This window comes from Lacrimispora amygdalina (assembly GCF_003432035.1).
Classification (GTDB): domain Bacteria; phylum Bacillota; class Clostridia; order Lachnospirales; family Lachnospiraceae; genus Lacrimispora; species Lacrimispora amygdalina.
Genome location: NZ_QOHO01000019.1, coordinates 1 through 57,671 on the forward strand (window position 1 = coordinate 1; position 57,671 = coordinate 57,671).

Consider the following 57,671-nt stretch of genomic DNA (forward strand, 5'->3'; position numbering starts at 1 on the left):
CTTCCGTCACGGTTTCCCTGGTAGCCGCCCTGACCCTGCGGTCTGTTGCCCTGGTAACCGCCCTGACCCTGCGGTCTTCCGTCACGGTTTCCCTGATAGCCGCCCTGGCCCTGGGGTCTGCTTCCCTGGTAACCGCCCTGACCCTGCGGTCTTCCGTCGCGGTTTCCCTGATAACTTCCCTGTGGTCTTCCGTCACGGTTGCCCTGGTAACCACCCTGACCCTGCGGTCTTGCTTCACGGTTTCCCTGGTAGCCGCCCTGACCCTGAGGTCTTCCGTCGCGGTTTCCCTGATAACTTCCCTGTGGTCTTTCCTCACGGGTTCCCTGATAGCCGCCCTGAGGTCTTTCTTCACGGGTTCCTGCACTGTGCTCTCTCACTGCGCCTTCTGATGTCTGCTCATTCCCCTGGCGGGTTCTTTGCATGTCATCTCTCTGTCCCATATTCTGGGCAGGTTTCTGGGCAGGTCTTGATGTTCCCTGTCCCTGCGGCTTCATCTGTGCATTCTGCGGTCTGAATACAGCCGCAATTTTTTTCTTTGGTGCTTCAGAATCATCACTGTTTGCTGCCTCAGGACGTGCAGGTGAAGTTCCCCTGCTGCCTGCCACTTCCTTTTTTACAATTGCTGCCTGTTCATCGGTGATATTTGAAGAGCTTTTTAAATTTATATTATGTTTTTCCAATATGTCCAGTATCTCCTTACTCGTGTCTTTTCCCAGTTCTTTTGCCAGATCATATACTCTCATGCTTTCCTCCATTCTGTGCACATTCATCAGCACATACCGGTAGATGTGAAGGATCATTCTCACACTGACTACCTGCATTCGTATTCATTAGTTTCCCGATTGCCTTTGCAAACCCATTATCCACGACAGCAAGAGACGCCCTCATCTCCTTACCCATAGCGTGACCCAGTTCTTCCTTTCCTGCAAAGAAATAAATTGGTACCTTATAGTAAGTACACATATTGGTAAACATCTTCCTTGTATTGTCTGAGGCTTCCTCAGAAACGATCACTAACGATGCTTTTCCTGCCTTAACGGATTTCTCAGTCATGAACTCTCCGCTCGAGATCTTCCCGGCTTTTGTGGCCAGGCCGATCAGATTCAGGATCTTCTGTCTGTTATCCAAACTGCTCCATCTCCCTTTCCAACGCTTCGTAAACTTCTTTTGGAATCGACATTTTAAAGGAACGCTCCAGCCCCTTACCCTTTACTGCTTTTTTGAAGCATTCCATGGAAGGACATATATAAGCTCCCCGTCCATTCTTACGCCCGGTTCCATCAAGAACAAAGCTGTCTTCCGAAGTTTTTAAAACACGTATCATCTCTTTTTTATTTTTCATCTCACCGCAGCCGATACACTGTCTGAGCGGTACCTTTTTTGTACTCACGTCTCCACCACATCCTAATTATTATTCCTGATCGCTACTCTTCGGACTCTTCTTCCTGATATTCGCTTTGAAACTCTTCTTCATAGTCACTGCTGCTGTTTGCGCTGTCCTGATATTCAAGACCAAGCTCTTCAAAGAGACCAAGCTCTCTTGCCTGTGTTTCACTCTTGATATCAATCTTGTAACCGGTAAGTCTTGCTGCTAGCCTTGCATTCTGGCCTTCCTTGCCAATTGCCAGAGACAGCTGGTAATCCGGTACAATCACCTGTGCCTCTTTGGATACTTCATCAGCCACAACGCAGATTACCTTTGCCGGACTGAGTGCATTCTCAATTAAGTAAGCCGGATTGTCATCCCAGTTGATAATGTCGATTTTTTCTCCCCTTAATTCATTGACGATGGAATTTACCCTGGCTCCGTTTAAACCAACACATGCACCTACCGGATCAACATTGGTATCGTTGGATTTTACGGCGATCTTGGTTCTGGAACCGGCTTCTCTTGCGATTGCCTTAATCTCTACTGTTCCGTCCTTTACTTCCGTTACTTCAGACTCAAACAGGCGTTTTACCAGATCCGGGTGTGTTCTTGATACGGAAATTCTCGGTCCCTTGGGAGTATCCTTCACTTCCAGGACAAAAACCTTGATTCGTTCGGTAGCCTTGAATACTTCTCCCTTGACCATCTCTGTTTCATTTAAAATGGCGTCTACCTTGCCTAAGTTGATGCTGACGTTTCTTCCCAGATATCTCTGTACAATACCAGTAACGACTTCCCGTTCCTGACAGTACCAGTCATTAAACAATGATTTTCTGCCTTCCTCACGGATCTTCTGCAGAATCACGTTCTTAGCATTCTGTGTGGCAATTCTTCCGAACTTTTTCGAGTCTATAGGACAATGGATCACATCTCCGATATCGTATTTGGGATCTGTCATCTTCGCCTCTGCCAGGCTGATCTGCAGCAGAGGATCTTCAACTGTCTCCACCACTTCTTTTTCTGCGGAAACGTTAAAATCACAGGTATCACGGTTGATGCTGACTTTAATATTATCCGCTTTCCCAAAGTGGTTCTTGCACGCAGTAAGGAGAGAATTCTCAATTGCTTCCAACAGGGTCTCCTTGCTGATACTGTTCTCCTTTTCCAGAATATTCAGTGCTTCTAACAGTTCCTTATTCATTTTTTTATCCTCCTAATATCTCTTACTGTTTAGAAATCAAATGCCAGCCGGATGAGTGCGATCTCCGGTCGGTTGAGCGTAAGCTCCGTTCCATCTTCCTGGGCAATGGTTACAGTATCCCTGTCATAGGATATCAGCGTGCCAGTAAAATCCTTTTGTTTGTTCAAAGGCTTATACAGCTTAATGTCCACATCTTCTCCGATGCTTCTGTCAAAATCCTTATCTTTTTTTAAGGGTCTGCCAAGTCCCGGGGAACTGACCTCCAGAATGTAGCTGTCTGCAATAAAATCCTTTTCATCCAGCCAGTCTCCCAGCTTTCTGCTTATAATTTCACAGTCATCAACTGTAATTCCGCCTTTTTTATCAATATAAGCCCGTAAATACCAGTTTCCCGCTTCTTTTACATATTCCACGTCAACCAGTTCAAAATCGTTCTCTTTCATAAGGGGCATTAAAAAGCTTTCTGTCTTTGCCTCATACTCTTCTCTTTTAGCCATTTTCTTCCCACCTTTCCAAACAAAATGGAAAGAGTGGACTTGCGCCCACTCTCTATCAGTCAAACATGCTTGTTATCTTGAATAGTATAACACCCTTTTCCTGGCATTGCAAGGGTTTTTTCTCATTTTTTCTGATATTTCCATCTATTATTTGAATTTCTTAAATTGTTTCTATACCATGAGAGGACAAAGTTTTTCTCACACTCCTTTTTTTTGTACATATTATAACACTATATCAGAGTTAATTCTGTCAAATAAGGAGGACCCATGAAACCAAAACTGGAAGTTCGCGGGCTCAGTTACTCCTATCATTCCCTTGAGGGTGAGACACTGGCCCTTTCTAATATATCATTTACTGCTGACAACGGGGAATTCCTTGCTGTGGTCGGTCCCTCCGGCTGTGGAAAATCAACCCTGTTATCACTTTTATGCGGACTGCTGATTCCCGATGAGGGAGAGATCTTAATCGACGGCGTGCCGAAGGCCGAATCGGCTGTTAATATAGGTTACATGCTGCAGCGTGACCATCTCTTTGAATGGCGCACCATAATGGGAAATGCTGAGCTTGGACTGGAAATTCAGAAAAAACGAAACAGCAGTTCCAGAGAAAAGCTTCATAACATGCTTCATACTTACGGTCTTGGCAGTTTTGAAAATGCAAGACCGTCTGAATTGTCCGGCGGTATGCGCCAGCGTGCTGCTCTGGTCCGCACCCTGGCACTGGAGCCGGACCTTCTTTTATTAGATGAACCATTCTCCGCTCTGGACTATCAGACCAGACTTTCTGTCTGTGACGATATCAGTTCTATTATAAAAAGCACTCATAAAACCGCTATCCTGATTACCCATGACCTATCTGAAGCCATCAGTGTGGCGGACAGGGTGATTGTCCTGACAAAGAGACCTGGCAGAATCAAGGCCGTTGTTCCCATCTCGTTCGGCAGCCAGGACCTCCGGTCTCTGGACCGCAGAAATATGCCGGAATTTTCCGTTTATTTTAATCAGGTATGGAAGGAGCTGCAAAATCATGATTGAGACACATCCTACGTTAGCCCAGCAGGCATTTATTGAGAAAGAGAAGATACACCGCCGGAACGTAAGAGTCTGGCGTTTTATGCTGCTGGTCCTGCTGCTCGCAGTCTGGGAATTATGTGCCAGACTGGGCATTATCAATGACTTTATTTTCAGCTCCCCTTCCAGAGTTACCATCTGCTTTCTTGACATGGTAAAGGATAAAAGCATCTTCATGCACATAGGAGTCACCGTCATGGAAACAATGGTCAGCTTTGTACTGGTGGTCCTGTGCGGCTTCCTGATTGCCGTTCTCCTCTGGTCAAGCCGCAGCATATCGGAAGTTCTGGAGCCGTACCTGGTCATGTTAAACAGTCTTCCCAAATCTGCGCTTGCCCCTATTTTAATCGTATGGCTGGGCAATAACATCAAGACGATTATCGTAGCTTCCATCTCTGTCGCTGTATTTGGGTGCATTATGACACTCCATACAGGATTTTCCCAGACAGATCCGGATAAAATCAAGCTGATTTATTCACTGGGGGGGAATAAAAAGGATGTGCTCTTAAAGGTGCTGCTTCCAGGATCGGTACCACTGATTATCAGTAATATGAAGGTAAACATCGGGCTTTGTCTGGTCGGGGTGATAATCGGAGAATTTCTGGCGGCGAATAAAGGGCTTGGATATCTGATCATTTATGGAAGCCAGGTGTTTAAGATGGACCTGGTGGTGATGAGCATTGTGATCCTTTGTATTGTTTCGGCAATTTTGTATCAGGGGATTACTTTGCTGGAGAAGAAAATTAAGTTTTAACTGTTTCATCTGAAAAAAGGAGTTTTTACAGCATAAAAATCAAATACTGTAAAAACTCCTTTTTTTCTATCCAGCTGTTTGCGAAGCTGATGCTTTTACCAAACTTATTCTGCTGGCTGTATATTACCTTTTTACTACACTTCCATCTGGATAACGGGCAAATCTTCCCATCTTTCTTTCATGAACCGGCTCATCATCCGGCCATGGCCAGCCTCCAAACTGCGTATTCTGATAATCCTCATATGCCTTTCGTATTTCCTCTTCGGAATTCATAACAAACGGTCCAAATTGCGCAACCGGCTCGTTAATCGGTTCTCCTTCCAAGAGTAAAATATAACTGGTTGTATCCCCATTAACCACCGTAATCTGATCTTCTCCCGAAAGCCTGATTCGGGAAGACGGATCAATATTTTTACCATCTATGGTAATGTAACTGTCTCCCTTATAAAAATACAGGTTACGGTTTAAGGTCTTAGAACCTGCAGCGATATGAAACTCTGCCTCAGGCTCCAGTTCCACAAGCTGGATTCCTACATGATTTTCTTCCCTTGCTGCCCATGAATTTTCCGTTGGCTCCAGGCTCTTTTTGTCTTCATATTTCCCGGCAATTAAACGAATGACTGCTGTCTTTCCCTTTTCATTTGTATGTCTGATCACTGGAATTTCTTCTGCCCAGAGCATTTTGTAATCCGGTTCTGTGAATTTACTCTCTGCCGGTAAATTCAGCCAGATTTGAAATAATTCCAGAGGATTTTCCTTATCCTGATGAACAAGCGGGAACATCTCTACATGCTGGCAGCCTGCACCGGTAGTCAGCCACTGGACGTCTCCATTTCCATAACGTCCTTCCGCTCCCTTGGAATCAAAGTGGTCAACAATCCCTTCCAGTACAACCGTGACAGTCTCAAAACCACGGTGAGGGTGAACCGGAAATCCCGGAACTTTTTCTCCATGGTACATACTGAAGCCGTCTTTTCCGGAAAAATCATTTCCCATATTTCTTCCTGCTAAAGAAACCGCAGGTCCCTGTACCTCATTCCCTGCCGGGAATTGATCTTTGTGATGCATACATGCCAGAAACGGACTGTCCATTCCCCATTGAAATCCTATTTTTTCAATTGCCTTTATCTTTTTACTCATTTGATTCACTCCTTGTGTTTATTTTTTTCAACAGATGCACAAGCATTTCCTTTTCCTCTTGATTCAGTCCGGTAAAACACTCTGCTAAATCTTCCACATGCCTGGGGAAGATCTCTTCGATTTTTTTTCTCCCCTTTTGCGTGATTGCAATAATACAGGACCTTTTATCGTTTGGATTCGGATGTCTTACTATCATGGCATCTTTTTCTAAGTTATTAATTACCACCGTCATATTCCCGGAGGTAGAAAGAATACTGTCGATGATCTCGTTAATTGTTAAATCCCCTTTGTGGTACAATGCCTCCAGCACAGCAAATTGCGCCGATGTAAGGCCGCCCTGGCTAAAGATGGCACCCGCTCTTCTGTGAAGTGCCTGGGTTGTTCTGCTAAGTCCAATGAATGCTTTTAAATTGCTATCATTTTCTTTTCCATAAGATATTGTGTTCTTTTTCATAATTTTAATATATCACTAATTAGTGATATTGTCAACTTTGATCCGCATCATTGAGTGGGTATTAAATACAAGACTTGTATTATATATTGTATCAGGGAATATTTTTAATAGAAAAAAAGTATTAGTTTTAGTTTGACTTTCCATTTCCTCAAGAGTATATTTTAAATTTGTACGGTACTGACCGAAACTCTACCGCAAATCTACTAAATCAGGTGAACCGACATGAAGTCAAACTTTTTAAAGCAAAGCACCGAGCAGCGGCGTGATTTAATTCTTAATGGCTCCGTCTTTGCAACCATATTATTTCTTTCCGTTCCCACCCTTATGATGGGACTCATCCAATCCGCCATACCAGTCATTGATGGCCTGTTTCTTAACAACCTTGTAGGTACTAATGCGGCAAGCGCCGTCACTTACTGCACCCCCATTGTAAACATGGTTTCTGCCCTGGCACAGGGCGTGAGTGTGGCTGGAATGGCCATTATCGGCCAGTCCAATGGAAACGGGGATTTTAAAAACAGCCGGAAAATTTCCACTCAAATCATCGTTTTTACTTTTTTATTGGGCTTTCTCCTTGCACCGATCCTGATTGCCCTTGCCTTTCCCATATCCGCCCATGTAAATAAAGATATTTCCCGCAATGTTTTTATCTATCTTGCATTGAACGCCTGTGTGACACCCTTTTCCTTCATGGAATCTATTTATAATTCCATAAAGAATGCCAACGGCAAGCCAGAAGATACGTTTGTCCGGATGGTGATCATGCTGATTCTAAAAATTGTTTTTAATGCCGTCTTTATTGCAGTATTCCGCTGGGGTCTTGTCGGCTCTGTCATGGCCTCCCTGGCATCCAACTTTTTAATTACGGGATGGATGTATTATGAATTATTCATCAAAAAAACAGGTGAACGCTTTGTTCTGACCGGCTTCCGATTTGACTGGACCATCATTCGCACCTTACTGCGGATCGGTTTTCCTGCCATGCTTTCCAGCCTGATGCTCAACTTAGGTTTCTTCCTGATCAACAATGAAGTGGAAAAATACGGGGCTGTTGTTTTAAACGGACAGGGAATTGCCAATAACATTACATCCATATGCTTTATACTCCCCTCTTCCTTCGGTTCCGCAGTCACCACCATGGTCAGCATGAATATCGGAGCGAAACAGCCGGAGAAGGCAAAAAAAGCCTGTCTGGATGGATGTGTCATTAGTGCCATTACTGCTGCTCTTTTAATCGCTCTGGTGGTACCTTTGTCATCAAAACTTACGGTGCTGTTTACCAGAGATGCCTCCGTCCTCGCCGTGGCAAACCAGGCGCTTCATATTTATACTTATTCCGTAATCGGCTTCGGTATCTGTATGGTTCAGCAGGGAGCCTTTATCGGTCTTGGAAAGACTCGGATTACGCTCTTCATCAGCCTGCTGCGGGTATGGCTTCTGCGATACATATTTATATTGGCAACCGAACATTTTCTCAGCTTTTATTCGGTATTCTGGGGAAACCTGTTTTCCAATTACATGGCTGCCCTCATTACCACCATCCTGATTTTGAGGGTAAAATGGGTTTCCGACATAAACTACTGACAATCTGACAAAAGGAACTTCTGCCGCATATCCAACATGCCGCAAAAGTTCCTTTTTCCAATTCCAGTGACTAATGGTTTAACATAAATAAAATCTCATCTATTATGCATCCATATAACAAAATAGTAATACTCATGATTGCGATTGTTACTCTGTATGAAAATATTTTAAATCTCTTTTTCCACTCGTACCAGTCTTTTTCTTTTTCCCTGTCTCTTTTTAAGATAGATACAGCAGCAATCATAAGTCCTATGCTTCCCGATGCGAATAAAACTGCTTTTATGCATTCCAGGGCAGTAGTCAGACTTCCTCCTGAAATAATAAAACTGCACAAACCACTTACCATCATGAATATAAGGCTTACCAGACTGCTGTACTTCAAACATTTATAAAAATCCACTCCCATATCTTTTAAACGTTCCATCCTATTCAACCTGCTTCTGATATAAGTGACAGGCAACAAAATGCCCCTGTTCTACTTCTGTTAATTTTGGTGCTTCGCATCTGCACTGACCGGTTGCTTTCCGGCATCTTCCCTGGAACTTACAGCCCGGCGGTGTGTTAATGGGACTTGGAACATCACCTTCTAACATAATTCTCTGTCTGGAATCTTCAATCTTAGGATCAGCAATGGGAATCGCCGACATTAATGCTTCCGTATAAGGATGAAACGGGTGCCGATAAAGAACTTCCGATTCTGCAAGTTCCACAATAGATCCCAGATACATGACGGCGATACGGTCAGAAATGTGTTTTACCATCGCTAAATCATGGGCAATAAATAAATAAGTCAGTTTCATTTCCTGCTGGAATTTAATCAGCATATTGGCAATCTGCGCCTGAATGGATACATCTAATGCCGATATAGGCTCATCGCACATGATAAATTTAGGTTCAACTGCAAGAGCCCTTGCAATCCCGATCCTCTGCCTCTGCCCGCCTGAAAATTCATGGATAAAACGATTGGCATGTTCTTTATTCAAACCGACTAATTCCAAAAGATGAGCAATCTTTTCATCCTTTTCCTGCTTTGTCTTAGCCAGATCATGAATTTCAATCCCTTCACCAATAATCTCTGCCACTGTCATTCTTGGGTCTAAAGAAGCATAGGGGTCCTGAAAAATGATTTGGACTTCTTTGTTAAAAGCCTTTTTTTCTTTCCCTTTTAGTTTATGTACATTTTGTCCTTTATAGTATACTTCCCCTTCTGTTGCACGATACATGCCCACAACAGTACGGCCGCAGGTGGTTTTTCCGCAGCCGGATTCACCCACAAGGCCTAAGGTTTCTCCTTCTTTTATGCTGAACGAGACATCATCTACCGCTTTTAAAAGATCGTGTTTTCCTACATTAAAATATTTCTTTAAATGTTTCACTTCTAAAATATCATGACTACTCATTTTCTTCACCCTCAACCGCTGTATTGCCATTTTCGCTAACAGTTATTATCCTTCTGTCATCCTGGAACATTTTTTTAACAGACGCCGGCACTTCCTCATGGTGTAACCAGCAGCGTGTATGATGATCATCTTCAAAATCAGTTATCTCAGGCATCTCTTCCAAGCAGACATTCATGCAATAATTACAGCGTTTCGCAAATGCACAACCTTTCGGCGGAGAAATAAGGTCTGGCGGAGTTCCTTTTATTGTTTGTAAAAGCTGCTTATTCTTCCATTCTAATTTGGGCACACTGCCAAGAAGCGCCAGGGTGTACGGGTGCTGTGGATTATAGAAAATCTCTTCTCTTGAACCGCTTTCAACAACCTGTCCTGCGTACATGACAGCAACTTTATTCGCAGAACCTGCTACAACGCCAAAATCATGAGTAATTAAGATAACCGCAGTATTCAGTTTTTCTTTCAGACTTTTTATAAGCTCCATAATCTGTGCCTGAATCGTTACATCAAGAGCCGTAGTGGGCTCATCCGCAATCAGGATCTTAGGATCACAGGCAATCGCTATCGCTATCATTGCCCTCTGCCTCATACCGCCTGAAAATTCAAACGGATACTGGTCAATTCTCTTGTCCGGGTTTGGTATCCCCACTGCCTCTAATAATTTTACAGCCTCCTGTCTTGCTTCTTTTCTGCTGATCTGTCTATGCTGGACAATGTTTTCAACAATCTGTTTTCCGATTTTCATGGTAGGATTTAAAGAAACCAGGGCATCCTGAAAAATCATGGAGCATTCACCGCCCCGAAAGGCTCTTTGCTCTTTTTTACTCATTTCTAATACGTTCTTTCCCTCATAGATAATCTTACTGCCCTTTTTAATCTCTCCCTGGGGAGTTTTCACAAGAGACATAATGGCTCTGGAGGTTACACTTTTGCCACAGCCTGATTCACCAATAATAGCTAATACTTCCCCTGCTTTTACATCAAAGGAAACGCCTCTTACAGCCTGCACTTCTCCCGCATAGGTGTGAAAAGAAACTTTTAAATCCTCAACTTTTAATAAGGTTTCCTGACTCATGATGATTCCCTCCTAGTCTCTAAGCTGCGGGTCAAGCGCATCCCTTAAACCGTCACCTAATATATTAAATGATAATACAAGTAAGCATAAAAGTAAGCTGGGATATAACAAATGAGCAGGATAAAATGCCATAGCCTCCTGACCTGCTGAAAGTAATGTTCCCAAACTGAAAGCAGGCGGCTGAAGGCCGATTCCTAAAAAAGAAAGCACGGTTTCGTCAAAAATTATGTAAGGAATCGATGTTGCCAGATCCAGAATTAACAAACTTAAGGTATTGGGAATTAAATGCCTCACTATTACTCTTGCGGAAGAGGCTCCCAACGCCGCTGATGCCATTATGTATTCACTTTCTCTGAGTTTTAAAATCTGCCCCCTTACCATACGGGCTGTACTGGTCCAGTTGGTGATACATAATGCAAATAACAAGGGAAGATATCCATTTCCCAGTACAACTAAAATGATTAAAGTGACAATCAGATGAGGAATGCTGTTTAATACCTCTACAATACGCATCATGATGTCATCAACAAAACCGCCCAGGTATGCCATAACAGCACCGTAAATACAACCGATAATCACTTTAAGGCTGGCTGCGACGACTGCAACTATAATCGAAAATCTTAAACCCTTCCACAAACGGGAAAAAAGGTCTCTTCCTAAATAATCAGTTCCCAGCCAATAGGTATTGCTCGGCGGCAGATTTTTTATTTCCGGCATTAATGTTGTATAATTCTGGCCGCTTAAGCCGGGTCCGATAAGAGACATAATAAAAAGAATCATGAGTACAGCCATTGATATCATGGCTAATTTATTTTTCTTTAATCTCCGCCATGCATCCTGCCAGTAACTGATATTGGGTCTGACGACCTCATCAGCATTAAACTTAGACTGGTCAGCGAGTTCAAATCTTTTATCTGCCAATGAATTCATACTAGTTCTCCTCTCCGTTATTTCCCGGCACCGATTTTAATTCGGGGATCGACAATAACATATAAAATATCTGTTATCAACATTGTTATAACCGTAATAATGGCATAAAATGTTGTTCCTGCCAGGACAATGGGAATATCTCTTCCCTGAATCGCTTCTATGTAATATCGTCCCATTCCCGGAATGGAGAAAACGCGCTCTATGAACAGAGAACCCGTCAGAATACCTGCCACAGTTGTAGGCAGTACGGTGATAATCGGAATAAAAGAATTACGTACAACATGATTTTTTACAATCTGCATTTCAGAAAGTCCTTTTGCTCTTGCTGTAAGGGTATATTCCTGGTTAATGCTTTCCAGCATGCTGGTTTTCGTCAGTCTTGAATAATAGGCGATGAAGCTGCAGGAACCGGCAATGGTCGGCAGAATCGTATACTTCCAGCCCCCAAACCACAATTCTTTTCCTTTTGGCCAGCCAATAATAGGCAGCTTCATCAGTTCTCCATTTGCACAATATTTTTGAAGCAGAAGTGATATAACCAGCGAAGGCATGGATACTAAAATCATTGCTCCGACTAATATGAGCTTATCCCAGAAACTTCCTCTCTTCATGGCTGCTATAATGCCCAGTAAAATACCTAATGTCACACCTAATAAAATCTGCTGAACACTAAGCCTGACTGTCACCGGAAGCTTTGCCTTCAGATTTTTGTTAAATGTTTCCCCTGGTCTGATGATCGATTCTCCAAAGTCACCATTGATAATCAACCCCTTCATGGTAATCACATAACGTTCTATAACCGGTTTGTCATATCCGTATTTTTCTATAATCTTCGTCTGCACCGTTTGTGGTAATTTGGCAATCTTTGAAGTCAGTGCATTTCCAGGTATTGCCGACAGTAAGAAGAAAGTAGCTGTCACAATCAAAAACAGGGTAACAAGCATTTCCAATACTCTTCGGACGATGTATTTTGCCATATTCATTCTCCTACTCTATAAAGGATACCACACAGACACATAGACTTTTGCCGATGCGCTATGTGGTATGACCTTTCACTCTATCTATTCTTCCACAATATAAGCATATTTGAATTCATATTTACCACCAAAAACAGGATATTGAAAACCATGAAGACGATTATTAATATAGCTGTGTTTATCACGATAAAGGAGAGGTTTGATTGCTGCGTCGTCTTTGATTAACATGGTCTCAGCTTCACCATACAGTTTCAAACGTTTGTCATTGTCCTGTTCTGTCGCTAACTGGTCCAGGATCTGATCATATTTTTCACTTGAATACTTGCCATAATTACTGCTACCGCCGGTTCTGAAAACATCTATAAATGTCATCGGATCATTATAATCTGCTCCCCATACCTGCATACAAATATCAAATTCACCAGCACGCTGTGCTGCAGTTGCAAGTCCAAAGTCACCCACAACATTAAGATCAACCTTAATGCCTAAATTATCCTGTATCCGTTGTACCGTATATTGCTCAATATCTTTTTCTATGGTGGTTTCGCCGTAACCTAAGTATTGAATCGTAATCGTGCTTAAATCATTGGTATCTTTTCCAAGTTCTTTTAATCCCTCATGGAATAATGCCTGTAATTTTTCCGGATTATTAGCGTATTCCTTATATTCTTCTTTAATCGGCTCTGCTACTTCTGTCCGGTATTCTTTATCTCCGACTTTAATATTAGGTGTTACAAGGCCATAAGCCGCTGTATATCTGCTATTATAAACGGAATCGATAAAAGTCTGACTGTCAAATGTATAAGCGATTGCTTTTCTTATTTTTGCATTCTGCATGATACCGCTGGGGCATGATTCCTGTGTATTAAATGCAAAATATTGTGAACGAACATCCCCATCCGTATAAAGCTGGCATTTGCCTTCACTTGCTGCCTGATCCCATTGTTTTAAATAATCACCGGAAGCTGCCACAAAATCTAACTGGCCTGCTTCAAATAACTGAAACTGGGTAGCGGTTTCATCTACCTGCTGTAAGTCGATCTCATCTAACAATACATTTTCTGCATCCCAATACTCGGGATTTTTTACGAAAACAGTACTTTGATTCGCTGTATATTCCTGTACCATATACGGTCCGCAGGATAAAGTCTGCATTGCATCCGTACCATATGTATCACCATATTTTTCAATATTATCAACACGGATCGGATTAAACATTGTATAAGCTAATTTATCAACAAAATACGGTTCTGGTGTTTCCAGCGTAAACTTTAACGTATAATCATCAACAGCTTCTACACCAACCTCATCAAAACCACATTTACCATTGTAATAGTTCTCAGCATTTTTAATGGGAAATGCAAAAAAAGAATATGGACATGCTAAATTCACGTTCAGCACTCTTTCTACTGCATCTTTATACTGGCTGGCAACTACTTCTTTCCCATCTGACCATTTGTTTTTTCTTAAATGAAACGTATAGGTAAGACCATCATCAGAAATTTCATATTTTTCACAGCCTGCATTTTCCAGAATCCCGTTATTCTCTCTGAATAAACCCTCGCATGTCGCTAAGAAAAACGAACCTGACTCAGCATCTCCAACCTGTGCGGTGTCAAACGTAACCACATTAAATTGCATGCCATGTGCAATCTGTTCGGATGCAAGTGTCTCTCCGTTTGGTCCTTTTTTCCCATTTTCTGATGTTTTCTGAGTACCTGCAGCATCTCCGCCTGCAGTTTTACTGCCAGATCCGCCGCACCCGGCTAAACTGGAAGCAACTAGTCCTGATACAATTAACATACTACAAAATTTTCTTAATTTCATAAATATCCATCCCTTTCTCTTAAAAATATTTTATAGATTTAACGATCAGCTGACAGCTTCTCGTATACTATACGGTTATGACCTTGTAATATACAATTGTTCCAGTTTTTCTACGATTTTCTTCACACAGCCATCTTCAAACGGACTGGCTAACCCCGTTTCTTTCAGCATATTTGTAAAGAAATCACTGGCTGATAAGTTGCAAAGCTTTAAGTAGCTGTTCCAGGCCTCCTGGTAATTTTCATCCATTCTTATTTTGAACTGGAATGCGCAAATCTGGGCAATACAGTAATCAATATAATAGAAGGGGTCGTCATAGATGTGAGGCTGCTTTTGCCAGAATCCCCCTTTTTCAAAGTATGGAAATCCCGTATAATCCAAATGCGGCCGATATTCCTTTTCTAACTGCTTCCACGCATCATGCCTTTCATCCGGTGTCATGCCAGGATTTTCATATACCATGTGCTGGAATTCATCTACCATACATCCATAGGGAATAAATATGGCAGCGTCTTCTAAATGCATGGAAAGGTAATCATCGGTTCGGTCCCCAAAGAATTGATTCATCCAAGGTTCAGTAAAAAATTCCATAGACATGGAGTGAATCTCAGCTGTTTCCATAGTGACATCAGCATGTTCTCTGATGGGATCCTTTCCTGATAGAAATCCCTGGAACGCATGACCGCATTCATGAGTAATTACGTTAATATCTCCGCTGGTTCCATTAAAATTTGCAAAAATGAAGGGGGACTTATAAACAGGAAGGTAGGTCATGTATCCTCCCGCCCGTTTTTTCTTTCTGCCCAGCACGTCAAATAATTCATTCTCAGACATAAAATCAAAGAATTCCTTTGTTTCTCTGGAAAGTTCTCCATACATATTCCGGGCATTAGCCATGATCTCTTCCGGAGAGCCAATTGGCTCCGGATTACCATCCGCAAAGAAAACACCTTCATCTGCACAGGATAATTTCTCCAGACCTAACCGTTTTTTTCTTCTTTCGTGAAGCTTTTCTGCAAACGGCACAAAATATTCCTTTACCTGGTTTCTGAAATTTTCTACCATATCTTTGCCATAGCAATTTCTCTTTACACGATGATAACCTAATTCGATGAAATTATCATAACCTAATTCCCTGGCCTGATTTGTACGATTTTCTACCAGCTTATCATAGATGGAATCAAGCTCCTCACCGTTGGCTTCAAAAAAGGCGCAATATTTTGTATATGCTTTCTGACGTACTTCTTTATCCCTATGGGTTAAATATTTTCTTAATAACGAAAGGTTCAGTATCTCCCCATCCCAGTCGATTTCTGCACTGGCGATCAGCTTATCGTATTCCGTTGTCAGAGCATTTTCTTCCTGTTTAAGCGGAATCAGCTTTTTATCAAATGATCTTATGCTCAGTTCAATATTCTTAAATGCTACAGCTCCTGTTTTTTCTTCTAAACAGGTTCTATACGGAGATTCATACATCTGCCGTTCATAGTTTACGATCATATCAAGGAGTTCAGGCTCTGTTTCATCGTAATAAGTTTGTTCTTTTTCATAGAAATCATCTGTGGTATCTATGTCATGTCTGATTTTTGCAATTGTAATCATTGTTTCAATTTCATCTTTGAATTTATAATACTTTTTATGAACCTCGAACTGGGTTTCTCCACTTTCTGCAGATGCGAACTCTTTCATAAGTTCTTCAAACTGAGCCTTTTTTTCTTCGAAATCAACTCTCTGATATGGCATTTCTTTAAACTTCATTTCATTCCTCCAATAATTTATTTTTCGTTACTTCTAATAAATAATTGACAGCTTCCTTGTTCAATTGATAATAAACCCGGTTGTCTGATTTTTCTATATTAATTAGACCCATCTTCATAAGCGTATTCATATGATGGGAAATGGTAGCAGTGGTAAGTTTCAGTTCTGCTGCAATTTCCTGTCCATATGCTTTTTTGTTCCGTATAAACCGTAAAATCTCAAATTTACTTGGATCAGATAACAGCTTTAATCCATTGCTCAGTTCCTGATTTGTCAATTGTCTTTTTGTAACCTGATAGTTACAGTCAAACAGTATTCCCACATCTAATATATGGTAATCTCCCATATTTTCATCATTGCCATAAAAAATGACCCGGTTGCAGCACATAATTTGTGTTCGGATGAACGTAGGCTTGCTGGGATAACTATCTTCACTGATGTTATAAAAACTATTCATTAACTTATGAAAATTATGCTGCTCAAAATATTCCACCCAATACTCAGTGGCTGCTTCTTTTAATTCCACTAATGTTTCTTCATGCTTTTTTAAGGCTGCAACGGTCTGATCAAGGATTTCATAAAGAATATCCAGGTGTCTGCCGGAATGCTCTATTAATTCTAACAATTGCCACTTTTGCGCTGGTTCGCATTCCAGGCTGCCGATTCTGTCTGTAAATGAAACCCTCTGACCATTTTCATAGACAGAAGTCTTCAAATCGATATCATCAAATGATAGTTCTAAAGTATTGTTATTTTTAATAGAATCAAATGATTGTTCAATATAACTTTTTATATCTTTCCTGCTGCCTGAAAATATGGAATGCCTCATACATTGATATAATATTTTTGCGATACATATATTATCCGATATGAATTTGGTAAAATAAAACTTAATATCAGGATTGTTCATATCTGTATGTTTCTCAATGTCTTCCTGAATAAAGAATAACTTATCTAATTGATAGCAAATCTTTGCATGCTTCTCTTCATCCGTGCGTTTTAGAAGATCAATTTTTAAATTTTGATAAGAATTTTTATTGACTATTCGAAACAATAATTCGATGCTTTCTGTATAATAATCAATCTCTTTTATTACCGTACACTCTATGCTCATTTATTACCTCATCACTTTAAAAGTATAATCCATCAACTCGATATATAAATAAAGTTTGATTTTTTTTATTATAACATCAATTAGAAGGTTGTCAATTGATATGTTAGATAAGTATCAAATATGATACAATTAACTTTATTTATGAAAGTATTTTGTTTATTTATGCATCCATTTCCTTAAAAATAGTCAGATGCACTGAATTCATGCTGTAAAAGTTGGGATTTTTGTGTTATAAAAGAATTTGAAGTAAAGCATCAAAATAAAAAGCTTCAGACAAGGCGAAAGGAATAAATAAATATATGAAAGATATTATATATAAAAATGTCCCAATCATAACCAAAAGATTATGTATTAAAAAGATCACTGCAGATGAGTTAATTCTCATCAGAGAGGAAACAAAATATGAAGAATTTTATAAAATGACATGCAGACCTATCTTTAAAATGGATAAAAATGAGTTAGAGGAATTTTATAAGAATATGATTCAAAAAGAAAATACTGTAATCTTCTCAATAACCAGAATAGAAGATGGGGCTTTGATTGGTAAAGTATCATTTAACGATTATAATCCAAGAAACAATAGTATGGAATTAGGATATTATATAATTCCCCGATATAGAAAAAACGGATATATGAGTGAAGCTCTTACGAATCTTTTTAATGTTCTATTTGGGATTATCAGGATAAACAAAATATATGCCCAGACTGCAAGCTTTAATGCGCAATCAATCGGATTATTGAAAAAGATGAATTTTAAGAAAGATGCTATTTTAAGAGATCACCATGAATTGGATGGAAAACTTTATGATGAGTATATTTTTTCAGTGCTGTACAAAGAATGGGAGTGTTTTAAGTCTTAGTGAGTGCTTTTGAGAGAATAGGTTCTATAACCCCCTGTTCAAACAGATTCATCAAATCATGGTACTCCCCGACATTTGTAACTTCAAAATGATTTAAGCACTGCGAAAGCCATGGTAATTCTAAAGTCATTGCTCTAATTAAATCAAAGACCTCCAAATCTGTTGTCTGGTTACATGAATGATATCCTGAATACTGTTCATGAGAAAAATTACGTTTTACCAGGTACTCCTGTATTTTACGATATGCCCCATTAGGATTAGTTCTTTCCTTACCATTATGCAACACTCATCCTCTTTGTATAGTGATACAGTACATCCTCAACAACAAAATCTTCCTCATGTTCACCATCATTGCTATTATACCAGACCCATTTTGTAATATAATCCAAATGTTTTACAATTAAATTATACTGATAGGTATTTGAATTTCTGTCACAAACTTTTTTGTATCATCAGTCATTCCATAATCAATCATCGTAATTTCTTTGGAAAATCCCGTAATATGATATTTATGTTCGGAAATAAAATCGGCCATCTTTTCATACTGTACGACAGAGTTCATATGGCTTCCGCAAAACCTCAGCGTCACACAGGTTTCTTCTGGCAATTCCTCAATTGGTCCTGAATAAACATCTTCTTTGTCTAAAAGCAGAAAAACCATATCGTATCTGTCATATTGCTCCTTTAATAATCTGTCCTTTGCTATACCTACACCCACTTTTCCGAGAAAAACAACCGTATCCCGCTGATCCTGCTCCAGCCGCCGAATCGAAGATTCTAAATCAAGATATGATTCTATGGATAACGTACTCTCAATCCATGCAATCCGCCGTGGAGCAATGTGCTTCACCTTAATGATATCAAGTTCAGAGGAAAGCGCATCCTCAATCTGTTTTAGCCGGTGCTCTATCTTCCTCTCAATTATTTTCAATTCCTTTTGCTTGTTAATAACAGCTTCTTTTTGCTGCCGCAACATCATCTGCATTTTATCAATATCACGGTTGTTTAAGAAATCTGCAATTTGTTCTAATGGCATATCCAGTACACGTAAATACCGGATTGTGTTAAGACATTCAAACTGGCGTGTACTGTAATAGCGGTAACCTGTTTCATGGTCTGTATATTCCGGCTTCAGCAGTCCTGCTTTCTCGTAGTGGCGCAGGGTACCTACGCTTATATGAAACAGCTTCGCTACATCTCCAATTTTAAAAAACCCGCCTTTTTCCATCTGCTTTTCCCTCCAACATTCATAAGCGGCCGGTTAATTTATCAGGATGCTTACTCATCCAGATAAATACACTGACACAGATAATAACTGACAGAACTGATCCTGCGGGAGCTGCAATCCCCATGGGGTAAAGAGTATCTGCAAAATATACGGATGCCAGATATGCAAGGGGGATACGTGCACAAATAATTGAAACTAAATTGTGTATAAACGATATTCCCGATAAACCATATGCACAAAAATACCCGCTGAAACAAAAATGAATCCCGGCAAAAATGCAGTCCCAGACATAACTGCTCATATATTGCCCGCCAAGCAGAATTACTTTGCTATTATCTGTAAACAGCCCGATTGCCGGTTCAGCTAATAATTGCATCATAACTGCTGATATTGTGCCGAAAGAAACTGCTGTTATTATTCCAATCCAAAGCGTCTGGCGGGCACGTTCATGCTTATCAGCCCCTGCATTTTGTGCGGAAAGTACAGAAACCGTGGACAGCATAGAGGAGGGAACCAGAAATAAAATGCCGATAATTTTTTCCACAATGCCCACTGCTGCCGCATCATTTAATCCCCTGCTATTTGCAATTACAGCAATTACAATAAATGCGATCTGAATAAATCCATCCTGTAATGCCACCGGTATACCAACTTTAAGTATATTTTGCATTACTGCTATCTGTGGTTTCAAGTCCTTCAGAGAAAGACTTACCATGTTCCGTTTTTTTATAAATACCAGTGAGACAATCACGCTGATTGTCTGGGATAATGTTGTCCCCAGTGCTGCTCCAGCTGCTCCAAGTTTCAATATACCGATAAACAGATAATCCAGTACGATGTTTGCCACACAGGCTACCGCAATAAAACACATAGGGCTTTTAGAATCACCCATTCCCCGAAAAACAGAACTGATGATATTATATCCGGTAATAAATGGTATACCAATCATGCAGATTGTAAGGTATGTAACCGTCTCTGAATAAGCTTCGGCAGGTGTTAACATAATGGCAGCGATTGGATTTACCGCCATGAGCAATACGATCATGATCATGACTGATAAAGCCATAAAAAGAGTAATCGTGTTGCCGATGGCAGCAGATGTCTGTTCATGATCTCCTGCGCCAACACAACGGCCAATCATCACGGTTGCCCCCATGGCCAGACCGACAAGCATAACCGTCACCATATGCATAACCTGGCTTGCGATTGAAACCGCTGTAATACTGTCTACTCCGTTAAATTGCCCGATAATAAACAGATCAGCCATACCGTACAGCGTCTGAAGAAAATAAGATAATAAATAGGGTAATGAGAAATATAAAACAGTCTTAAATACACTGCCTGTGGTTAAATTCTTTTCCATAAATAAATTCGCATCCTTTACCTGATTAAGATAAGTATATCATAATGTCTACAATGGTTGTAGAGTCAATCAATTTCCCAGAAACTTGTTCAGACCGTACTGGGGAAAGCAGCCTGTCCAATTTAAAGAATACATTAAGGAACTATATGGAAGTATAGGGATTCTGTTAAGATTATTGAGAGGCTAATTCATAAGGTATACAATTATTTTCTCAGAAACAATTCAGTTATAAAATTTTTGAAATCATTTTGTAAGAGAAAGAAGGATATCTCATAATGGTTACAGAAAATGCGGTAAAAGAAGAAACTATAGCAAAACTGCCTGCAGATAAGGTTTATGCTGCACTTGGCAGTAATGTGGGGGGGCTGAGCCGGTCACAGGCAGAAGAAAGGCAAAAAAAACTTGGTAAAAATCTGATCGAAGAAAAAAAGAAAAAATCAATCATACTTATCTTTCTGGGGAACTTTGTACATCTGATGGCGATCCTGCTCTGGATTGGCGGTGCTGTGGCTTTTCTTGCAGGGATGCCCCAGCTGGGAATTGCCGTATGGCTGGTAAACGTCATTAACGGCGTATTCAGCTTCTGGCAGGAACACCGGGCCGGTAAGGCTACGGATGCATTAAGAAATATGCTTCCTTCCTATGCGCGCGTAATCCGCGACGGGGAAGAGCAGAAAATTCTGGCGGAAGATCTGATCATCGGCGATATTATATTATTGGAGGAAGGGGATAAGATTTCTGCCGATGCCAGATTAGTAGAAAGCAGTGATTTGCAGGTGGATCAATCCACTCTTACCGGAGAATCCAATCCGGTACGTAAAATAAAAGATGCTGTACTAAAAGACGATCTTACAAAAGCAGAGACACCCAATTTAATATTTGCAGGTACCAGTGTATCAGAAGGCAACGGGAAAGCCGTTGTAATGGAAATCGGCATGCGGACGGAATTTGGTAAAATTGCCGGATTAACACAAAATATGAAAGAAGTTCAGAGTCCCCTGCAAAAAGAACTAAACCGTTTAACAAAACAAATTTCTGTCATTGCCATCTCATTTGGCGTGTTTTTCTTTGTAGCAGCATTATTGTTAGTAAAGGAGCCCATGGCTTCCTCTTTCATCTTTGCGCTTGGCATGATTGTAGCCTTTATTCCGGAAGGTCTTCTTCCTACCGTCACTTTATCTCTTGCCATGGCGGTTCAAAGAATGTCAAAACGGAATGCATTGGTAAAAAAACTTTCTTCAGTGGAAGCACTGGGAAGTACTACGGTAATATGTACAGATAAAACAGGGACTTTAACCCAGAATGAAATGACTGTGAACCATTTATGGCTGGCCGGCCGGGAATATGAAGTAACAGGTGTGGGATACAGCCCCAACGGGAAAATCATGACAGGTGGAAAAACGGTAAGTGCCAGTGAAGATAACGATATGAATCTTTTACTGACCGGTGCCGCCTTGTGCAGCAATGCCAGACTGCTTCCGCCGGGGGAAGAATCCGCCCGGTACACGGTGCTTGGAGATCCTACGGAAGCCTGTCTGGGCGTTGCTGCAGAGAAAGCAGGTATAAATGTAGCAAAGCAGTCAGAGTTGACGCCAAGATTAAGAGAATTGCCTTTTGAATCACGCCGTAAGAGGATGACGACCGTACATCGGCTTCAAAAACCCATAGAGGGAACCAGACTGATTGCCTATGTGAAAGGTGCTCCCAAAGAAATCATGAAACTAAGTAATACCATTCGCATAAATGGAACTGTCACTCCCATGGAAGAAGAAATGCGCAGTAGAATTATGGATGCCAATGACAATTATGCCAGACAGGGATTACGTGTTCTTGCTGTGGCATACCGCCTTCTGAAAAAAGAAGATAATATTCCAGCAGCCATGAGCGCCTATACACCCGAAATCATTGAACAGAATATGACCTTTGTCGGATTGGTTGTCATGGCAGATCCTCCAAGGCCGGAAGTCGCTGCGGCTGTAGAAGAATGCCGTCATGCCGGTATCCGGATTATCATGATAACAGGCGACTACGGACTAACGGCAGAAAGCATCGCAAAACGGATCGGCATTGTAAAAGGGGCAAACCCAAGGGTTGTATCAGGACTGGAACTGGAAGAAATGTCTGATGAGCAGTTAAAAAAATACTTAAAGGATGAAATTATATTTGCCCGTGTGGCTCCCGAGCAAAAACTCAGGGTTGTATCGAATTTACAGGAACTGGGAGAAATTGTAGCAGTGACCGGAGATGGTGTAAATGATTCTCCCGCCCTGAAAAAAGCAGATATCGGTGTGGCAATGGGAATTGCCGGAACCGATGTGGCAAAAGAGGCAGCGGATATGATTTTAACCGATGACAACTTCGCTTCCATCGTCCATGCTATTGAAGAGGGCCGGGCTGTTTACAGTAATATCAGGAAGTTCTTACTGTATATCCTAAACTCCAACATGCCGGAAGCAGTTCCCTCCGCATTGTTTCTCTTTTCCCGCGGCGCAATTCCCCTGCCCCTGACTGTCATGCAGATTCTCACCATTGACTTAGGAACGGATATGATGCCTGCTCTGGGGTTAGGTACGGAGAAACCTGAAAAAGGTATTATGGATCAGCCACCCCGCGATCCAAAAGAAACCCTGTTAAATAAAAAACTGATCATTAAAGCTTTTTTATGGTATGGAATGCTGGGTTCCCTGGCTTCTGCCTTTTCTTATTTCTTTGTCAATATACAGAACGGCTGGCCTGATATTCGGCTGGCCAGCGGAAATAACCCGGTTTATTTCAGAGCCACTACCATGGCACTGGCAGCTATTGTATTCAGCCAGATCGGCGCTGTGTTCAACTGCCGGACCGAAAAACAGTCTGCTTTTAAAGTCGGATTATTTAAGAATAAACAGGTTAACCTGGGTATCATCATCGAAATTATATTAATTTTTGCCTTAGTTTACCTGCCTCCATTACAATCTGTTTTCCATACGGCCCCCCTCCTGTTATCCGACTGGCTTCTGTTATGCATCTGGCCGCCGCTGGTATTACTGTTTGAAGAAGTAAGGAAATTATGGCTGCGCAATAAAAAGCAGGCTGGAAGCAAAAATTTATAGAGAGGTGATTGTTATGAAAGTGATTGTTGTTGGCTTAGGGAAAATGGGGATAGGTTTGTCCCATAATTTAATTAAGAAGGGGCATCAGGTAACCGTGATTGACTCAAATCCGGAAGTTTTAGACAGCCTGGGCAGTGATTTTGAGGGAATAAAGGTTTTGGGATTTGGGTTTGACCGGGACGTTTTAAGCAAAGCCAGAATCGACAAGGTGGATGCTGTGGTATCCTGTACAGAGAGTGATGAAATCAATGCTGTAATAGCCAGAATAGCAAGAACGATTTACCGTGTGCCCCATGTGGTTGCCCGATTATACGATACGAAAAAGGCAGAGATCTATCACAGACTGGGCATTCAGACTATATCCACAACTTCCTGGGGTATTGAAAGAGCAACCCAGTTTTTAACCTACCATCAATTGGACAGTGTCTATGACATTGGAAATGGTACCGTGAATCTGGTTCGAATTGAAGTTCCTTCTCTTTTGGTCGGGCATCAGGTAAATGAGATAACAGTTTTGGGTGAAATACAGATTGTTTCCATCAGCCGGAATAACAAAACTTTTTTACCAACTCTGGGAACAATTCTGGAAGCAGAGGATATCCTGTACATTTCAGTTATTGTAGCTGCAACGGATAAATTAAAAGCGATGCTGGATCTGGTATAGAAAAGTTTAATCAAATGTCATAAAATTTTCAAGAAAGGATGCCGCGAAAGCTATGAAAGTAATTATTGTAGGGGGAGGTCAGGTCGGTACCTACCTCGCTTCCCTGTTATTATCCAACGGACATGAAATAAAAGTAATTGAACATCGGAATAAGAATTTTAATAAGCTGTTAAAAGAACTGCCTCCTGAAGTATTAATTAACGGTTTCGGATCGGACCCTGCCGTACTGGAGCAGGCAGGAATTGACTCTGCTGATGTGATCGCAGCAGTAACGGATGCAGACGAAATTAATCTGGTCGTTTCCACTCTTGCTAAAATGGAATTTGGTGTTCCAAGAGTGGTTGCAAGAGTTAATAATCCGAAAAATGCCTGGCTTTATAACAGCAGCATGGGAGTGGATGTTGGCGTCAATCAGGCCGATTTAATGGCGCACTTCGTAGTGGAGGAAATGGATTTAGAGGATATGTTCACCATATTAAAATTAAAACGCGGTGATTATTCCATTATCCAGATGAAAGTCGGCGAATCTGCCAGAGCCGCAAACCAGTTACTCAAAAACTTATCAATACCGAAAAAAACAGTACTGATTGCGATTACCAGAGATGATGCCTTAGTCATTCCAAAAGGTGATTCCCAAATCCTGGTTGGAGATGATATATTGGCTTTAACCGATGAGGGAAGCCGGAAAGAATTAAAAGAAATATTTGGCTGAATTATTTTTAAAGGAGCTGCCGCCCTGATAATATTTTTTCAGAGCAGAGCTCCTTTTGAGTGTTACTGATACCACTTGGCACGATAAGTTTCATTGTCTTTTAACGTTTCTACTTGTAAATCACAAAATCCCGGCTTATACTGTAAAAAACGAATCTCTGTTTTAGCTAGAGTACAAGGGAGTGTTTATAATGAATTTAGAAATTTATGATACTGCAGACTCAATCTACGTGGAAAAAGAAAACCAGACAAAGGTCAATTATTTCATTTTTGATGAATATGAAATTCATCTCAATACCCTTCCTCCTCACTCCATTCAGGAATGGCATAAGCATCACCAGATCGAAGAAGTTATCTTCGTAATTTCCGGTAAGTTAAAAATCTTATGGAAAGAAGCGGGACAGACCGAAAGCCGGATAGTTTCGGAAAATTCAATCGTTAGAGTGAAAGATTCCATACATACACTGGAAAATGATTCCGATTGGGATGTCCGGTTCCTGGTTTACAGAATGGTGCCTGATGGCATTAATAAGAGAACTATAATAAAAAATGATAAAGAACTCATCATCTAGAAGCAAAAAGGAGTTTCCGCCTTACAGACCGCCACGCCTGCTGCCTGTCCGGCAGAATCTCCTTTTTTATCCCATATTAAATATTCGATGCCACCTCAAATGCATCCCATATGGCATACATAATATTGGAAACCTTTCTTGCATCTCCAAGTATGTAAAGATCCCTGACTTCATGCTTTAATTCATTATAAAGTCTGTTTTCCGAATCATAACCCACTGCAAGTACGACAGAATCTGCACTTAGTTCCTGTTCTCCCGCGCCAGTTTCAATTAAAACGCCCTGCTCAGTCGTTCGGACCGCCCTGGAATCTGTATAAACGGCAATATCTTTCTTTTGAATCAGTGATAAAAGCATGCTGATATTGGCAAAGCACAGCGGACCATTTAATTTTAACAGACTGTCCTGGGCTTCCACAATGGAAACATCTTTTCCGTTATTTTTCATCCACAAAGCCAGCTCACACCCAACCAGCCCTCCGCCTAAAACCACCACACGGCTGCCCGGATCCCTGCTTCCAAGAAACACCTCTTCGGCAGTAAAAACCTTGCTGTCATCTCCAAGACCAAAAACCTTAGGCCTTGAGCCGGTTGCAACAATTACAGTGTCCGGATTCACGGTGCGTATCATTTCAGGAGTTACCTCCGTATTATAATAAACCGGTACTGAAAGATCTTTCAGCGTGTTTTCATACCAGTTTGCCAGTGCATGATCATCTTCTTTAAAATCCGGTGTTCCTCCGGGAATTAAATTTCCTCCCAGGCGGTTTGTCTTTTCGTAAACCACAGGCTGATGACCTCTCATACTGAGAACCCTGGCAGCTTCACATCCGGCCACTCCTGCGCCGATAATCATTACCTTTTTCTTTTTCAGGACAGGCTTCAATTCTGTAATCCGTTCTCTTGCGCAGGAAGGGTTAACCGCGCAGTTAAGCCAGCCATAATGAACCATGCGGCCCAGACAGCCCTCATGGCAGGAAAGACATGGGCGGATCAGTTCTGTCTGACCGAACCGCAGCTTGTTTACATAATCAGGATCCGCAAGCAGCGGACGTCCAAGTCCGATTAAATCACAGCTTCCGTCTTCAATGGCGGAAAGGGCCAGATCCGGATTATCCATACGGCCGGCACAGATAACAGGACCATTTACCGCTTCCTTAATTGCTTTTGCGTAAGGGATGTAAAGTCCTTTCTTTTGATACATCGGAGGATGATTCCAGAACCACGCATCGTAACAGCCTACATCCACATCCAAAGAATCATATCCATACTGCTCCAGCAGCTGTGCGGCTTCAATCCCTTCCGGCAGGTCACGTCCCTTTTCTTCGAACACCTCACCAGGAAGAGCTCCGACACGCCAATCCTTAATAAATGATTTGGGACTGTAGCGGAGCGTAACAGTGAAATCTTCTCCGCAGGTTTTCTTTATTTCCTCCACGATTTCTCTCGCGAAACGAAGGCGGTTTTCCAGGCTTCCGCCGTATTCATCCGTTCTGTTGTTAAAAAATGAGATTGCAAACTGGTCAAGAAGGTACCCCTCATGGACTGCATGAATCTGGATTCCGTCAAACCCGGCATTTTTGGCAATTGCCGCTCCTTCACCAAACCGTTTTACAATGCGGTGGATCTCTTCCTTTGTCAAAGCCCGGCAGGGTATGTCAACCCAGCGGTTCATGATTTCCGAGGCAGATACCGGCTTTAAATCCGGATCAACAGGAGGCGCCACACGGCCAAATCCTGCACTTAACTGGAGAAATACTCTGGCATCATAAGCATGAATCCGTTCTGTCATCTCTCTTGCAGTCCGGGTAAAATGCACCGGGTTTATGGTCGGACATGGAGTGCTTGGCATAGAGTGATGTTCTGCCTCATTATCAACAAAGCATACGCCTGTAATGATAAGCCCGGTTCCGCCCTTTGCCCGCTCCACATAATAATCAACGCCTCTCTGGTTAAATCCTCCCACGGAGTCTCCCAGACCCTGGGGACCCATAGGCGCCATAACAAAGCGGTTTTTCAATGTGACACTCCCGATTTTAACCGGTTCGAAAAGCTTTTCATATTTGTTGTGCATATTCGTCTTCTCCTTTTATTGATAGTATGGAAAAATAGTATCAAATACAAAAGGAAAAGGGTATGTCTGAATCCATAAATTTTTATTTGTTTCTTATCGGTTTTACTAAGATTTCTTTTGTTAAATTAAACAATTTCATCTGCATTTTTTATTCATTTATAACAATTCATTCTGGAAGCCACATAAAATCGGTGTTATAATACTACTCATAATGATTCATTAATAAAGACGAAAAGAGGACGCTTATGGCAAAGCACATGAAAAATCTGGCGGAGTTTTTAAAAAATTACAGCTGTCATTGTCATATCAGTAATGATTACATCATCAGATCATGCCGTTGTCTGGATGGTTTCCCTGAGTCATTCTGCTCAGATATCATTTACATCGCATATGTCTCAGACCTGCCTGATTCTCCCCCGCTTTCAGAAGCTGTCAATCTTTTACTCATTGGTAATAAGGAACTGCCCCGCTCCTATGGCGCCGATAATAAAATCAACTGGATTGTCTGTGATCCCAGTCTGGTAACACTGCCAAAGTTAATTAACCTGACAGAGGAATTCTTTTTCGAGGAACTGACCCTCTATCAGTACAAGGAAGAGATGATCCGCGCGTTAAACGATCCGGATGCCATGAAGAAGATGCTGGAAGTGACTTATAAGTATGTCGGAAACCCGTTGAGAGTAATCGATTCCGCCCATAATCCCGTGGTTTCCTGCTGGGATGAAGAGCCGCTTGATGAGCCCCAGTGGATGGAATATAAGGAGAATCAGACTTTCTCCCAGAAATACAACGATATATGCAACGCTGATTACGCATTTCAACGTCATATGCTCAATTCCCCCACACCGTATATTATGAATTATCCTGAAATTTATAAACACCGCCAGCGCATCCTGCGTATCAGACAGAGCCATATGAATATTGCTTTTGTCAGCGAGCTGGAATACAACCGGCCCTTCACAGAGTTCACCAGTGAAATATTACAGGTCTTCGCCCATTTTGCAGGAATCCGGCTATGTAATGATGCACATTTTTACTGCTCCTACGATTCCCCATTATCAGAAATACTTCTTTATGTTTTAAAAACACAGCATCCCAATCCGGAAAAGATCAGGCAGCTGATAAAAAAATCCGGTCTTCATTTTAAAAAATACTTATACTTATTCTATATTACAGACAACGGCCTTTTTGACTCCAGGGAGAAAATGGTTTATATTTGTACACTGCTGGATAAATTCTTTACCGGGGGACTGACTCAGGTGATCGAAGGTAAAATAGTGATCCTTTTGGATTCTGACCAATGCATGAAGTCTCCTCTTGATGATGACCGCCTTAAGAACTTTCTGCAGATACTAAGTGCAAATCATATGTTAGCCGGAGTGAGCCGCGCCTTTTTGGACCTTTCACAGGCAGGCCATGCCTTAGAGCAGGCAAAAAAAGCCTTTGATTTTTCAAGACAAAAGAAAGGCCTGGGGCAATTGTTTTTTTATGAAGATTATATCTTACAAGATCTGGCAGAAACTTATCTGCTTCAAAACCCCCCTGTTCACATGGTTGAGCCGGGTATGAATGATCTGATTGAATATGACAGGGTTCATGGTACAGCCTTAATGGAGACACTCACCTGCTACCTGGATCATCAGCTGGATCTGCACACTGCTTCGGATTGTCTGCATATCCATTTTAATACACTAAAGTACCGCATACAAAAGATTAAAGATATCACCGGCCTTGATTTAAACAAAATTGATATTATTATAAGAGTCAGGCTCTCCCTGATTATCCTTAAAGCCATAGAATGACGCATCAGGATGATGCGGAGGCCTGAAAACGCTCTATGGGCAGGCTACTATATTCTCCTGCTGTCTTTTTATAAATTCCCCTTGGTATAATACTGCCTTGTTCCAGTATTTCAAGAGCTTTCGGGCAGTCTCCCTCCGGCAGACGAAGGCATAGTCCACAGCCGGCCGTAATAGCCTCCGGCATGGGCATAACCTTAACCGGTATCTTTTCACCCAGCAATAGTGTCTCAGCCATAATTGAATGGTGTGTGTTTTGAAATGTTAACAAAATATCTTCCATAAGGCATTCCTTCCAGTTTATATGTTAATGACCGAGCCTGCAAAAGCCATACGCTCTGTAATTGTCATCATGTTAACAATCTTACCAACACCAACGGAGTCTTTCACAGAATAGTAATCCGCACATGTTCCGCAGATTTCAATCTGGGTACCTGCTTGTTCCAGTTCACGCAGATCATCTAATGTATTGGATCCTTCTACCGTGAGGAGGACTCCTGAATTGAAAAATAAAACAACCTTTGGCGGAGTCTTTAACTGGGTGAGCGAAAACAAGAACCCTTTTATAAGTATTTTCCCCAGTTCTTCACTTCCCTGCCCCATAGAATCTTTACTGATGACAACGACCAGTCCGCTCTCCTCCCTTTTTACAGGATTCTGCTCTCCGACAGACTGGACCTGCATCTGTTCTTTCATCTGTTCCTGTACCGGAACCCCTATTGTAACACGGTAACTGCCGGGCTCAATCTTTTCTTCCCTGACGGTATAGCCCTTTCCTTCTGCCATACTTCTTAAATTATCGCATGCAGGCTGATTATCCACCAACACCTGTAATTCCCCACCCTCTAAAGCAAGTTCCGCTGCTGCTTTCTTAGCCAGGACTACCGGAACCGGACAGGCCTTTCCCATAGCATCAATTATTTTCATACCAGTCATCTCCTATTCAATGTTATTTCTATTATGGGTAATATCAATACATCAACTGCATAAATCCCGAAGAGCCTTAACGGCCAATTCCACTTCTTCTAAGGTATTCATATGTGAAAAGGAAAAACGTACCGCCCCCTTGTCCTTTGTTCCCAGAGCTTCATGCATAAGAGGTGCACAATGAGCTCCCGCACGGACGCAGATATCATACTTTTCATTAAGCTCAAAGGCCAACTCACTGCTTCCAATATGGGCTGCATTTAAAGCCACTACCGGAGTACGTGTGGTGCTCTCCAAATCACCATAAACCCGGATAGAAGGTATTTTTCTTAACTCTTCCAGAAAATAATCTGTCAATTCCATGGCCTGGTTTAAAAACAATTCTCTATTACCGCCTACATACCGGACGCCTGCCAGAAGTCCTGCAATCCCGTGGCTATTTTGTGTGCCGGCCTCCAGCCGCTCTGGCATTTCCTCCGGACCGGTTCTCGAATATGTATTGCTCCCGCTTCCGCCCGTCATCATCGGTGATATGGAAAATTCCGGTTTTACACATATGCCGCCTGTTCCCTGAGGACCATACAGAGATTTATGTCCGCTAAAACAAAGTGCAGTTATGTTCATTGCTTTCATATCAATGGGCAAAAGCCCTGCAGACTGGGAAGCATCAACAATAAAAAAGATCCCTTTTCGCTTACAAATTTCTCCAACTGCCGAAATATCATAACTATTTCCAGTCACATTGGAAGCGTGCGTCATTACAACCGCCCCGGTATCCGGACGAATTGCTTCCTCCACCTGTTTTATATCCAGTCTTCCTTTTGTATCCACTGGAACAATGGTATAATTTCCCGTCCGGTAAACCGGCCGAAGTACACTATTGTGTTCTGCCGCAGTAGTGACAATATGTTTATGGACGGAACCAATTGCCTGATTCAGTGCCATGGTGGCATTTTGGCAGAATGCCACATGAACCTCATTCTCACCGCCAAAAAAACGGGCAATCTCCTGTCTTGCATTTGTTATACATCTGAGTCCGGCAAGGGAAGCTTTGTTCACCCCTCTTGATGGATTACCTTGGGTAAGCATTGCGGCTGTAACCGCATCAATTACACATTGCGGTTTAGGCAATGAAGTAGCAGCGCTATCAAAATACATAATATAATCCTTTCTGGCACCAGTTAAAATACCGATATCACCGTCATTCATATGGAATCCGAAATTACTACTGCAGTTCCTTATAATAATTAAGAAGGTATGTCTGAAACAATTTCTGAACAGGCTGTAAAATCATTTCTTTTTTTGACAGCAAATAAAAGTTTCGTTTAAAAACAAAATCATTTAATTCAATGGTTTTTATTAGTCCCATTTGTGTATACATGGCTGTAGATGCCCGGGATACAAATGAGATACCGGCTCCGCTGGAGACAGCCTGTAAAACGCCATGAGTATTATTAAAGCAGCAGACCGTATTTAAATGTTCCAGAGTCAGATTGAGATGAAGAAGGAAATTCTCCAGTTCCTTCTTTGTCCCGGACCCATCTTCCCTCATAATAAACGGCTGCGTCCGGAGCAGCTTTTTCAACGTTTCTGGTGACAGATTCTGTGGAGTTGAATAACAGGCAGGAACTGCAAGTACCAGCGTATCATGATAAAATGGTACCTGAACAAACTTGTTTCCGGAAAGTTTTGTACCTGTAATACCAAAATCATAAATGCAGTTAGAAAGCAGCTTTCCTACCTGTTCGCTGTCACTTTGCCTGACTTTGAACAGGATATCCGGGTAGCTTTTCTGAAATGCTGCAATCAGAGAAGGCAGCAAATACTGTGCCGGAACACTGGAAGCCAGTAACGATATTTCACCTTTGATACTGCAGCCTCCCTGTGCCACCGAATGAATGGCCTCATCACGAAGCGCCAGCATATTCTGAGCATATACGAAAAAATCCAACCCGCTTTTGGTAGGATAAACTTCCTTTGTGGATCGTATTAACAGCTGTGTGCCCAATTCTTTTTCCAAAGCATTAATATGGGAACTAATCGTAGGCTGAGATAAATAAATTGTATCAGCCGCTTTAGAAAAACTATTCAACTTAGCCACATAAACAAATGCTTCGAGTTGTTTTAAATCCATAGTGACACAACCTTTCAACCAAGATTCATTCCAGTATGAAGGTGATTATCCAAGGACAATCATGTTCTTATCCTGACGTGAAATTACAGAGGCAACCTTAGAGCTTACTATACTTAAATCAGCCAAATCCTTTAATAACCCTTCCGTATCCCGGGGATCTACACTAAGCAGCAGACCTCCTGAAGTCTGAGGATCAAATAATATTTCCTGCATAGGTTGAGATACCTGTTCAAACCGCAGTTTGTCCTGCAAAAACTTCCGGTTTTTCTTACCTCCGCCCGTAATCAGATATTCCTCCGCCAAGCGGTACGCTTCTTTTATATAAGGAATTTCTGAGCATTCTACCTGAATGGTATATTCATCTGTAACCATTTCATTTAAATGTCCTAAAAAGCCAAATCCAGTCACATCTGTACAAGCGTGCAGCCGATATTTTTTTCCTGCATCTGCCGCATACTTATTTAGTGTCTGCATGCTGTTTACCGCCTGCTCATAGCTTTCCAGGGAGGCTTCTCCAGCTTTATAGGAGGATGTTACAAGTCCCACTCCCAGGGGCTTGGTAAGTATGATATCATCACCTATACAGCAGGAATTGTTTCTCATGATTTTCCGGGGATGGACAATCCCTGTCACAGAAAGACCATATTTGGGTTCCTTATCCGTAATGGAATGTCCTCCGCAGAGAACCCCTCCTGCTTCTTTTACCTTTTCGGCTCCTCCCCTAAGAATCTCACCTAATATAGCCGGGTCTTCATCCTCAGGAAAGCAGACAATATTAAGGGCAACCTTAACTTCTCCACCCATTGCATAAATATCACTTAATGCATTCGCTGCCGCAATTTTTCCAAATAAATAAGGATCCTCCACCATAGGAGGGAAAAAATCAAGAGTCTGAATAATCGCCAGATCATCTGCCAGGCGATAGACTGCCCCATCATCAGAAGTATCAAATCCCACAATAAGATTCTGGTCGTCAAAAAGAGGTATGTTTAATAACGCTTCTTTTAACATACCCTGAGGCAGTTTAGCAATACATCCTCCACAAGAGGTAAACTTATTAATCTTACGTATGTCCATAGCTTCTCCTTCTCCTTAAACCAGTCAGCATTGTAGATTGTCTACAATCTACAATTAAATCATAATGGAAACCATGATATTTTACAAGCAAATATTGGTTATATAATTGTTCGTATTTATTAATTTTATCTATAAAGCAACCATATTTCAATAACAATGTATCTATTTTCCATAAAACCCATGAAAATCAGCTAAAAATACAAACAAAAAATGCACAGTTACGCAAAAGTAACTGTGCATTTTAACTTCACATATGATATCTTGTTATAACATTTACACTTTTAATGCTGCTCCAATTGCTCCTGCATAGCGGGACAAATGAGAAACATTTACGGGACATCCGGTTTGCAATTCCAGCTCTTTACGAATTCCTTCCATTTGTGCCAGCCCTCCGGTTAAAAGAATGGGAGACTCTGTCCCGATTCTTCCTGCCAGTGCCATCACTCTTGTCACCACGGACTGAATAATTCCTCCGGCGATTTCCTCACGGGTTTTCCCTGCTGCCAGCAATGATACGATTTCTGAATCGGCAAAAACTGCGCACATACTGCTTAGAGTACAACATTTTCCTTCGGTTAACAGCTTTTGAAAATCAGACAAATCCACTCCCATGCGGTGAGCAGACATCTCAAGAAATCTTCCTGTCCCGGCGGCACATTTATCATTCATTTGAAAGGACAGCACCTTACCATTTTCCACCGAAATCACCTTGGAGTCCTGGCCTCCAATATCAATGATTGTGCGAACCCCCTGCAAAAGGTAATCTGCCCCTGACGCATGGCAGGTAATCTCTGTTATTTTTTTATGAGCAAAGTCAATTCCCACTCTTCCGTATCCAGTTGCTCCCACTCGTATTTCATGTTCCTTTGTTTCTGTCTGTTCCAGAAGCTCCCGAAAGACGGTTCTGGCAGTTTCTTTTGGGTTCCAGCCTGTGGGTTTTACGCAGACTGCGGCAATGGAATCTTCTTTTAACAGGACTCCCTTGCAGGCGGCTGATCCACAGTCAATTCCTACTGATATCTGTTTCATTGTTTACAACATCTCCACAAACGCACCGGCTCTTGTTGAAAGCTGTCCGATATCTGCTGTTCCATAATCTGTTTCTAATTGGAGGTAAGGAATGTTTTTCTCTTTTAAAAATGTCTTTACGGTATGAGATTCTACCGCATATGTATGACACGCCTGAAGAGTCATTTCCACTACCCCATCCACATGGAACTGTTCACACAGCCTTCCTAACAGTTCAAACCGGTTCGGATTGGGTGTCATAATGGAGCAGCCAATCTGCAGGTAGTGCTCTGCAATGTTGGTGATCGGATCTCCTTCTTCCAAACACTGCCGATCCATCTGCTTGGCTCCGGTACAGTTTTCATAAGCAACGACTACACCGCCTGCTTCTTCAATAACTTTAACCACCTTCTCCGTTACTCCTCCCATGGGGCATCCGGTGATGAGAATCCGGGGGGCATCTATAGATACCGGCCGTTCTCCTGCTTCATAGTCTGACTTTATTTGATTGATTGCATTTTGGATTTCTTCTGTTTTTTCCTTCCAGTCAAATTTAAACTGAGAACCAAATAGAATCTGAAGCTGGCGCAGACCCGTAATCGGAGGGGGACACAAGGTGCTTAACTCATACAGCTCTTTTAGAAGTCTCCGTTCTTCGTTGCGTTTATGAATGGCGTCTCTCAGCATATCATCGGTAATTGTGACACCAAAGTCTTTTTCTACCCGCTCTTTTAAGCGGACAATTTCTGACCGCCAAAGTGCCTTTGATTCCGGGGTAAACTGATTGCGGGGAAGCTGTAAAATATGTAAATTTTTCTTCTTGGCCAGCAGTTCATACATCTTTACCTTGCCGTCACAGGTTGTTTCTCCTACCACCAGATCTGCAAAATACATATAAGGACATTTATCCGTAACTGCAAAGCCATAGCTTGATTTAATGAGCGGACACAGATTGCCTGGCAGATCTTTTTCCGCATCAGGTATTGTCTCGTCACTGGTGGAACAAAGGCTTACGGATACCAGCCCCGCCGCCATGAATATCTCAAGAGGTGTGTAAGTACAAAACTGTCCCACCACTCCCTTGCCTGAATCTTTAATTCTCTTTACTGCAAGAAACCCGTTTTTTCTGGCCTCAGCAAAACTATCAAATACCTGGGGCAGTTCCTTTTTCATCTCTATCATTGTAAGACTCCTTTCAAAAATGACCCTCTGATTCCCATAACAGAGAGATAATTTATTTCAGATTATAATCCAGAAAACGTTTCACTCTCTCATCTTCCGGGTTATCCAGTATCTCCTTTGGTGTCCCATCCGCAATGATGGTACCCTCTGCCATAAACAGGATTCTGGTGGCTATCCTCCGTGCAAACATAATCTCATGAGTAACAAGAATCATGGTAGAGCCATCTTCCGCTACTTTCTGAATGGTGTTTAACACCTCTCCTACCAGCTCCGGGTCCAGCGCTGAGGTAGGTTCATCCAATAACAGCACCTCCGGATTAACAGCCAGAGCCCTGGCTATGCCTACCCGCTGCTGCTGGCCTCCGGAAAGCCTGGAAGGGAAAAAATCCTTCCGTTCCAGCATTCCAACCTTATCAAGCAGCCTTAAACTGATTTCCTGTGCTTCTTTTTTACTTTTTCCAGCCACGGTTATCAAGGCTTCCATAATATTCTCAATGGCTGTTTTATTTTTGAATAAATTATAATTCTGAAAAACCATGGCAGAATGACTTCTCAGCTCCATAATCTCTTTTTTAGAATGTTTCTTTGCATCAATCGAATGGCTGCCGATGCGGATGATTCCACCGGTTGGCTTTGTTAAATAGTTCAGGCACCGGAGCAATGTTGATTTTCCGGTTCCCGAGGGACCTAGTATCGCTACAATCTCACCTTTGTCAATGGATATATTAATATCTTTTAGAATATCTGTCTCTCCGTCAAACGACTTCCATAAATGACTTATTTCAATCATTTTCAGTACCTTTCCATCTGCTTATTCGTGTATCATCTTTGTCATATCGGAATACATCCATTTCGTAACAATTTTTGAAGTGGTTCCATCCTCCATCATTTTATCAAGTACCTGATTAACTTCCTCACAAAGCTCATTTCCTTTGTCATTTTTTTGAAAATAATAGGCCACGTTATTGGCTAACAGTCTGTTATCCAGAATATGAAACTTCATGTTTTGAGTCTTTTCATATTTATGTACCAGGCTGTCTGTGGTAGCCATGGCATCGATCCGCTTTAGATACAGATCCTGATATCCGGTATCACTTGTTTCATAAACGACTACGTTCCAACCATATGTATCTGCCATTTTTTCCACAGACACCTGAGAGGCCTGCCCCTGTGTCACTCCAATAGTGACGTCTTTCAATGCTTCAAAAGTGTTGACATCTGACTTATCTTCGTTGACAATCACACACTGGGCATCACCATAATATGGATGAGACGTGGTATACTTGTCCATTCTGGCTTTTGTAGTTGCAAAACAATTTGCTGCCACGTCTACACGTCCGGCATCCAGTTCGCCAAATAAAGAGGAAAATTCTGTCTGCTTAACTTCAATATCCCACCCAGTACGTTTTGCAATCTCACTCCACATCTCTGCATCAATTCCGGTCCAATCTTTTCCATCACTGCTCAGCAGACTGTAGGGCTCTCCTGTGCCTCCGGTAGCAATAATAACTTTACGCTTCCCTGCAGTACTCTCATTTGAACTGCTTTCTGCCACTGTGGCTTCTGATTTTACGCTTTCTTCTGCTGATTTCTTTCCATCTGCTGCTTTGGAAACAGCCTGACTGCTGCAACCAGAAAGGGTCACTGCCACAGCAGTGAAGAGAATCGGTATCATTTTTTTCATTTCCATTTCCTCCCAATTTAAATTCATCATTAGTACATTTCCATGCATTTTCTATCCATAATCTTATGAAGATGAGAAAATCCCAGCACTAAAAGCCAGTAAATAATCATGACCGCCAGATAAATCTCAAAGTAACGAAAGGACTGCGCGCCCTCGCTCTTGGCCTGCCCCATGATATCTCTGACACCAAGCATGAATGCAAGAGATGTGGCTTTTAAAAGATTAATCAAATCATTAAACAGTGCCGGCAATGAAACACGAAATGCCTGAGGCAGAACGATTCTTCTGATTGTCTGAAGTTCTGACATGCCTAACATAGCGGCGGCTTCCTTCTGACCTGAATCAACCGAAAGAAGGGCTCCCCGAATGCTTTCTGACATAAAGGCACCGGTATTCAGACTTAAAACCAATGCCACTGCCGTCAACGGCTTCATGTTCAGAATAATTTCACTGACCCGCGCCAGTCCATAGTAAAAAAAATATAGCTGGGCCACCAGAGGAGTCCCTCTTAATATCGACAAATAAAAACGGGTAATCGGATAAAAAATCCTGATCTTGTAATATGCGATCACTGCTATTGTAACGCCAATGATAATGGAAAAAACGGCAGCCGTCAGGGTCAGCAAAAGCGTCACCTGTAATTTTGATGCAATAATTGGAAATACGCTAAAAAAATAAGATAAGTCAAACAAATTATGGGCTCCTTAATCTTTTTTCAATTTAGCATAATTATAGCATTACACCATATGCGAAACAAATTCAAAATATGTATTAATCTTTCTCCTATCTATACGGAATACCAATATATAAAAGTGTCTTCACTTCAAAGCCATAGAATAACGCAAAAAGAGCGTGCTGCAAACAGCACGTTCTATTTGAATGATACGATTTACCCGCGGGTAACTTCTGATTTGTGCCCCTCTTCGTCGAGAAACAACAGCTCGTAATATTTTTTTGGCCGCCCTTTGCTGTTGTCCCGTTTTTCAAATACCGTTTGTACGTATTTTTTTTCTTCGATTTTGTTAAGGATACGGTTTGCACCTCTGACGGTGATGGACAGGCATTGGGCAACATCCTCTGAGGATAATTTATTTGTTCTCATAATTTCTGCATAGGATATAATTCTCTGTAAATTGATGTTGTTTATTCCCATACGTTTGATGGTCTCCTTTATGGTCTCTTTCACGTTTTCCAAAGTGGGCCGTATTAAGATGTACCTTACCCCGTGCTTTTTAAGTTCAGGAACAAAGTGGCCAAACGCCGTGATGGACAGGTCTGTTTTCTTCTCTTCCCACAAAGTTATATGGTTTTCCAGCATTGTTTCCACCCGTTCCAGCAGATCGCCGCTGTCAACAGGCTTTCCTTCATGAGTCAGATATTTTTGGAATTCACTGAAAGAATCGATAACATATGCATGGCAGGCAGCCAATCCCGAAGTCTGGAAAACAAAATTCATGGATTGGCCGAAGAAACGTAAACTGGAAATGTATCAGGAATCGTTGAGAATGATTGAAAATATGATCTTTTGTATAGACATCCCCACAATTGGGGCGATTAATGGATCAGGATCACATTGGCAAATGGGAACATTATGCGATATTACAATTTGTGCTGAAGGTACAGACTTTTTTGATGCTCATTACCTGGGCGGTGTATCTCCTGGTGATGGAATCGTCTTAACACTTCAGAATTTAACAGGCATCAAAAGAGCTGCATTTTGCGCATATACCGGTAGGAATATGAATTCCCAGACGGCATTAGACCTGGGTATAGTCAGTGAAGTACTGCCGAATGAAAAGCTTCTTACACGCGCCTGGGAACTCGCAGAGATGATAATGCAGGGAGCCGTTGCAAATAAGTAATATCACTTATTTTGCAACGGCTCCCCGTTATACTTATGATCTTCGTGTTAAAAAATTCCATGTCGTTTCCGGCACCAGTCTTTGCACGTCCTGGAACCTGCCTTTCCTGACAGCTTCTCTGACTCTCGAAGCGCTGATGACTTCTTCTCCCTGTGTTTTTCGTTCAATTTCTATGACTTCTATACCATACTCAGGAAGAATCTGTTTCATTGCTGTATTATAAGAGCCGGTTACCCTGCATATAGGCTCTGTTCCTGCAAAGCGTCTGGTTATGCTAAGAGGAGGGGCAATCTTTTGTGCAAACAGTTCCAAATCAAATTCACAATTGGCTTCATTGGCAAACACTTTTTCTTTCAAATAATAAGTGGGAAAAGTGGCAGCAGAAACCATATAATCAGACGCCTGATGAACAATGACTCTCTTTAAATCTTCCGTTCCCTTTAAAACCATCTGATATCGGTCTTTCGCGCTGTAAAAGGTCCGCTTATCCGATAATACAAACACATGCAAATAGTCACACTGCTTCAAAGCTTCTTCTATTAAATACCGGTGTCCAAGTGTAAACGGATTACAGTTGGCTACAACAGCGCCAACTATTTTCCCATAATCTTTGGCATCGATTGGTGTTATTTTCTGTATTGCCTGTATGAATTTTTCAAATCCCTGTTTTTCATTCTCCATAAACAATACAGATTTTGTACGGAACACGGTATAAAATCCTAAACTTTTAAACATTTCCTCATTCTTTGGTTTTGTATATAGGACAAGCCTGCTTCTTCCATGCTCAAACTCATACTGAATCAGCTGGGAAACCACGCTGCCGGATAATCCTTCTCCAAGATGAAGAGGATCCACTGCAATGCACTTTAACACATTCTCTTCCACGGAACCTGCTGCAATGATTTTGTAATCATCATCAAGTACACACGCACTATATTCAATCCCCTCATCATAATTAAGATCCTGACCGGCTAAAAATTGTTTTAATTCTTCCAGTGCACGGCCCTGAAACGGTCTTCCTTCCAGCATAGTTACCTGCTCACTTTCCTGCCCAGGCCTCCTCAATTTCAGATAAAAAGATAGCGGCCGCCAGCAAATCGGCACACCCGCCGCTGCTATAATTTTTGTGAATAAAATAGGTGTCCAGCTTTGTCAGCTCCTCTATTGCACCTTTGGAATAGGCACCGCCCGAGAGCAAAAACTCCTTTGACAGCTTCTGCACTTCCTTAAGCCCCTCACTCTTGCACCTGGACAGGATATTTCCATCCTCCACCTGACTCATCAGGGTAAACAGCGCCTGGATTTTCACCAGATTCCAGTTCCTTCCTTCTTTCTTTCCCTGTCTTATAACCGGTAAAGCCAGGTTTATGACTGAAGGATAACCATCTGCCGCCTCTCCCCTGATTCCTCTGGAGCCATAAGTACATAAATTCTTTTTGCCATGGGTATCTCCGCTGTTCTGGATCTGAATCAGGTCAAGTTCATTTAATAAAATATTCTTAACCATTTTTTGTTCCTGCACAATCAGACTGCTGATGGACACCTGACCATACTTTTTATAACAGATTCCAGCAGCCGCACATAAGATACCCATGGTGAACACGGCTCCTTTATGGGTATTGATCTGTCCAGTTGCTTCATACATCGCCTCTTCCGCCTGAATACCAATTTGCCGGATCTTCAGAAAGCAGCCTTCTGGTTTTTCAGACATCTGAATCCCTGTTTCGGCGAATTTCCAGAAATATGGGATCAGAGCATCTGCACTTCTCTGAAAAGTAAGCAGATTCATATCCCGATGAGCTCCATTACTCAATGAATCCACCAGTCCCGGCTTTGGAGCTGTATCAACTTCCTCTAACAGTGCCAGTCCCGCCATATTCCCCAGCCAGACGGTATAATTTTCCCATTTCTTCTTATCTGTTTCTATCATCTAATTATCAGCAAAGGTATATTCTTTCACCTTGCGTACTACATCTAATATGGTTCCATCACGGCTTTCGATAATACCCACAACCTTATCATCAAATTCCACTTTTTCAGGTTCTCCTGCTATGGAATAGGCAATATCACGGAGTTCCTCAATTGTTTTAAAAGGAAGATCGACTCCTTTCATGCAGTCAATTAAATCCTGCCGCTTCGGATTGATGGCAATTCCATAATCAGTCACTACTACATCAATACTTTCCCCCGGAGTGGTCACCGCAGTAACTTCCGTGCAGACAGCCGGAATTCTCCCCTGTAACAGAGGAACGATGACTATGGCACACTTGGCACCGGCAGCAGTGTCCGGATGGCCTCCCTGTGCTCCGGTTATCTCTCCGTCTGATCCAACCACTACATTGCAGTTGAAATTCACATCTACTTCAAGAGCAGCCAGTATAACAAAATCCAGTTTATTGACAACCGCACCTTTATTAAAGGGATTTGCATATTCTCCGGCAGAAATACGGAAGTGTTTCAAATCTTTTACCGACTCTACTGCATCAAGATCAAAATCCTGGGTATCCAGAAGACAGTCTACCTGATTATTTGCTAACAGATCACACATCGGCTTCGTCAGACCCCCAACACCGAAACGCATGCGGATGTTGCGTTCCTTCATGATTTTAGCAAGTGAAATAGTAGAAGCAATGGATGCACCTCCCACACCGGTCTGATAAGAAAATCCATCTTTAAAATATGGAGTATTTACAACAAACCGGGTGCAGTAATCAGCCATCATCAGCTTTCTCATATCGGTGGTGGGTTTTGCAGCACCTGTGGCAATTTTTTCCGGATTTCCAATGGCATCTACCACCACTACATAATCAACTTTTGTCATGCTGATATGTGCAGGAAAATTGGGGAAAGGTACCAGGCAGTCTGTAATTGCTACGACCTGATCCGCATAATCTCCATCTACAAGTGCATAAGAAAGTACACCGCAGTTACTCTTGCCTCCGATTCCCCGGCAATTGCCGTAATCGTCGCAGGTAGGTGCGCCGATAAATGCAATGTCAATTCTGGTTTCTCCGCTTTCAATGGCACGGACACGGCCTCCATGAGAACGCATGATAGCCAATCCTTTTAATTTACCCGAGGAAATTGCCTGTCCGATTTTTCCTCTGACTCCGGAGGACTGGATATTCGTTATGGTTCCATCTTCAATATATGGAACAATTGGGTCGTGGGCTTTCCCAAGGGAGCTGGCACAAATGGTGATATCTTTAATCCCCAGCCGGTGTACCTCTTCCATTACCATATTAACGATGTAGTCGCCTTCCCGGAAGTGATGATGAAAGCCAAGAGTCATACCGTCTTTTATGTTGCATTTAATCAGTACATCATGAATACTGTCTGCTAATTTACTCTTTGTATTATCACTCACGCATCTGGTTACCGGACCATCCTTTTTATAAGTATATCCGTCTCTGTAGTGAATACCCTGGAATACTTCCTTTCCAGTGGCTTTTAGAATTTCATCCGGGATATCCCTTCCTACTGCATTTATCATTTTACAAATCCCCCTTATATACGCCCGACGCTTTAGCCATATAAATGGTACGTATTGCACCGTCATAAAATGCGATATCTATCATTTTTCCGTCAACGGTAAATACACCGATTCCCTTTGCCTTCTTATCATCTATTTCTTTTACTACCTTTTCTGCAAAGATAATGTCCTTAAGCGTCGGTGTGAATATTTCATGTACGATGCTGATCTGTCTTGGATTTATAATTGATTTTCCGTCAAATCCCATCAAATGAATAGATTCAACTTCTTTGCGGAAGCCTTCCATATCATTTAGATTGGTATACACGGTATCAAAGCACTGGACACCAGCCGCTCTTGCTGCTATGATCATGTTCTGCCTTGCACCCATGAGTTCCAGACCGGTTCCGGTAATATGTGTCTGTAAATCTTTGGTGTAATCACCGCCGGAAAGGGCGATGCCAAAAAGTCTTTCTGAGGACTCACAGATCTCAAGAACCTTCATTACTCCCCTGGCTGATTCAATGGCTGCCATGATAAGAGTTTTTCCTTCCGGAATATGAAACTCTTTTTCTGCTGCAGCCACAGCTTCCTCAACCAGCTTCACATCCTCAGCCCGTTCCGTTTTTGGTATCCGGATGGAATCGCATCCGCCTGCTACCGCACAGCGGATATCTTCCTTCCAATAAGGGGTATCCAGAGCATTGATGCGGACCACCCGTTCACACCCGTGGTAATTTATTTCTTTCAGTGCATGATAAAGGGAAAAACGTGCAGCATCCTTTTGGTTTTCGGCCACTGCATCCTCTAAATCCAGCATAATGGAATCCGGCTTATAAATATAGGGATCTTTGATTAAACCCGGCTTCTGGGCATTTAAAAACATCATGGTTCTTCTTAATCGTTTCTTTTCCGGATTCCTCATCGAACAGCTCCTCCCCATGGAAGATTATCAAATTGCCCGGCAGAACGGAACAGTGCCCCTTCCACACGCGCTTTTATTGTACAATCCAGTGCTCCTTTGTCTACGATAGAGATTTTCACCTGACCGACTTCCAGATTTTTAAGCGTTTCCATCACAACCTTTTTTATCTGATTACCATACTGGTTGATAACCACACTTTCCAGGTTAAATTCTATGCCATTATTGCAAGGTTCTACCGTAACCTGGCAGTCGCTGGATTCCAGTGTTCCGGCCATTGCCGGCTGCACGATTTCCATATCGTTCCTCCTCTTATTTCCGTTTTCTGTTGTAATTGATTAAGCTTCCTGCCTTTACAATCTCACGTTCTTCCTGTGTCATATCCGTGATATATAAATGAATTTCTTCGGCTGAATCTTTTTTTATCACATATGCTTTGATATCTGACATATTACCGCTTTCCAATGCAGTGCGTACTCCGGGGACAAAAATATAATCGCCTGTCTCGAATTCCGGTTCATCCTTCATCTGAAACGGCAGCATTCCCCAGTTCATTACATTAGAACGATAGCGTTTTGTTGCATATTCTCTGGTTATGTTTGCAAGTCCGCCAATGACTCTCTGACAGCTGGCCGCCTGTTCTCTGGCTGAACCATCTCCCGGCTTGATTGCATAAATCATACTTCCGATTTCCGTATCAGCTATTTCAATCGATTCCATACCAGGTATTTTCTTAATTGTATCATAAATCTTTATAAGCTCTGGTTCTAATTCTGCCGGAGATTTTCCTGCAGTTCTTGCTTTTTCCAGACGGTCGGCACATTTACTTCTTTCCACATAAGCCGGATCTCTTCTGGATAAGGTAAATTCAGCAAGTCCCAATGGATTGGAGCGGTAAGAAGCGGTTTCACCGGAAGGAATCAACTCATCTGTAGTTGTAACCTCATCCATAATCTTAGAACACACTTTTAAAAGAATGTTCTCTGTCAAGGCACTCATTTCAGGCCAGTCTTTAATATTGGGTCCGCATACCAGCTCTTTCTCTTTTTGTTCCTGATTAAATCCCTGGTATATTCTCTTTTTATATACAGTGCCGTCAAACTGATAATCCGGTATATTTTCCCAGCAGTCAAACGCTTCTGCAGAGGTAAGCACACCTCCATTTGCTGCAGTAGCTGCAATGGAACGTGCATCCATCAGTGCAACGGCTGCCATCTGACCATTTCCAGGCTTTGAGCCTTCCCGGTTGGGGAAGTTTCTGGTGGTGTGGCGGATACTCAGCCCGTTATGAGCAGGGGTATCACCGGCTCCAAAGCACGGTCCGCAGAACGCAGTCTTTAACACGGCTCCAGCTTCCATTAAGTCTGTTACAGCACCTTTCCGTACCAGATCCATGTAAACCGGCTGTGATGACGGATAAACTGACAGGGAAAACTCACCATAGCCGCAGTCTTTTCCCTTCAGAGCATTCGCAGCTTCGATGACATTCGTATAATTGCCTCCGGCGCATCCGGCTATAATTCCCTGCTGAACCTGAAGCTTTCCATTGACAATTTTATCAGTCAGCGTAAATCCAGCCCGTCCCTTACTTACTTTTTCCGCCTCTATCTCTACCAGCCGCAGGATATCGCCCAGATTTTCATTCAGCTCATCAATTTCATATGTATTGCTGGGATGAAATGGCAGCGCAATCATTGGCTTTACTGTACTTAAATCCACATAAACGCAGCCATCATAATAAGCTGCAGCTGCAGGTTTTAATTCCTGATAATCCGCCTCTCTGCCATGGGCTGTCAAATAACTTCTTGTATCCTCATCCGTACTCCATATGGAGCTTAAGCAGGTAGTTTCTGTTGTCATTACATCAATGCCATTACGGAAATCCGTACTCATGGAGGCAATGCCCGGTCCCACAAATTCCATCACTTTATTTTTCACATAACCATTTTTAAACACTGCTCCGATAATTGCCAGCGCAATATCCTGAGGGCCTGCTCCCGGATTTGGCTTTCCAGTCAGATAGACGGCAATAATATCAGGATAATCAAGATCGTAGGTATCGGAAAGGAGTTGTTTCACCAGCTCACCGCCGCCCTCTCCGATTGCCATGGTTCCTAATGCACCATACCGCGTATGGGAATCTGATCCTAATATCATCTGACCTCCGCCTGCGTGCATTTCCCTCATATACTGATGAATCACCGCAATATGGGGGGGAACATAAATGCCTCCATACTTTTGCGCTGCAGACAAACCAAACACATGATCATCTTCATTAATGGTACCTCCAACTGCACACAGAGAATTGTGGCAGTTGGTCAGTACGTAAGGAATCGGAAATTTCTCCATTCCAGATGCTTTGGCAGTCTGGATGACTCCTACAAAAGTAAGATCATGGGAGGTCATGGCATCAAATTTAATTTTTAAATGAGACATATCATCAGAAGTGTTATGCTGTTTTAAAATGCCATAGGAAATTGTCCCCTTTTTTGCTTCTTCCCGGTCTGCAGGGGCCCCTGTTACGGCCCCCGCTTTCGAGTATTCTTCTTCTGGAACAATCTCCCTTTCATTGATCAGATACACACCACTGTCATAAAGTTTTACCACGTCTATATCCTCCTGCTTTTAACAATTAAGCTTTTTCATCATTTCCGGTCAGCAATATGTAAATCCCTCCAGTAAAAGATTTGCAGTCCTGAATCCAAATGTATCTTCCACAACTGTTTCATTTCCTTCTACATGAAAATCAACACCAGCTTCCAAAATGCCGCCCGCATGACCGATACGGATAAATTTCGTATCTGCTCCCGGTCTTAAAACCTGATTTACCACACTGCCTGGAATAATGGCAGCCGCCGCTGTGCACATGGCACCAGTCATGGCGTAAGTGGGATGAGTCTTCTGCATTGACATCATACGTGATAATAGATCTATGCTGTCCCCCTTTATAGTCCGGCCTGAGGTGGTCTCATACTCATCCGGTTCTGCAACAAACGTCATTTTAGGAACTCCCGGCATCTCCCAGGCTGATTTCTTATAGTCGGTTATTAATCCCATTTTAACAGCTGCCAGGCCTCTTACCGTCTCTAAAAGATCCAGTTTTTTCTGGTCAGAATCAAGTTCCTTTGGAAGTTCTTTCCCTGTCAGCCCTAAGTCAGAGGCCTTTACAAATACCAGGGGATTGGCTGCATCTACAATGGATACTTCAACCTGGCCAATGTCTGGAACTTCCAGCACATCTACAGCATTTCCTGTTGGCAGAAGCTTTCCTGAAACACTTCCTGCAGGGTCCAGAAACTTCAGCTTAACAGGAGAACCCGTTCCAGGAACTCCGGCAATGGCAAAATCACCATCGTATTTAACTGCTCCGTTTTTTACTTCCACTTCTTCTTCAATAATTTTTCCGGTGTTTGTATTAAACACTTTAACAGTTGTCACCGGCTCTGTGATTTTTACAAGCCCCTGTTCGATTGCAAACGGCCCGACTCCTGAAGAAATATTACCACAGTTGCCCTTATAGCTTACCAGCGGTTTATCCACAGATACCTGTGCAAAGGTGTAATCCACATCTGCATCCTCTCGTTTGGATACTCCTATGATCGCAACTTTACTGGTAACAGAAGCCGCACCTCCCAGCCCATTAATCTGCTTTATATCGGGGCTTCCCATGATTCTCATGAGAAGCTCATTTCTTGCCTGTTCATCCGGGGGAAGATAATTTTCCAGTATATATACGCCTTTACTGGTACCTCCCCGCAGTATGGAACAGGGAATTCTTTTTCTATGCTGATCTAACATTAAACTTCCTCCATTTAACAAATAATTCCATAAATTCCGATTGTTGCTAAAATAGCATTTGCTACTACACATACCAGTGCAATGATAAACAGCTGGCCAAAAAGTTTATTCTGCTCCTGATCCTTATTCTCAGAATTTGATGCTGTCATGTATGCGGCCAGAATCAGTCCGCCACCGGTGGATGCCGGGCTGAACGCGGCTGATAAAGAGGAAGTAATTACAACACTGGCTAACTCTGCAAATCCGGCATTACCAGTTCCTAATGACTGGACAATCGGTCCAACGGTAGGAATCATGGAAGGCATTACCACACCGGTAGTAGAACTGAAGAATGATAAAATAGAAGAAGTTACACCGATAATCGGTGCGGCTGTCTTTGGTGTCATGATAGATAAAAGTCCCTTAGACATCAGATCCAGTCCACCCAGTTCTATAACAACGTTCATCAGTACACCTACACCGCAGATCAGAATAAGGGTTCCCCATGGTACCTTTACCAAAGCTTTCTTTTCATCCGTTACGCCCAATATTACTAATACTGCTGCTGCAAAAAAGGAAGCAAGACCTACATTGATATCTAAACCTACAACCATAACAACCATGGCCAGAACACCAAGGATTGTAATCCACTGCTGTTTATTGAGATGCTCTTTCACTTCCAGTGATGTATTTTTTTTATCTGCAGGTTTAATCTTCCAAATCTTATAATAAATGGAGAATCCTATCATCAGAATTGTTGCCCATATAATACAATTCCACATAACCGGAAGCTCGAATCCGGTAAAACCGGCTTCTGTTCCTAATTTCTCCATTAATACTCCAGGAGGTGTCAGAGGAGATAAGGTAAAACCATTTGCCGCTACTTTGGCAGCCAGTGCAAACAACAGAGGATTTTCTCCCATGCTGACCGCAACAGTCACTGCAACGACAGTCATTAAGTTTCCTACCGGAATATTACCTGGTCCAATAATAGTCAGAATACCAGATACCAGAAAAATGATAATTGGTACCAGATAAGTTCTCTTACCTGCAAGTCCGATTCCCTTTTTCGCAACAAGTTCCAACGTACCGTTCACCTGCGCAACACTAAACAGAAACGATACGCCCACAAGTGTAATAAAAAGTTTTGCATCAAAACCAGCCAGTACCTTACTGTCACTCAAGCCCCCCATCCTTGCCAGAATCAATGCTGATCCGATTGCCAAAACACCAATATTGCATTTTTTTACAAATCCAATTGCCACTACTACAAACAAAAATATAATAGATATAATATTTATGTAGTTCATGCCTGTTCCACCTCATTATTTAATTTTTCTTTACGGTTACCATCTCTGAATTATATAATCCTATCGATATAACCAATATAACATGTCGGTAACTATAAGTCTAATTCATGTTTTCCATAAAAATTATAGTTTTCAGCTATAATTTTCTTGTATTTTTTAAAGATTTCAGGTAAAATTATTACGAGGTGATACCATGGATTTTAAAGATTTGAATTATGTATTAGCTGTTGCCAAGCATCAGAATATAACCAAAGCTGCTAATTCCTTATATATTTCCCAGCCTACGCTTACAAAATTCCTGCAAAGCCTGGAAAGCAGCCTTGGACAGAGACTGTTTAAAAAAATCGGAAACCGTTTCATACTTACTTATGCCGGAGAGAGATACGTAAAAAAAGCCGGGGAAATTCTCCAGCTGAAAAAAGAATTAGACAATGAACTGTCAGACATTATTAAAAGCAATATCGGTGTATTAAACATTGCTTTTCCTGTTATGCGTGGAACCTACATGCTTCCGTGTACGCTCCCTATCTTCCGGAGCCTGTATCCAAATGTGATTATTAATATTAAGGAATCCGCTTCAGCTACCCTGGAGAATATGATTCTTTCCGGTGAGACAGACCTGGCGTTTTTTAACAAACCCGTGAAAAGCGCAGATGTAGAATATGAAGTAATCAGTCATGAAGAGATGCTTCTGATCATGTCAGTTAATCATCCTCTGGCAGATCAGGGCATAACGAAAGAGGGATGTACCCGTCAATGGTATGACTTATCACTCCTGCAGGACGAACGTTTCATTCTTCAGGAAACTAACCAGCGTTCACGCCAGACGGTAGACCGTGTTTTTCAGCAGATCGGATTTCAGCCCAATAAGATGATGATTACAAGCAATATCAGAGCCGGCGCAGAGTTGGTTTCAAAAAACTACGGTGTTGCCTTTGTTACTGATACACACTTAAAACATATGAATTTCCTTGATAAGCTGGCGTGTTTTTCCTTTGGTACACCTAATACAATGGTTGATTTTGTGGCCGCTTACCGTAAAGGATCGTATCTGAATTACCATGCAAACGAATATATAAAAATTGTGAAAGAATTTACTTAATATATGTGACAATGACAAAAAGCTGCCAGGCAAATGAATGCCGGACAGCTTTTCTATCTTTATTTCTTTACAATAACTCTTTTCTCAATGTCTTCCTTCTCTTTCGCATCCGGCTCTGCGCCGATGCCGCCAAATGGCATCTGTGCGATGAGCTTCCAGTGATCCGGAATATGAAACAGCCTGGAAACTGTTTCATTAATTACCGGATTATAATGCTGAAGTGATGCTCCCACTCCTGCTTCCCTTAAAGCAGTCCAGATATTGGACTGAAGCATTCCGTTCGCCTGATTGGCCCAGACCGGGAAGTTATCTGCATAGAGTGCAAACTGTTCCTGATAGGATTTAATAACCGCCTCATCGATAAAATACAAAACCGTACCATATCCACTCTTAAATGTGTTGATCTTATCCCTGTCTATCTGTCCTCCGAAAGCATCGTAGACACCGTCCCACAGCTGATCCTGCTTCTCTCCCAGTGCGACTGCAACTCTTGCGCTCTTCATATTGAATGCGTCCGGTGTAGCTTCTGTCACCTTTCTGATCATATCCAGAACTTCCTCTTCGGATACAGGAAGGTCACGGTTGATATTATAATAAGTTCTTCTCTTCTCAAGGCTCTGAATAAATGACATAATATCTGTTCCTCCTTTATTTTATTTGAAACCACTATGGAAATCATCTCTAATCCTGTGTGTTTTATTCATATAATCTGTTTTGTTATTAAAATACTACCACATTATTCCACAGAAGTCAATATAGTTTTAATAAATTATATTTAGCAAAATCAATTATCAATAAGAACTGATATCAATCACTCTGTCAACCCAGTCTTTATAAAATGATACTTCATGGGAGACCAGTAAAACAGTACCGGGAAATTCAGATAATGCTGCCTTAAGCGCCAGTTTCGCCTGTACATCCAGATGATTGGTGGGCTCATCCAGGATGAGGAAATTATAAGTTCTTCCTGCCAGCAGACACAGCTTTACTTTTGCCTGCTCTCCTCCGCTTAAGGTTCTGATGGGCTGCTGGGCATGCTTCCCCGATATTCCATTTAAAGCCAGCTTTTTTCTTACCTCCTTTGTCTCCAGCGATGGAAAATGATCCGACACGATCTCTATGGGAGTCAGACAGTCATCTTCCCATATCTGATCCTGCTCATAATATCCGATGACCGCTTTTGCAGAAAAACAATACCCGCCGCTTAAGGCAGGAATCTCATTCATCATGGTTTTTAACAGCGTGGATTTGCCCACTCCGTTAAAACCCGTTATGACAACTTTTTCTCCCTCTTTCATAGAAAAATTTACACAGGTCAAAACTGGAAAGCTATAGCCTACAGTCAGATTTGATACTTTCACTTTTCCCGCCGAAGACAGCGTCCCCTGATCGAACCGGAAAAAAGGTCTGATTTCCTTTTGCTCCAGCGCCTCCAGCCTCTCCATATGGTCAAGCTGCTTTTGTCTGCCTCTTGCCATTTTTGATTTTCTACCGGCTATATTTTTGCGGATAAATTCTTCCGTCTTTTTAATCTCTTTCTGCTGTGCTGAATATTGTTTTGTATAATTTTCCCGTAACTGTATTTTCTTTTTTAAGAATTCTCCGTAGGAACCAAAGTATTTTACTATCTTTTTATGATCAATATCACAAATCCAGTTTGTCGTTTTAGTAAGAAACCCCTCGTCATGAGAAATAATTATAAATGCCTGCCCGATACTGCACAGATAATCCTGAAGCCAGACAATATGTCCGTGATCCAGAAAGTTTGTCGGCTCGTCTAAAAGCAATACATCCGGCTTTTCAATTAAAAGTTTTGCCATAATGACTTTTGCCCTCTGGCCTCCGCTCATTTCTCCAATTGGACGGGTAAGCCCAATAGATGAGAGCCCCAGTCCCTGGCAAACCAGATCAATCTGTGAATCGATCCGGTAAAAATCACGCTGTTCCAAAATTTCCTGATATTTGGCAGCTGCCTTAAGAGCACTTTCCTGTCCCTGAGCTGCACGGTCATACAGCTCATTCATCGTTTTCTCCATGATGTAGAGTTCTTCAAATGCTGTTTTTAAAAATGCTTTCATTGTCACACTACTGTCTATGCTGGCATATTGATCCAGATAACCGATTTTTATGCCCGGCTGCCACACCACTCTTCCTTTATCCGGTATGATTTCTTCAGTACAAATTTTAATTAAGGTACTTTTTCCTGTACCATTCTGTCCCGTAATTCCAATATGTTCTCCTTTATTAAGAATCAATTCTGTTTCATGAAACAACTCATTATCTCCAAATGAATGAGATAAGCCTGTAATCTCTAATAAACTCACGTCTATATTCCTTCTTTCCTGTGTTCATTTCAGATACAGACGTATTTCCTCTTTCTATCCCAATATCCCTGTTGCTGATTTTTTAAATAAAAAACAGAAGACAAGGATACAATCTCCTCTGCCTTCTGTCCGGATTTTCTACAACAAAAGGCCATGAACAAACAAAACATTGTCCATGACCTTAAAGCGCAAAAAGAAGCAGGGAAAACAGGCATCAAAAGAAGAAACAGCCTGTAACGCTGTTCTTATTGCTGCACTGTCTCCCGATGAATTCTATAAGCGTATCAGTAACCGCCATACTCTGTACAATGTTTCACCGGGTTGATTTGTACAGAGCTCATTCGTCTTGTCAATTGATCGCTAATAAAAAAACTCATATCTGCTCTCCTTACATTTGATTATCTGACTATATCACCATCTGGTTTTTCTGTCAACCCAGACGTTTCTATTTTAAGCTTCCCCTTGGCGGGTATCAGCCTCCACACAAGAACACCAATCACAGCGAGGAAAGCAGAACAGACAAAATAGGGTGCTCTCCCGCCAGCCAGTTGAAATACACTTCCACCGATAAAGGGACCAATGATTCCGCCCAGACTGGTGCCGAACATATACTTTCCGTAAAAATTCCCCATTACCTGTTCCGGAACTCCTTTTGCAAACAGGGCATCCAGAGAATAATCCTGGGCAGTAAGGGCTAACTGATACGTTGTCCAGATAAGTGCAAATATCCACAGATCCGGGCTGAAAACCATTAAAACTATAAGTACAGCAGCAATCAGCGTGAATGAAAGAATGGTTTTCTTATATCCCAGCCTGTCTCCGATTTGTCCGATTTTGGGACTAAGAAAGGCAGAAATCATCACCGGCAATATAAACACAAATGCAATGGCTTCCATATCCACATGATATACCTCCATCATATACGGAATAATCAGCACTCCTGCCATCCTCACCGGTATGCAGTAAAGGAAATTTAAAATCCAGATCTTCTGTTCCAGCGCGGTATAGACAACCTTTTCAGACTGGGAAACCGGTTCTTTCGTGAGTGACGGTCTTTGGGTAAATGTATACACCAGTGAAACCATGGCAAAAGCAGCACTGATTAAAAACAGCTGATTCCATCCTTCTAAAAAATCAGAGCGGCTGAACACGTAAAATGTCAGACCGATTCCCAGGATTCCTCCGAATTGCCGGTTACCGCTATATCTTCCAAGTCCTTGGGCAAAGCTGGTTTTTTCCGCCGTAACCAGACTGAATGCAGAAATTGTTAAAAGAATTCCTGCCGCCCCCTGTACCATTCTTGCAGCCAGTAAGTATCCCAGACTTCTTGCCTGGGCGAAAAGAAAATAAGCAAGTCCATACAGGAACAAGGCACAGCATATTACCGCGTAACGGCTGTAACGGTCGGAAACCTTTCCAATCACAAGCCTCATGATCAATTCTGAAAATGAATAAACAGAATACAGAATGCTTAATTGAAATACGGTATACCCCAGTTCTTTTGTATAAGCAGGCAGCATCACGTCGAAAACCAGGAAAGGCAGTGAGACCAGCACAATGGATAATGCAACTTTTTCATACTTCATATTTCATTTCCCCCTATATCACGAAACCAAATGCCTGGTCTATATCTTTTGTAATTGAGTTATCCACAAAACCATTTTTTGCCATATCAGAAAGAACCTTAATGGCCTGACTGTGTGCCATTCCCTTCCGGTAGGGACGGTCTTCTGTAAGAGCCTGATATACATCAAGGCACCCCATCAGGCGGGAATTGAAATCCAGTTCATCCCCTGTCTTACCGAAGGGATATCCCTTCCCGTTCAGTTTTTCATGGTGGTTGGCTGCCCATTCCGTAATATCTTCAAAGCCTCTGATGTTCTCAAGCGCAACTCTTGTATAATACACATGTCTCTTAACTGTCTCAAATTCCTCCGGAGTCAGGGCACGTGGAACATCAAGAATACTGTTTGGCACAGCCAGCTTTCCTAAATCATGTAAGTCAGCCGCAATGACCAGCCGGGCTGTCTCCTCCTGTCCTTTTTTATAATATTCCGCCATTCTGGCCGCTTTTTCTGCCAGACCTTTGGAATGGCGTCTGGTAAAGCTGGATTTAGAGTCAACAATTCTGGAAAATACACCGGTAACCTGGCGGATTTTATCCAGGGGCACCTCCATCTCAAAAGATGGAACGAGAGCATCAAGGGCCGGCTCAATTCTGTCATTGCTTAGATTTTCCCAGACAGACTGATCCTCCGCCATCTGGTGAAGGATTGCAGCAAGCTGCGGTGAAACCATGCCTGCCTCACAACTGTTCACCCATTCAAGCACCTTTTCGTGGGAATAATCTCCGCCTGCGTACTTAAAATAGTTTTCAAAGCTGTCAGCTGCCGCTATAATCAGGGAAATAAGCGGTATCTCATCACCCTTTAACCCGAAAAAACCATTTCCGTCATAGCGCTCATGATGATAGAGAATCACACCCTCAGGCTCTGTCAGAAACGGGTAGTCTTTTACATTCTTTTCTCCAATCACACAATGACCTCTGGAACCTTCAAATCTCGTCACTGCATGATTCCATTCCTGGGGAAGCTGTTCATAGAGACTTGATTCACTTAAACCGTTATCATGGAGAATGGAAAGCGCGGCGGCATCATAAACCTCTTCTTCCGATAAATCCAGTCTCCTGGCTATACATAAGGTCAGATAAGCAGTTCTCTTTCCATGATTCGACTGCATTCCCAGCCGGTCCATCTCAACAAAGTCCAATGCAAATGAGACAGCTATCAGGAAATCATTTAAGCTGAATTGCATGTTGTATCGGCTCCTTCCGTATCCATTCCAGTTGAATACTAATATGCTATTAATAATTGTATCATAAGATGATTGTAAATCAGCGTGAAATGTCTGTCAACCGGATTGCGTTTAAACCAAAACAGGAGAAGCATGCATTCACGCACCTTTCTCCTGTTTTCATCAGTAATTAGGGTAAACATACTCCTGCTGCGGTTTCTCCGCTGCCGCCATAGTTTCCGCATCAATGGTGGGATATCCGTCTTTTACCGACAGCTTTCCGGTAACCGTCACCCAGTCATTTTCTTTAAAGCTCAGCCCTTTTGAGTCATATGCCATCAGCCCCATAGGCGCCATATCGGCAGAACAGCACCACATAGACAGACGGACCAGGGCGAATTCATTTTCCTGCCGGTTTTCCAGATCCAGAAATACAAACCCCTTCATGGTAACTGTATATCCCTGGTATTTGTCTGCATGCGCTCCAAGCTCTGTCATCCACGCATAATAATCATCGTCTGCAATGGTAATCGTTCTGGCATTCTCATCAAGCCCGTTCAAGCCGGCACTGTCATCCGGTTCTTCCGCAGCTGTTTCATCTTCATAATAATCAAATCCACTTGTTTCCTGTTCACTGGCACTGTAATCGATCCCATCACCGCCCGAAGAAGAACCAGGTATACTGGAACTGGAATAGTTCTTAATCACCGCACTTCCTGCAGGAGGGGCTGGCGGTACTGTTAATATCAGAATCGGGATTCCAAGAACAAGACAATGAAACAGCCTGCCCTTATATTTCGGGCGGAAAATCTTCCCTGCTCCCATGGCGGCCCACAGTACCATAAGTGCAGACAGGCCATATAAATAAGGCTTCATTCTCGGCGTCACATAAGAGAGATAACCGCCTGTAACAGTCAGCCGGAAAAGCTGAAATCCAAAAAGCAGATAACAGGCAGACTCCGTCAATGCCTGAACATTGATTCCTTTCCCTTTCAGCTTCATATCCGGATCCCTCCGCTTCCAAGCAATGCAAACATACCCACAACACCAAAGCAAATCAGGAATGTTGTAACAAAAAGACGGACAATAAATTTTTTCTCAAATCCGCCAAGAAGCATTGCTCCATTTTTCAAATCAATCATGGGACCAAACACCAGAAATCCCATCAGCGCCCCTGCCGGGAAAACACCTGCCATGGTTCTTGCCACCACCGCATCCGATGAAGAACACAAAGACAGGATAAATGCCATTGCCATCATAAACGCCACCGAACCCAGAATCGGAATTCCAGCTCCCGACCGGGTCATTCCCGGCCAGACTTCCTGCAGTACAGTGGAAACAAAAATACCGGTAAGCAGATATTTCCCAACTGTAAAAAATTCATTCTGGGCGTGACGCATCATGAGAAAAAAGCGGGAAGCTTTCGTCTCATCCGCCGCAGGGATCTCATAATCTCCGTACGTTTCTCCTCCCTGTATGGACGGATCCGCTAACAGTATCTTTTGGGGCTGGGATACAAGATAAGTAAGACCAGTCAAAACTGCACATAAAATCCCCAGACCGCATCTGGCTGCAATAATCTTAAGGTTTCCATTAAAGGCATACCAGGTAGACAGAATCACCACCGGGTTAATCACCGGGGATACCAGCATAAAGGTAACTGCTGCAGACAGTGGTACTCCCTTTTTTACAAGACCCTTAAAAACCGGTACGGAAGCACAGTCACAAACCGGAAGACAAAATCCGGCCGCAATGGCAAAGAGCTGCCCCAGAACCACATTCTTTGGAAACTTACTCCGGATCCAGTCTGCAGGCACGTAAACCTGAATAGCAGAAGAAAGCAGCACTCCGATAACAAGAAAGGGCACCGCCTGTAAAAACACACCCAGAAACAACGTGACAAATGATCCCAGGAACGAATTTGCAATCAGATAAATTATGGCCGCAGCTGCAGCCAAAAGCAGCAGCAGCTGAGATTTCACTTCATACCGGAACATATTTTTCTTAATACGGTCCCATTTTCCCTCTGTAAATACACGGATATCCGGATTAATGTGGAAAAGTGCCTGGGCACTCTGCTCCGCCTTTTTCAAATCCTCTGTTCTTAAATATGCCATATCACTGGCTGCGATCTGGGACATGGAAATCAGACCGGAGTCTGTGATCCTGAGCTTCAGCTCTTTTTCCTCTCCCACATAAACAACCTTTTCCACATTGATGGCCGGTTTCATGTGAAATTGCAGAAACATCTCCTCAAATTTGTGAAAATGCTCCATTCCATTCCACTCAATCAAGATTAAATCGGCAGGATCAGCCAGAATCTCTTCGCAAATCGAGTCAGCCACCAAAAACGGTGACTCCTCTATTTCTGCCTTAGAATAATAAAGGGAGCGCACGCCTTCCCCTTCGGCAAGGGGCGTATCGCCCCGTTCAAATTGAATCACCAGGACTTCCTGTTCAGAAAGTTCTTCCCGGATTAACCGGTTTATCAGCGTTGTTTTGCCGGAATCAAGAAATCCTGTGATTACCCATGCAGGAACCACCATGCGTCATTCTCCTTTAAACAATGTTATGATCTGCTGTTCCTTT

Annotated in this window: 55 protein-coding genes and 1 pseudogene (1 of these 56 running past the window's edge); 11 read left to right on the forward strand and 45 right to left on the reverse strand. The window is 42.2% G+C overall.

What is annotated here, in order from left to right; genetic code table 11:
• The 5 genes and pseudogenes from DS742_RS06555 to rimP all read right to left on the reverse strand — a co-directional run.
• On the reverse strand, positions 1–743 hold a 743-nt coding region (locus tag DS742_RS06555), incomplete at its 3' end, for a translation initiation factor IF-2 N-terminal domain-containing protein (protein WP_170313380.1).
• Between the two features lie 55 nt (positions 744–798).
• Positions 799–1,128 (reverse strand): annotated as a pseudogene (locus DS742_RS06560) (L7Ae/L30e/S12e/Gadd45 family ribosomal protein); the annotation flags it as partial.
• Entirely contained in the window at positions 1,121–1,390 is a 270-nt protein-coding gene (rnpM, locus tag DS742_RS06565) for an RNase P modulator RnpM (RefSeq protein ID WP_117416194.1), read from the reverse strand. The gene rnpM and the pseudogene DS742_RS06560, both read right to left, overlap by 8 nt.
• Positions 1,391–1,424: 34 nt before the next feature.
• Positions 1,425–2,570 carry a transcription termination factor NusA gene (gene nusA, locus DS742_RS06570; RefSeq protein ID WP_117416195.1) on the reverse strand — a complete coding sequence of 382 codons (1,146 nt, stop codon included), beginning with the start codon at positions 2,568–2,570 and terminating at the stop codon, positions 1,425–1,427.
• Positions 2,571–2,599: 29 nt separating this feature from the next.
• Positions 2,600–3,067, reverse strand: a complete 468-nt coding sequence (gene rimP / locus DS742_RS06575) for a ribosome maturation factor RimP (protein WP_117416196.1) — start codon at positions 3,065–3,067, stop codon at positions 2,600–2,602.
• Between the two features lie 267 nt (positions 3,068–3,334).
• On the opposite strand from rimP, the gene DS742_RS06580 reads away from it, so the two are divergent.
• On the forward strand, positions 3,335–4,102 hold the full coding sequence (locus DS742_RS06580; RefSeq protein WP_117416197.1) for an ABC transporter ATP-binding protein: 768 nt from the start codon (positions 3,335–3,337) through the stop codon (positions 4,100–4,102).
• Positions 4,095–4,892, forward strand: a complete 798-nt coding sequence (locus DS742_RS06585; RefSeq protein WP_117416198.1) for an ABC transporter permease — start codon at positions 4,095–4,097, stop codon at positions 4,890–4,892. Before DS742_RS06580 ends, DS742_RS06585 begins: the two co-directional genes overlap by 8 nt.
• A gap of 123 nt (positions 4,893–5,015) precedes the next feature.
• On the opposite strand, the gene DS742_RS06590 is transcribed toward DS742_RS06585, so the two are convergent.
• Positions 5,016–6,032, reverse strand: a complete 1,017-nt coding sequence (locus DS742_RS06590; protein WP_117416199.1) for a pirin family protein — start codon at positions 6,030–6,032, stop codon at positions 5,016–5,018.
• Positions 6,025–6,486 carry a MarR family winged helix-turn-helix transcriptional regulator gene (locus tag DS742_RS06595; protein WP_117416200.1) on the reverse strand — a complete coding sequence of 154 codons (462 nt, stop codon included), beginning with the start codon at positions 6,484–6,486 and terminating at the stop codon, positions 6,025–6,027. Before DS742_RS06595 ends, DS742_RS06590 begins: the two co-directional genes overlap by 8 nt.
• A 222-nt stretch (positions 6,487–6,708) precedes the next feature.
• Here DS742_RS06595 and DS742_RS06600 point away from each other — a divergent pair, with 222 nt between their 5' ends.
• The gene (locus DS742_RS06600) at positions 6,709–8,070 is read left to right on the forward strand and encodes an MATE family efflux transporter (RefSeq protein WP_117416201.1); all 1,362 of its coding nucleotides are present in this window, start codon (positions 6,709–6,711) and stop codon (positions 8,068–8,070) included.
• A gap of 70 nt (positions 8,071–8,140) precedes the next feature.
• Here the strand turns inward: DS742_RS06600 and DS742_RS06605 are convergent, their stop codons facing one another.
• From DS742_RS06605 to DS742_RS06640, 8 genes are all read right to left on the reverse strand, one after another.
• A complete protein-coding gene (locus DS742_RS06605) occupies positions 8,141–8,494 on the reverse strand; it encodes a hypothetical protein (protein WP_117416202.1) in 354 nt (117 codons plus the stop codon).
• A 1-nt stretch (position 8,495) separates the two neighbouring features.
• Positions 8,496–9,470 (reverse strand): ABC transporter ATP-binding protein, encoded by a 975-nt coding sequence (locus DS742_RS06610; RefSeq protein ID WP_170313381.1) that lies wholly within the window; start codon positions 9,468–9,470, stop codon positions 8,496–8,498.
• The gene (locus DS742_RS06615; RefSeq protein ID WP_117416204.1) at positions 9,463–10,542 is read right to left on the reverse strand and encodes an ABC transporter ATP-binding protein; all 1,080 of its coding nucleotides are present in this window, start codon (positions 10,540–10,542) and stop codon (positions 9,463–9,465) included. Before DS742_RS06615 ends, DS742_RS06610 begins: the two co-directional genes overlap by 8 nt.
• 12 nt (positions 10,543–10,554) lie before the next feature.
• Positions 10,555–11,472: an ABC transporter permease gene (locus DS742_RS06620; protein WP_117416205.1), complete on the reverse strand. Its 918-nt coding sequence runs from the start codon at positions 11,470–11,472 to the stop codon at positions 10,555–10,557.
• 17 nt (positions 11,473–11,489) lie between these two features.
• Complete coding sequence (locus tag DS742_RS06625) at positions 11,490–12,449, reverse strand: ABC transporter permease (RefSeq protein ID WP_117416206.1); 960 nt, start codon at positions 12,447–12,449, stop codon at positions 11,490–11,492.
• An 84-nt stretch (positions 12,450–12,533) separates the two neighbouring features.
• A complete protein-coding gene (locus DS742_RS06630; protein ID WP_117416207.1) occupies positions 12,534–14,276 on the reverse strand; it encodes a peptide ABC transporter substrate-binding protein in 1,743 nt (580 codons plus the stop codon).
• A 75-nt stretch (positions 14,277–14,351) separates the two neighbouring features.
• Entirely contained in the window at positions 14,352–16,034 is a 1,683-nt protein-coding gene (locus DS742_RS06635) for a M3 family oligoendopeptidase (protein WP_117416208.1), read from the reverse strand.
• 1 nt (position 16,035) lies between these two features.
• A complete protein-coding gene (locus DS742_RS06640) occupies positions 16,036–17,148 on the reverse strand; it encodes an ArsR/SmtB family transcription factor (protein WP_117416209.1) in 1,113 nt (370 codons plus the stop codon).
• 299 nt (positions 17,149–17,447) lie between these two features.
• On the opposite strand from DS742_RS06640, the gene DS742_RS06645 reads away from it, so the two are divergent.
• Positions 17,448–18,008, forward strand: coding sequence for a GNAT family N-acetyltransferase (locus tag DS742_RS06645; RefSeq protein ID WP_117416210.1), 561 nt, complete (start codon positions 17,448–17,450; stop codon positions 18,006–18,008).
• On the opposite strand, the gene DS742_RS06650 is transcribed toward DS742_RS06645, so the two are convergent.
• The 3 genes from DS742_RS06650 to DS742_RS06660 all read right to left on the reverse strand — a co-directional run bounded on the left by DS742_RS06650 (position 17,998) and on the right by DS742_RS06660 (position 20,599).
• On the reverse strand, positions 17,998–18,291 hold the full coding sequence (locus DS742_RS06650; protein ID WP_117416211.1) for a hypothetical protein: 294 nt from the start codon (positions 18,289–18,291) through the stop codon (positions 17,998–18,000). The two genes, DS742_RS06645 and DS742_RS06650, sit on opposite strands and share 11 nt — an antisense overlap.
• Before the next feature lie 117 nt (positions 18,292–18,408).
• Positions 18,409–19,236 carry a MerR family transcriptional regulator gene (locus DS742_RS06655; RefSeq protein ID WP_117416212.1) on the reverse strand — a complete coding sequence of 276 codons (828 nt, stop codon included), beginning with the start codon at positions 19,234–19,236 and terminating at the stop codon, positions 18,409–18,411.
• Positions 19,237–19,255: 19 nt separating this feature from the next.
• Positions 19,256–20,599: an MATE family efflux transporter gene (locus DS742_RS06660; RefSeq protein WP_117416213.1), complete on the reverse strand. Its 1,344-nt coding sequence runs from the start codon at positions 20,597–20,599 to the stop codon at positions 19,256–19,258.
• A 275-nt stretch (positions 20,600–20,874) separates the two neighbouring features.
• Here DS742_RS06660 and DS742_RS06665 point away from each other — a divergent pair, with 275 nt between their 5' ends.
• From DS742_RS06665 to DS742_RS06680, 4 genes are all read left to right on the forward strand, one after another.
• Positions 20,875–23,691, forward strand: coding sequence for a cation-translocating P-type ATPase (locus tag DS742_RS06665; protein ID WP_117416214.1), 2,817 nt, complete (start codon positions 20,875–20,877; stop codon positions 23,689–23,691).
• Positions 23,692–23,704: 13 nt separating this feature from the next.
• A complete protein-coding gene (locus DS742_RS06670) occupies positions 23,705–24,355 on the forward strand; it encodes a potassium channel family protein (RefSeq protein ID WP_117416215.1) in 651 nt (216 codons plus the stop codon).
• A 52-nt stretch (positions 24,356–24,407) separates the two neighbouring features.
• Positions 24,408–25,067: a potassium channel family protein gene (locus DS742_RS06675; protein ID WP_117416216.1), complete on the forward strand. Its 660-nt coding sequence runs from the start codon at positions 24,408–24,410 to the stop codon at positions 25,065–25,067.
• Positions 25,068–25,257: 190 nt separating this feature from the next.
• Positions 25,258–25,638 carry a cupin domain-containing protein gene (locus tag DS742_RS06680; RefSeq protein ID WP_117416217.1) on the forward strand — a complete coding sequence of 127 codons (381 nt, stop codon included), beginning with the start codon at positions 25,258–25,260 and terminating at the stop codon, positions 25,636–25,638.
• Positions 25,639–25,714: 76 nt separating this feature from the next.
• Here the strand turns inward: DS742_RS06680 and DS742_RS06685 are convergent, their stop codons facing one another.
• Complete coding sequence (locus DS742_RS06685; protein ID WP_117416218.1) at positions 25,715–27,709, reverse strand: oxidoreductase; 1,995 nt, start codon at positions 27,707–27,709, stop codon at positions 25,715–25,717.
• 245 nt (positions 27,710–27,954) lie between these two features.
• Here DS742_RS06685 and DS742_RS06690 point away from each other — a divergent pair, with 245 nt between their 5' ends.
• A complete protein-coding gene (locus DS742_RS06690) occupies positions 27,955–29,511 on the forward strand; it encodes a PucR family transcriptional regulator (RefSeq protein ID WP_117416219.1) in 1,557 nt (518 codons plus the stop codon).
• 4 nt (positions 29,512–29,515) lie between these two features.
• Here DS742_RS06690 and DS742_RS06695 read toward each other — a convergent pair whose 3' ends face one another.
• The 11 genes from DS742_RS06695 to DS742_RS06745 all read right to left on the reverse strand — a co-directional run bounded on the left by DS742_RS06695 (position 29,516) and on the right by DS742_RS06745 (position 38,976).
• Positions 29,516–29,791: a putative Se/S carrier protein gene (locus DS742_RS06695; protein WP_117416220.1), complete on the reverse strand. Its 276-nt coding sequence runs from the start codon at positions 29,789–29,791 to the stop codon at positions 29,516–29,518.
• A 17-nt stretch (positions 29,792–29,808) separates the two neighbouring features.
• A complete protein-coding gene (gene yedF, locus DS742_RS06700) occupies positions 29,809–30,435 on the reverse strand; it encodes a sulfurtransferase-like selenium metabolism protein YedF (RefSeq protein ID WP_117416221.1) in 627 nt (208 codons plus the stop codon).
• A 51-nt stretch (positions 30,436–30,486) separates the two neighbouring features.
• Positions 30,487–31,644 (reverse strand): aminotransferase class V-fold PLP-dependent enzyme, encoded by a 1,158-nt coding sequence (locus tag DS742_RS06705; RefSeq protein WP_341457614.1) that lies wholly within the window; start codon positions 31,642–31,644, stop codon positions 30,487–30,489.
• A 16-nt stretch (positions 31,645–31,660) separates the two neighbouring features.
• The gene (locus DS742_RS06710; protein ID WP_117416222.1) at positions 31,661–32,569 is read right to left on the reverse strand and encodes a selenium metabolism-associated LysR family transcriptional regulator; all 909 of its coding nucleotides are present in this window, start codon (positions 32,567–32,569) and stop codon (positions 31,661–31,663) included.
• Positions 32,570–32,614: 45 nt separating this feature from the next.
• A complete protein-coding gene (selD, locus tag DS742_RS06715; protein WP_117416223.1) occupies positions 32,615–33,646 on the reverse strand; it encodes a selenide, water dikinase SelD in 1,032 nt (343 codons plus the stop codon).
• Positions 33,647–33,919: 273 nt separating this feature from the next.
• Entirely contained in the window at positions 33,920–34,675 is a 756-nt protein-coding gene (locus DS742_RS06720; RefSeq protein WP_117416224.1) for an acyl-CoA dehydratase activase, read from the reverse strand.
• A gap of 3 nt (positions 34,676–34,678) precedes the next feature.
• Positions 34,679–35,833 (reverse strand): double-cubane-cluster-containing anaerobic reductase, encoded by a 1,155-nt coding sequence (locus tag DS742_RS06725; RefSeq protein WP_242996420.1) that lies wholly within the window; start codon positions 35,831–35,833, stop codon positions 34,679–34,681.
• A gap of 55 nt (positions 35,834–35,888) precedes the next feature.
• On the reverse strand, positions 35,889–36,626 hold the full coding sequence (locus tag DS742_RS06730; RefSeq protein ID WP_117416226.1) for an amino acid ABC transporter ATP-binding protein: 738 nt from the start codon (positions 36,624–36,626) through the stop codon (positions 35,889–35,891).
• A gap of 21 nt (positions 36,627–36,647) precedes the next feature.
• A complete protein-coding gene (locus DS742_RS06735) occupies positions 36,648–37,520 on the reverse strand; it encodes a transporter substrate-binding domain-containing protein (RefSeq protein WP_242996416.1) in 873 nt (290 codons plus the stop codon).
• Positions 37,521–37,549: 29 nt separating this feature from the next.
• Complete coding sequence (locus DS742_RS06740) at positions 37,550–38,212, reverse strand: amino acid ABC transporter permease (RefSeq protein WP_117416228.1); 663 nt, start codon at positions 38,210–38,212, stop codon at positions 37,550–37,552.
• A 197-nt stretch (positions 38,213–38,409) separates the two neighbouring features.
• Positions 38,410–38,976, reverse strand: a complete 567-nt coding sequence (locus tag DS742_RS06745; protein ID WP_242996417.1) for a hypothetical protein — start codon at positions 38,974–38,976, stop codon at positions 38,410–38,412.
• Positions 38,977–39,004: 28 nt separating this feature from the next.
• On the opposite strand from DS742_RS06745, the gene DS742_RS06750 reads away from it, so the two are divergent.
• A complete protein-coding gene (locus DS742_RS06750) occupies positions 39,005–39,382 on the forward strand; it encodes an enoyl-CoA hydratase/isomerase family protein (RefSeq protein WP_278335941.1) in 378 nt (125 codons plus the stop codon).
• A 33-nt stretch (positions 39,383–39,415) separates the two neighbouring features.
• Here the strand turns inward: DS742_RS06750 and citC are convergent, their stop codons facing one another.
• Genes citC through DS742_RS06790 form a run of 8 tightly spaced genes read right to left on the reverse strand, consistent with a single transcriptional unit; the run spans position 39,416 to position 48,863 of the window.
• Positions 39,416–40,411: a [citrate (pro-3S)-lyase] ligase gene (gene citC, locus DS742_RS06755; RefSeq protein ID WP_117416229.1), complete on the reverse strand. Its 996-nt coding sequence runs from the start codon at positions 40,409–40,411 to the stop codon at positions 39,416–39,418.
• A gap of 10 nt (positions 40,412–40,421) precedes the next feature.
• A complete protein-coding gene (gene citG, locus DS742_RS06760) occupies positions 40,422–41,312 on the reverse strand; it encodes a triphosphoribosyl-dephospho-CoA synthase CitG (RefSeq protein ID WP_117416230.1) in 891 nt (296 codons plus the stop codon).
• Complete coding sequence (gene citF, locus DS742_RS06765) at positions 41,313–42,875, reverse strand: citrate lyase subunit alpha (RefSeq protein ID WP_117416231.1); 1,563 nt, start codon at positions 42,873–42,875, stop codon at positions 41,313–41,315.
• Between the two features lies 1 nt (position 42,876).
• On the reverse strand, positions 42,877–43,779 hold the full coding sequence (locus tag DS742_RS06770) for an aldolase/citrate lyase family protein (RefSeq protein WP_117416232.1): 903 nt from the start codon (positions 43,777–43,779) through the stop codon (positions 42,877–42,879).
• Complete coding sequence (gene citD, locus DS742_RS06775; RefSeq protein WP_117416233.1) at positions 43,776–44,075, reverse strand: citrate lyase acyl carrier protein; 300 nt, start codon at positions 44,073–44,075, stop codon at positions 43,776–43,778. The genes DS742_RS06770 and citD overlap by 4 nt, the downstream gene beginning before the upstream one ends.
• A gap of 13 nt (positions 44,076–44,088) precedes the next feature.
• On the reverse strand, positions 44,089–46,383 hold the full coding sequence (locus DS742_RS06780) for a hydratase (protein WP_117416234.1): 2,295 nt from the start codon (positions 46,381–46,383) through the stop codon (positions 44,089–44,091).
• A 48-nt stretch (positions 46,384–46,431) separates the two neighbouring features.
• Positions 46,432–47,574, reverse strand: a complete 1,143-nt coding sequence (locus tag DS742_RS06785) for a 2-methylaconitate cis-trans isomerase PrpF family protein (protein ID WP_117416235.1) — start codon at positions 47,572–47,574, stop codon at positions 46,432–46,434.
• Positions 47,575–47,588: 14 nt separating this feature from the next.
• Positions 47,589–48,863, reverse strand: a complete 1,275-nt coding sequence (locus tag DS742_RS06790) for an SLC13 family permease (protein ID WP_117416236.1) — start codon at positions 48,861–48,863, stop codon at positions 47,589–47,591.
• 193 nt (positions 48,864–49,056) lie between these two features.
• Here DS742_RS06790 and DS742_RS06795 point away from each other — a divergent pair, with 193 nt between their 5' ends.
• Positions 49,057–49,965 (forward strand): LysR family transcriptional regulator, encoded by a 909-nt coding sequence (locus DS742_RS06795; protein ID WP_117416237.1) that lies wholly within the window; start codon positions 49,057–49,059, stop codon positions 49,963–49,965.
• A gap of 59 nt (positions 49,966–50,024) precedes the next feature.
• Here DS742_RS06795 and DS742_RS06800 read toward each other — a convergent pair whose 3' ends face one another.
• The 7 genes from DS742_RS06800 to DS742_RS06830 form a co-directional block, all read right to left on the reverse strand.
• Positions 50,025–50,597 carry a nitroreductase family protein gene (locus DS742_RS06800; protein WP_117416238.1) on the reverse strand — a complete coding sequence of 191 codons (573 nt, stop codon included), beginning with the start codon at positions 50,595–50,597 and terminating at the stop codon, positions 50,025–50,027.
• 159 nt (positions 50,598–50,756) lie between these two features.
• Positions 50,757–52,289, reverse strand: a complete 1,533-nt coding sequence (locus tag DS742_RS06805) for an ABC-F family ATP-binding cassette domain-containing protein (protein ID WP_117416239.1) — start codon at positions 52,287–52,289, stop codon at positions 50,757–50,759.
• A 398-nt stretch (positions 52,290–52,687) separates the two neighbouring features.
• The gene (locus DS742_RS06810) at positions 52,688–53,875 is read right to left on the reverse strand and encodes an MFS transporter (RefSeq protein ID WP_117416240.1); all 1,188 of its coding nucleotides are present in this window, start codon (positions 53,873–53,875) and stop codon (positions 52,688–52,690) included.
• A 13-nt stretch (positions 53,876–53,888) separates the two neighbouring features.
• On the reverse strand, positions 53,889–55,103 hold the full coding sequence (locus tag DS742_RS06815; RefSeq protein ID WP_117416241.1) for an HD-GYP domain-containing protein: 1,215 nt from the start codon (positions 55,101–55,103) through the stop codon (positions 53,889–53,891).
• 162 nt (positions 55,104–55,265) lie between these two features.
• Positions 55,266–56,084, reverse strand: a complete 819-nt coding sequence (locus DS742_RS06820; protein ID WP_117416242.1) for a TIGR03943 family putative permease subunit — start codon at positions 56,082–56,084, stop codon at positions 55,266–55,268.
• Entirely contained in the window at positions 56,081–57,628 is a 1,548-nt protein-coding gene (locus tag DS742_RS06825) for a permease (RefSeq protein ID WP_117416243.1), read from the reverse strand. Before DS742_RS06825 ends, DS742_RS06820 begins: the two co-directional genes overlap by 4 nt.
• A 3-nt stretch (positions 57,629–57,631) precedes the next feature.
• On the reverse strand, positions 57,632–57,671 hold the 3' end of the coding sequence (locus DS742_RS06830; RefSeq protein WP_117416244.1) for a CobW family GTP-binding protein. It continues 923 nt past the right edge of the window; only the last 40 of its 963 coding nucleotides appear in the window; its start codon lies off the right edge, out of view; the stop codon is at positions 57,632–57,634.

Excerpts from the sequence above, each read along its gene's own strand:
- citD (WP_117416233.1), bottom strand. The coding sequence starts at position 44,075 with ATGGAAATCGTGCAGCCGGCAATGGCCGGAACACTGGAATCCAGCGAC.
- citG (WP_117416230.1), bottom strand. The coding sequence starts at position 41,312 with ATGATAGAAACAGATAAGAAGAAATGGGAAAATTATACCGTCTGGCTG.
- DS742_RS06675 (WP_117416216.1), top strand. The coding sequence starts at position 24,408 with ATGAAAGTAATTATTGTAGGGGGAGGTCAGGTCGGTACCTACCTCGCT.
- DS742_RS06690 (WP_117416219.1), top strand. The coding sequence starts at position 27,955 with ATGGCAAAGCACATGAAAAATCTGGCGGAGTTTTTAAAAAATTACAGC.
- DS742_RS06605 (WP_117416202.1), bottom strand. The coding sequence starts at position 8,494 with ATGGAACGTTTAAAAGATATGGGAGTGGATTTTTATAAATGTTTGAAG.
- DS742_RS06735 (WP_242996416.1), bottom strand. The coding sequence starts at position 37,520 with ATGAAAAAAATGATACCGATTCTCTTCACTGCTGTGGCAGTGACCCTT.
- DS742_RS06660 (WP_117416213.1), bottom strand. The coding sequence starts at position 20,599 with ATGGAAAAGAATTTAACCACAGGCAGTGTATTTAAGACTGTTTTATAT.
- DS742_RS06810 (WP_117416240.1), bottom strand. The coding sequence starts at position 53,875 with ATGAAGTATGAAAAAGTTGCATTATCCATTGTGCTGGTCTCACTGCCT.
- DS742_RS06750 (WP_278335941.1), top strand. The coding sequence starts at position 39,005 with ATGTATCAGGAATCGTTGAGAATGATTGAAAATATGATCTTTTGTATA.
- DS742_RS06710 (WP_117416222.1), bottom strand. The coding sequence starts at position 32,569 with ATGGATTTAAAACAACTCGAAGCATTTGTTTATGTGGCTAAGTTGAAT.
- DS742_RS06655 (WP_117416212.1), bottom strand. The coding sequence starts at position 19,236 with ATGGAAAAAGGCGGGTTTTTTAAAATTGGAGATGTAGCGAAGCTGTTT.
- DS742_RS06795 (WP_117416237.1), top strand. The coding sequence starts at position 49,057 with ATGGATTTTAAAGATTTGAATTATGTATTAGCTGTTGCCAAGCATCAG.
- DS742_RS06625 (WP_117416206.1), bottom strand. The coding sequence starts at position 12,449 with ATGGCAAAATACATCGTCCGAAGAGTATTGGAAATGCTTGTTACCCTG.
- DS742_RS06600 (WP_117416201.1), top strand. The coding sequence starts at position 6,709 with ATGAAGTCAAACTTTTTAAAGCAAAGCACCGAGCAGCGGCGTGATTTA.
- DS742_RS06800 (WP_117416238.1), bottom strand. The coding sequence starts at position 50,597 with ATGTCATTTATTCAGAGCCTTGAGAAGAGAAGAACTTATTATAATATC.
- DS742_RS06790 (WP_117416236.1), bottom strand. The coding sequence starts at position 48,863 with ATGAACTACATAAATATTATATCTATTATATTTTTGTTTGTAGTAGTG.
- rimP (WP_117416196.1), bottom strand. The coding sequence starts at position 3,067 with ATGGCTAAAAGAGAAGAGTATGAGGCAAAGACAGAAAGCTTTTTAATG.
- DS742_RS06820 (WP_117416242.1), bottom strand. The coding sequence starts at position 56,084 with ATGAAGCTGAAAGGGAAAGGAATCAATGTTCAGGCATTGACGGAGTCT.
- DS742_RS06665 (WP_117416214.1), top strand. The coding sequence starts at position 20,875 with ATGGTTACAGAAAATGCGGTAAAAGAAGAAACTATAGCAAAACTGCCT.
- DS742_RS06620 (WP_117416205.1), bottom strand. The coding sequence starts at position 11,472 with ATGAATTCATTGGCAGATAAAAGATTTGAACTCGCTGACCAGTCTAAG.
- DS742_RS06610 (WP_170313381.1), bottom strand. The coding sequence starts at position 9,470 with ATGAGTAGTCATGATATTTTAGAAGTGAAACATTTAAAGAAATATTTT.
- yedF (WP_117416221.1), bottom strand. The coding sequence starts at position 30,435 with ATGAAAATAATTGATGCTATGGGAAAGGCCTGTCCGGTTCCGGTAGTC.
- DS742_RS06580 (WP_117416197.1), top strand. The coding sequence starts at position 3,335 with ATGAAACCAAAACTGGAAGTTCGCGGGCTCAGTTACTCCTATCATTCC.
- DS742_RS06635 (WP_117416208.1), bottom strand. The coding sequence starts at position 16,034 with ATGAAGTTTAAAGAAATGCCATATCAGAGAGTTGATTTCGAAGAAAAA.
- DS742_RS06705 (WP_341457614.1), bottom strand. The coding sequence starts at position 31,644 with ATGAATGACGGTGATATCGGTATTTTAACTGGTGCCAGAAAGGATTAT.
- DS742_RS06590 (WP_117416199.1), bottom strand. The coding sequence starts at position 6,032 with ATGAGTAAAAAGATAAAGGCAATTGAAAAAATAGGATTTCAATGGGGA.
- DS742_RS06680 (WP_117416217.1), top strand. The coding sequence starts at position 25,258 with ATGAATTTAGAAATTTATGATACTGCAGACTCAATCTACGTGGAAAAA.
- DS742_RS06630 (WP_117416207.1), bottom strand. The coding sequence starts at position 14,276 with ATGAAATTAAGAAAATTTTGTAGTATGTTAATTGTATCAGGACTAGTT.
- DS742_RS06585 (WP_117416198.1), top strand. The coding sequence starts at position 4,095 with ATGATTGAGACACATCCTACGTTAGCCCAGCAGGCATTTATTGAGAAA.
- nusA (WP_117416195.1), bottom strand. The coding sequence starts at position 2,570 with ATGAATAAGGAACTGTTAGAAGCACTGAATATTCTGGAAAAGGAGAAC.
- DS742_RS06595 (WP_117416200.1), bottom strand. The coding sequence starts at position 6,486 with ATGAAAAAGAACACAATATCTTATGGAAAAGAAAATGATAGCAATTTA.
- DS742_RS06645 (WP_117416210.1), top strand. The coding sequence starts at position 17,448 with ATGAAAGATATTATATATAAAAATGTCCCAATCATAACCAAAAGATTA.
- DS742_RS06695 (WP_117416220.1), bottom strand. The coding sequence starts at position 29,791 with ATGGAAGATATTTTGTTAACATTTCAAAACACACACCATTCAATTATG.
- DS742_RS06640 (WP_117416209.1), bottom strand. The coding sequence starts at position 17,148 with ATGAGCATAGAGTGTACGGTAATAAAAGAGATTGATTATTATACAGAA.
- DS742_RS06670 (WP_117416215.1), top strand. The coding sequence starts at position 23,705 with ATGAAAGTGATTGTTGTTGGCTTAGGGAAAATGGGGATAGGTTTGTCC.
- DS742_RS06685 (WP_117416218.1), bottom strand. The coding sequence starts at position 27,709 with ATGCACAACAAATATGAAAAGCTTTTCGAACCGGTTAAAATCGGGAGT.
- DS742_RS06615 (WP_117416204.1), bottom strand. The coding sequence starts at position 10,542 with ATGAGTCAGGAAACCTTATTAAAAGTTGAGGATTTAAAAGTTTCTTTT.
- DS742_RS06745 (WP_242996417.1), bottom strand. The coding sequence starts at position 38,976 with ATGAATTTTGTTTTCCAGACTTCGGGATTGGCTGCCTGCCATGCATAT.
- selD (WP_117416223.1), bottom strand. The coding sequence starts at position 33,646 with ATGGACATACGTAAGATTAATAAGTTTACCTCTTGTGGAGGATGTATT.
- citC (WP_117416229.1), bottom strand. The coding sequence starts at position 40,411 with ATGCTGGAAGGAAGACCGTTTCAGGGCCGTGCACTGGAAGAATTAAAA.
- DS742_RS06815 (WP_117416241.1), bottom strand. The coding sequence starts at position 55,103 with ATGCAATTCAGCTTAAATGATTTCCTGATAGCTGTCTCATTTGCATTG.
- DS742_RS06825 (WP_117416243.1), bottom strand. The coding sequence starts at position 57,628 with ATGGTGGTTCCTGCATGGGTAATCACAGGATTTCTTGATTCCGGCAAA.
- DS742_RS06785 (WP_117416235.1), bottom strand. The coding sequence starts at position 47,574 with ATGTTAGATCAGCATAGAAAAAGAATTCCCTGTTCCATACTGCGGGGA.
- DS742_RS06770 (WP_117416232.1), bottom strand. The coding sequence starts at position 43,779 with ATGAGGAATCCGGAAAAGAAACGATTAAGAAGAACCATGATGTTTTTA.
- citF (WP_117416231.1), bottom strand. The coding sequence starts at position 42,875 with ATGATAAATGCAGTAGGAAGGGATATCCCGGATGAAATTCTAAAAGCC.
- DS742_RS06720 (WP_117416224.1), bottom strand. The coding sequence starts at position 34,675 with ATGAAACAGATATCAGTAGGAATTGACTGTGGATCAGCCGCCTGCAAG.
- DS742_RS06730 (WP_117416226.1), bottom strand. The coding sequence starts at position 36,626 with ATGATTGAAATAAGTCATTTATGGAAGTCGTTTGACGGAGAGACAGAT.